This window comes from Acinetobacter sp. YH12219, assembly GCF_013417875.1.
Taxonomy (GTDB): domain Bacteria; phylum Pseudomonadota; class Gammaproteobacteria; order Pseudomonadales; family Moraxellaceae; genus Acinetobacter; species Acinetobacter amyesii.
Window position 1 is genome coordinate 1 of record NZ_VPDC01000019.1, and the last position, 57,671, is coordinate 57,671.

The 57,671-nt window shown below is 41.3% G+C and carries 48 protein-coding genes, 6 tRNA genes and 1 riboswitch (1 of these 55 running past the window's edge); of the genes, 23 read left to right on the forward strand and 31 right to left on the reverse strand.

The genetic code is table 11. The features are described 5' to 3' along the window. The first annotated feature begins 536 nt into the window (after positions 1 to 536). From FTV04_RS12635 to FTV04_RS12645, 3 genes are read left to right on the forward strand one after another with little or no spacing between them, the layout of a single operon-like run. The gene (locus FTV04_RS12635; protein WP_180035852.1) at positions 537 to 1,037 is read left to right on the forward strand and encodes a YfiR family protein; all 501 of its coding nucleotides are present in this window, start codon (positions 537 to 539) and stop codon (positions 1,035 to 1,037) included. Beyond that, the gene (locus FTV04_RS12640) at positions 1,034 to 2,251 is read left to right on the forward strand and encodes a diguanylate cyclase domain-containing protein (protein WP_180089782.1); all 1,218 of its coding nucleotides are present in this window, start codon (positions 1,034 to 1,036) and stop codon (positions 2,249 to 2,251) included. The genes FTV04_RS12635 and FTV04_RS12640 overlap by 4 nt, the downstream gene beginning before the upstream one ends. A gap of 8 nt (positions 2,252 to 2,259) precedes the next feature. Then, positions 2,260 to 2,739, forward strand: coding sequence for an OmpA family protein (locus FTV04_RS12645; protein WP_078191210.1), 480 nt, complete (start codon positions 2,260 to 2,262; stop codon positions 2,737 to 2,739). Between the two features lie 115 nt (positions 2,740 to 2,854). Here FTV04_RS12645 and FTV04_RS12650 read toward each other — a convergent pair. The 10 genes from FTV04_RS12650 to secA all read right to left on the reverse strand — a co-directional run bounded on the left by FTV04_RS12650 (position 2,855) and on the right by secA (position 9,506). Next, positions 2,855 to 2,931 (reverse strand) — tRNA-Pro (locus FTV04_RS12650). Positions 2,932 to 2,948: 17 nt separating this feature from the next. Further along, positions 2,949 to 3,024, reverse strand: a tRNA-His gene (locus FTV04_RS12655). A gap of 105 nt (positions 3,025 to 3,129) precedes the next feature. Further along, positions 3,130 to 3,206, reverse strand: a tRNA-Pro gene (locus tag FTV04_RS12660). 3 nt (positions 3,207 to 3,209) lie between these two features. Continuing rightward, a tRNA-His gene (locus tag FTV04_RS12665) sits at positions 3,210 to 3,285 on the reverse strand. 44 nt (positions 3,286 to 3,329) lie between these two features. Continuing rightward, positions 3,330 to 3,406, reverse strand: a tRNA-Arg gene (locus FTV04_RS12670). Between the two features lie 45 nt (positions 3,407 to 3,451). Beyond that, positions 3,452 to 3,528 (reverse strand) — tRNA-Pro (locus FTV04_RS12675). Between the two features lie 154 nt (positions 3,529 to 3,682). Beyond that, entirely contained in the window at positions 3,683 to 4,750 is a 1,068-nt protein-coding gene (gene nadA, locus FTV04_RS12680; RefSeq protein ID WP_180089784.1) for a quinolinate synthase NadA, read from the reverse strand. A gap of 150 nt (positions 4,751 to 4,900) precedes the next feature. Continuing rightward, positions 4,901 to 6,121 carry a bifunctional glutamate N-acetyltransferase/amino-acid acetyltransferase ArgJ gene (gene argJ / locus FTV04_RS12685; protein ID WP_180089786.1) on the reverse strand — a complete coding sequence of 407 codons (1,221 nt, stop codon included), beginning with the start codon at positions 6,119 to 6,121 and terminating at the stop codon, positions 4,901 to 4,903. Between the two features lie 160 nt (positions 6,122 to 6,281). Further along, a complete protein-coding gene (locus FTV04_RS12690) occupies positions 6,282 to 6,638 on the reverse strand; it encodes a hypothetical protein (protein ID WP_180089788.1) in 357 nt (118 codons plus the stop codon). A 144-nt stretch (positions 6,639 to 6,782) separates the two neighbouring features. Then, the gene (gene secA / locus FTV04_RS12695) at positions 6,783 to 9,506 is read right to left on the reverse strand and encodes a preprotein translocase subunit SecA (RefSeq protein ID WP_180089790.1); all 2,724 of its coding nucleotides are present in this window, start codon (positions 9,504 to 9,506) and stop codon (positions 6,783 to 6,785) included. Positions 9,507 to 9,843: 337 nt separating this feature from the next. On the opposite strand from secA, the gene FTV04_RS12700 reads away from it, so the two are divergent. The 3 genes from FTV04_RS12700 (at position 9,844) to FTV04_RS12710 (ending at position 12,210) form a co-directional block, all read left to right on the forward strand. Further along, on the forward strand, positions 9,844 to 10,479 hold the full coding sequence (locus FTV04_RS12700; RefSeq protein ID WP_180024520.1) for a peroxiredoxin: 636 nt from the start codon (positions 9,844 to 9,846) through the stop codon (positions 10,477 to 10,479). 314 nt (positions 10,480 to 10,793) lie between these two features. Next, positions 10,794 to 11,621: an MBL fold metallo-hydrolase gene (locus tag FTV04_RS12705; protein ID WP_180009052.1), complete on the forward strand. Its 828-nt coding sequence runs from the start codon at positions 10,794 to 10,796 to the stop codon at positions 11,619 to 11,621. Further along, the gene (locus tag FTV04_RS12710) at positions 11,611 to 12,210 is read left to right on the forward strand and encodes a dual specificity protein phosphatase family protein (RefSeq protein ID WP_180024522.1); all 600 of its coding nucleotides are present in this window, start codon (positions 11,611 to 11,613) and stop codon (positions 12,208 to 12,210) included. Before FTV04_RS12705 ends, FTV04_RS12710 begins: the two co-directional genes overlap by 11 nt. Positions 12,211 to 12,230: 20 nt before the next feature. On the opposite strand, the gene FTV04_RS12715 is transcribed toward FTV04_RS12710, so the two are convergent. The 4 genes from FTV04_RS12715 to trpA are packed head-to-tail and all read right to left on the reverse strand — an operon-like array spanning position 12,231 to position 16,181. Then, positions 12,231 to 13,208 (reverse strand): SPOR domain-containing protein, encoded by a 978-nt coding sequence (locus tag FTV04_RS12715; protein WP_180089792.1) that lies wholly within the window; start codon positions 13,206 to 13,208, stop codon positions 12,231 to 12,233. Next, the gene (gene folC / locus FTV04_RS12720; protein ID WP_180089794.1) at positions 13,205 to 14,488 is read right to left on the reverse strand and encodes a bifunctional tetrahydrofolate synthase/dihydrofolate synthase; all 1,284 of its coding nucleotides are present in this window, start codon (positions 14,486 to 14,488) and stop codon (positions 13,205 to 13,207) included. The genes FTV04_RS12715 and folC overlap by 4 nt, the downstream gene beginning before the upstream one ends. Further along, positions 14,485 to 15,381, reverse strand: coding sequence for an acetyl-CoA carboxylase, carboxyltransferase subunit beta (accD, locus tag FTV04_RS12725; RefSeq protein ID WP_180089796.1), 897 nt, complete (start codon positions 15,379 to 15,381; stop codon positions 14,485 to 14,487). Before accD ends, folC begins: the two co-directional genes overlap by 4 nt. After that, positions 15,378 to 16,181, reverse strand: a complete 804-nt coding sequence (gene trpA, locus FTV04_RS12730) for a tryptophan synthase subunit alpha (RefSeq protein ID WP_078191221.1) — start codon at positions 16,179 to 16,181, stop codon at positions 15,378 to 15,380. The genes accD and trpA overlap by 4 nt, the downstream gene beginning before the upstream one ends. A 363-nt stretch (positions 16,182 to 16,544) precedes the next feature. On the opposite strand from trpA, the gene FTV04_RS12735 reads away from it, so the two are divergent. Next, on the forward strand, positions 16,545 to 17,879 hold the full coding sequence (locus tag FTV04_RS12735; protein WP_180089798.1) for a Na+/H+ antiporter NhaC family protein: 1,335 nt from the start codon (positions 16,545 to 16,547) through the stop codon (positions 17,877 to 17,879). Between the two features lie 84 nt (positions 17,880 to 17,963). Here the strand turns inward: FTV04_RS12735 and FTV04_RS12740 are convergent, their stop codons facing one another. Next, entirely contained in the window at positions 17,964 to 18,992 is a 1,029-nt protein-coding gene (locus FTV04_RS12740; protein WP_180089800.1) for an AraC family transcriptional regulator, read from the reverse strand. Between the two features lie 145 nt (positions 18,993 to 19,137). Between FTV04_RS12740 and FTV04_RS12745 the strand changes: the two genes are divergently transcribed. Continuing rightward, positions 19,138 to 20,013, forward strand: coding sequence for a metal-dependent hydrolase (locus tag FTV04_RS12745; RefSeq protein ID WP_180089802.1), 876 nt, complete (start codon positions 19,138 to 19,140; stop codon positions 20,011 to 20,013). 51 nt (positions 20,014 to 20,064) lie between these two features. On the opposite strand, the gene FTV04_RS12750 is transcribed toward FTV04_RS12745, so the two are convergent. The 6 genes from FTV04_RS12750 to FTV04_RS12775 all read right to left on the reverse strand — a co-directional run bounded on the left by FTV04_RS12750 (position 20,065) and on the right by FTV04_RS12775 (position 26,598). Next, the gene (locus tag FTV04_RS12750) at positions 20,065 to 21,057 is read right to left on the reverse strand and encodes a DUF2804 domain-containing protein (protein ID WP_180089804.1); all 993 of its coding nucleotides are present in this window, start codon (positions 21,055 to 21,057) and stop codon (positions 20,065 to 20,067) included. A gap of 139 nt (positions 21,058 to 21,196) precedes the next feature. Next, entirely contained in the window at positions 21,197 to 21,721 is a 525-nt protein-coding gene (locus FTV04_RS12755) for a DUF1543 domain-containing protein (RefSeq protein WP_180078791.1), read from the reverse strand. A 23-nt stretch (positions 21,722 to 21,744) separates the two neighbouring features. Beyond that, a complete protein-coding gene (locus FTV04_RS12760) occupies positions 21,745 to 22,470 on the reverse strand; it encodes a CPBP family intramembrane glutamic endopeptidase (RefSeq protein WP_180089806.1) in 726 nt (241 codons plus the stop codon). 246 nt (positions 22,471 to 22,716) lie between these two features. Further along, on the reverse strand, positions 22,717 to 23,943 hold the full coding sequence (gene trpB / locus FTV04_RS12765; protein WP_180089808.1) for a tryptophan synthase subunit beta: 1,227 nt from the start codon (positions 23,941 to 23,943) through the stop codon (positions 22,717 to 22,719). Continuing rightward, positions 23,927 to 24,568 carry a phosphoribosylanthranilate isomerase gene (locus FTV04_RS12770; RefSeq protein ID WP_180089810.1) on the reverse strand — a complete coding sequence of 214 codons (642 nt, stop codon included), beginning with the start codon at positions 24,566 to 24,568 and terminating at the stop codon, positions 23,927 to 23,929. Before FTV04_RS12770 ends, trpB begins: the two co-directional genes overlap by 17 nt. A gap of 161 nt (positions 24,569 to 24,729) precedes the next feature. Next, entirely contained in the window at positions 24,730 to 26,598 is a 1,869-nt protein-coding gene (locus FTV04_RS12775) for a TonB-dependent receptor domain-containing protein (RefSeq protein ID WP_180089812.1), read from the reverse strand. A 128-nt stretch (positions 26,599 to 26,726) separates the two neighbouring features. After that, a riboswitch (cobalamin riboswitch) is annotated at positions 26,727 to 26,883 on the reverse strand. Positions 26,884 to 27,119: 236 nt separating this feature from the next. Here FTV04_RS12775 and FTV04_RS12780 point away from each other — a divergent pair. The 3 genes from FTV04_RS12780 to FTV04_RS12790 all read left to right on the forward strand — a co-directional run bounded on the left by FTV04_RS12780 (position 27,120) and on the right by FTV04_RS12790 (position 30,504). Further along, a complete protein-coding gene (locus FTV04_RS12780) occupies positions 27,120 to 28,973 on the forward strand; it encodes a TonB-dependent siderophore receptor (protein ID WP_180074272.1) in 1,854 nt (617 codons plus the stop codon). A 47-nt stretch (positions 28,974 to 29,020) separates the two neighbouring features. Then, positions 29,021 to 29,605 (forward strand): cob(I)yrinic acid a,c-diamide adenosyltransferase, encoded by a 585-nt coding sequence (locus FTV04_RS12785; protein WP_111885379.1) that lies wholly within the window; start codon positions 29,021 to 29,023, stop codon positions 29,603 to 29,605. A gap of 185 nt (positions 29,606 to 29,790) precedes the next feature. After that, on the forward strand, positions 29,791 to 30,504 hold the full coding sequence (locus FTV04_RS12790) for a glycerophosphodiester phosphodiesterase (protein WP_180005543.1): 714 nt from the start codon (positions 29,791 to 29,793) through the stop codon (positions 30,502 to 30,504). Between the two features lie 66 nt (positions 30,505 to 30,570). Here FTV04_RS12790 and FTV04_RS12795 read toward each other — a convergent pair whose 3' ends face one another. After that, positions 30,571 to 31,104: an META domain-containing protein gene (locus FTV04_RS12795; protein ID WP_180089814.1), complete on the reverse strand. Its 534-nt coding sequence runs from the start codon at positions 31,102 to 31,104 to the stop codon at positions 30,571 to 30,573. Between the two features lie 190 nt (positions 31,105 to 31,294). On the opposite strand from FTV04_RS12795, the gene FTV04_RS12800 reads away from it, so the two are divergent. From FTV04_RS12800 to FTV04_RS12820, 5 genes are all read left to right on the forward strand, one after another. Then, complete coding sequence (locus FTV04_RS12800; RefSeq protein ID WP_180055849.1) at positions 31,295 to 32,455, forward strand: acyl-CoA desaturase; 1,161 nt, start codon at positions 31,295 to 31,297, stop codon at positions 32,453 to 32,455. Positions 32,456 to 32,577: 122 nt separating this feature from the next. Beyond that, complete coding sequence (locus FTV04_RS12805; protein ID WP_180089816.1) at positions 32,578 to 34,023, forward strand: YdiU family protein; 1,446 nt, start codon at positions 32,578 to 32,580, stop codon at positions 34,021 to 34,023. Positions 34,024 to 34,135: 112 nt separating this feature from the next. After that, the gene (locus FTV04_RS12810) at positions 34,136 to 34,741 is read left to right on the forward strand and encodes a murein L,D-transpeptidase family protein (RefSeq protein WP_180089818.1); all 606 of its coding nucleotides are present in this window, start codon (positions 34,136 to 34,138) and stop codon (positions 34,739 to 34,741) included. A 36-nt stretch (positions 34,742 to 34,777) separates the two neighbouring features. Further along, positions 34,778 to 35,149 (forward strand): MmcQ/YjbR family DNA-binding protein, encoded by a 372-nt coding sequence (locus FTV04_RS12815; protein WP_168378763.1) that lies wholly within the window; start codon positions 34,778 to 34,780, stop codon positions 35,147 to 35,149. A gap of 196 nt (positions 35,150 to 35,345) precedes the next feature. Next, positions 35,346 to 37,265, forward strand: coding sequence for an acyltransferase family protein (locus FTV04_RS12820; protein ID WP_168378762.1), 1,920 nt, complete (start codon positions 35,346 to 35,348; stop codon positions 37,263 to 37,265). A gap of 642 nt (positions 37,266 to 37,907) precedes the next feature. On the opposite strand, the gene FTV04_RS12830 is transcribed toward FTV04_RS12820, so the two are convergent. The 4 genes from FTV04_RS12830 to baeS all read right to left on the reverse strand — a co-directional run bounded on the left by FTV04_RS12830 (position 37,908) and on the right by baeS (position 44,224). Next, positions 37,908 to 39,263 (reverse strand): amino acid permease, encoded by a 1,356-nt coding sequence (locus tag FTV04_RS12830; RefSeq protein WP_180063993.1) that lies wholly within the window; start codon positions 39,261 to 39,263, stop codon positions 37,908 to 37,910. A 648-nt stretch (positions 39,264 to 39,911) separates the two neighbouring features. After that, complete coding sequence (locus FTV04_RS12835) at positions 39,912 to 41,609, reverse strand: carboxypeptidase regulatory-like domain-containing protein (RefSeq protein WP_180089820.1); 1,698 nt, start codon at positions 41,607 to 41,609, stop codon at positions 39,912 to 39,914. Positions 41,610 to 41,842: 233 nt separating this feature from the next. Beyond that, entirely contained in the window at positions 41,843 to 42,529 is a 687-nt protein-coding gene (locus FTV04_RS12840; protein ID WP_111885370.1) for a response regulator, read from the reverse strand. Between the two features lie 12 nt (positions 42,530 to 42,541). After that, positions 42,542 to 44,224, reverse strand: a complete 1,683-nt coding sequence (baeS, locus tag FTV04_RS12845) for a sensor histidine kinase efflux regulator BaeS (protein ID WP_180089822.1) — start codon at positions 44,222 to 44,224, stop codon at positions 42,542 to 42,544. A gap of 135 nt (positions 44,225 to 44,359) precedes the next feature. Between baeS and FTV04_RS12850 the strand changes: the two genes are divergently transcribed. The 3 genes from FTV04_RS12850 to FTV04_RS12860 all read left to right on the forward strand — a co-directional run bounded on the left by FTV04_RS12850 (position 44,360) and on the right by FTV04_RS12860 (position 49,063). After that, the gene (locus FTV04_RS12850) at positions 44,360 to 44,968 is read left to right on the forward strand and encodes a hypothetical protein (RefSeq protein WP_180089823.1); all 609 of its coding nucleotides are present in this window, start codon (positions 44,360 to 44,362) and stop codon (positions 44,966 to 44,968) included. A 317-nt stretch (positions 44,969 to 45,285) separates the two neighbouring features. Beyond that, the gene (locus tag FTV04_RS12855; protein WP_180005490.1) at positions 45,286 to 47,088 is read left to right on the forward strand and encodes an acyl-CoA dehydrogenase C-terminal domain-containing protein; all 1,803 of its coding nucleotides are present in this window, start codon (positions 45,286 to 45,288) and stop codon (positions 47,086 to 47,088) included. Between the two features lie 193 nt (positions 47,089 to 47,281). Further along, positions 47,282 to 49,063 (forward strand): acyl-CoA dehydrogenase C-terminal domain-containing protein, encoded by a 1,782-nt coding sequence (locus FTV04_RS12860; RefSeq protein WP_180026736.1) that lies wholly within the window; start codon positions 47,282 to 47,284, stop codon positions 49,061 to 49,063. Positions 49,064 to 49,186: 123 nt separating this feature from the next. On the opposite strand, the gene FTV04_RS12865 is transcribed toward FTV04_RS12860, so the two are convergent. Together FTV04_RS12865 and FTV04_RS12870 are read right to left on the reverse strand one after the other, a co-directional pair. Then, positions 49,187 to 49,720: a GNAT family N-acetyltransferase gene (locus FTV04_RS12865; protein ID WP_180089825.1), complete on the reverse strand. Its 534-nt coding sequence runs from the start codon at positions 49,718 to 49,720 to the stop codon at positions 49,187 to 49,189. Between the two features lie 14 nt (positions 49,721 to 49,734). Further along, complete coding sequence (locus FTV04_RS12870; protein ID WP_180089827.1) at positions 49,735 to 50,367, reverse strand: FMN-binding negative transcriptional regulator; 633 nt, start codon at positions 50,365 to 50,367, stop codon at positions 49,735 to 49,737. Positions 50,368 to 50,521: 154 nt separating this feature from the next. Between FTV04_RS12870 and FTV04_RS12875 the strand changes: the two genes are divergently transcribed. Then, the gene (locus FTV04_RS12875; RefSeq protein ID WP_180089829.1) at positions 50,522 to 51,019 is read left to right on the forward strand and encodes a phosphate-starvation-inducible protein PsiE; all 498 of its coding nucleotides are present in this window, start codon (positions 50,522 to 50,524) and stop codon (positions 51,017 to 51,019) included. A gap of 68 nt (positions 51,020 to 51,087) precedes the next feature. Here the strand turns inward: FTV04_RS12875 and FTV04_RS12880 are convergent, their stop codons facing one another. Beyond that, positions 51,088 to 51,552 carry an RcnB family protein gene (locus tag FTV04_RS12880; protein WP_373684708.1) on the reverse strand — a complete coding sequence of 155 codons (465 nt, stop codon included), beginning with the start codon at positions 51,550 to 51,552 and terminating at the stop codon, positions 51,088 to 51,090. A gap of 183 nt (positions 51,553 to 51,735) precedes the next feature. On the opposite strand from FTV04_RS12880, the gene FTV04_RS12885 reads away from it, so the two are divergent. Continuing rightward, entirely contained in the window at positions 51,736 to 52,194 is a 459-nt protein-coding gene (locus FTV04_RS12885; protein WP_180005494.1) for a hypothetical protein, read from the forward strand. Positions 52,195 to 52,283: 89 nt separating this feature from the next. On the opposite strand, the gene FTV04_RS12890 is transcribed toward FTV04_RS12885, so the two are convergent. After that, positions 52,284 to 53,750 carry a phospholipase D family protein gene (locus FTV04_RS12890; RefSeq protein WP_180089831.1) on the reverse strand — a complete coding sequence of 489 codons (1,467 nt, stop codon included), beginning with the start codon at positions 53,748 to 53,750 and terminating at the stop codon, positions 52,284 to 52,286. A 109-nt stretch (positions 53,751 to 53,859) separates the two neighbouring features. After that, positions 53,860 to 55,944, reverse strand: a complete 2,085-nt coding sequence (znuD, locus tag FTV04_RS12895) for a zinc piracy TonB-dependent receptor ZnuD (protein WP_180089833.1) — start codon at positions 55,942 to 55,944, stop codon at positions 53,860 to 53,862. A 146-nt stretch (positions 55,945 to 56,090) separates the two neighbouring features. On the opposite strand from znuD, the gene FTV04_RS12900 reads away from it, so the two are divergent. Both FTV04_RS12900 and aspS read left to right on the forward strand, forming a co-directional pair. Next, positions 56,091 to 56,870, forward strand: coding sequence for a DUF4184 family protein (locus tag FTV04_RS12900; protein WP_180089835.1), 780 nt, complete (start codon positions 56,091 to 56,093; stop codon positions 56,868 to 56,870). 160 nt (positions 56,871 to 57,030) lie between these two features. Continuing rightward, a protein-coding gene (gene aspS / locus FTV04_RS12905) for an aspartate--tRNA ligase (RefSeq protein ID WP_180089837.1) crosses the window boundary here: on the forward strand, positions 57,031 to 57,671 show its start. The gene runs 1,144 nt beyond the window's last position; only the first 641 of its 1,785 coding nucleotides appear in the window; it begins with the start codon at positions 57,031 to 57,033; its stop codon lies off the right edge, out of view.

Here is a 57,671-nt window from a genome sequence, read left to right on the forward strand (position 1 = left end):
AAACTCTTCAGTTTAAAATCAATAGTACATATAGTGTACCAATCTTGGCTCATCAATTACTGACAAAAATTTGCTCAAATAAACTTCGAGTAATTTCTACCATCAATCAATGAAAATAATTTCGATCAATCAACTAGTAAAAATCCACACAAGTTGTTCTTCATAATCTCTTAATGATCTTCTTGTTGGTTCATCACCAGCAAGCTAGGTCGGCTATATTACTCTTTATTTCTAAAGAGTCAACTGGTAATTCAAATTATTTTTAAACTTTCTTTCTAAAACCCAACTTAATCAATTCAACCAAGTCATTGTTTTATCAGAAGTTTTAATCTTCATCACCGCCGATGGTTGTGCATTCTACAGCATTTATGATCCAACGCAACACCTTTTTTATGATTTATTTTACGCATGTCGCTTTTTTAAACACATAAACATTCTTTTGTATTATTATTGGGCTATATACACCCTATTTCATATAATAAAACGTATATAAACCCAATTTTCATTCCATTTAATTTAAGAATTATTGATTTCGTATGGTTGTTTTTAAAAAAACTGCCTATTTAATAATGGCGTGCTCCATTTCACCCATATTATATGCAGCTCCCACAGCAAATATTTTCACAACCACTTTCTCTATATTGAGTTATGCCAAGTGGGAAACCACTTCACCCAAATTTTGTGTGATTAATAATTCAAGTTTAGTCAATGATTTTAAAAAACTTGCGCCAACCCACAGCACTTATAAAATTACAGCCATCAATGTGAATGACATCAAATCTAGTCATTGCCAAGTTTTATTTTTTTCCAATCTATCAGCAAAAGAAGAACAAAGTATTTTAAACAACCATGTTAATTTCCCCGCCCTCTCTCTAAGTAGTAACAATAGTGAGTGTGAGTCTGGCAGTGCATTTTGTTTGTATAAAAAAAATCAGAGTTATTCGTTTAAAATTAATATGGAAAGCTTAACGCAGTCACAAATACATATTGATCCACGCGTTTTATTACTGGCGAAGTCATCGGAGTCAGCTGAATGAAACAACTCTATAACCCAATTACATTACACCAATTATTTACGCGTTCGCAGCTCACTATCTTCGCTTTAACTTTTACGATTTGTTCTGCGATTTTTTTGGTTATTTCCACTTATACTATGCATACCTATGCAAAAAACAGCTTAACGATTTTATCAAATGCGATAAACGAACGTGTTCAACCCGCTGTGGTGTTTAATGACCAAACAACGATGCGTCAAATTTTAAATGAATACACTCAACTGTATCCCATTCGATCGATTGAAACTACCAACCATCAAAATGCGTCGCTTGCTCATGCTGAGCAAAAAGAAATTTCAACATTCTCTAGCCAAGCGATTTTAGATTATTTCTTTTTTAGCCAACCGATTCGTTTAGATATTCATCATGATCAGAAAAGTTACGGCGAACTGGTCGTATATGGAAACTCTTCAGATTTAGTTAGTTTCTTCCATAAAATTTTGCTGGGCTTGTTTTTAGGTTTTATTCTTTTATTGGCTACTGTGTTTTGGTCGGTGAATTCTGTTTATCAATACTTAATGCAATCTGTTCGCTCTATTGTTGAATCAGCCCAAACCATTAGCATTAAGAAAGATTATAAAATGCGGGTTTCAAACTCTGATATTCAAGAATTACACGCACTCAGTACCGCCTTTAATGGTTTACTTAGTGAAATTGAACAGTCAAATAAAAACTTGATTTCAGAAAATGACAAGCTAATTCATCTAGCACGTCATGATGCATTAACCCAATTGCCAAATCGTAATTATTTTTATGAAAAGCTGTTTGAGCTATTTGACTTAAAAGCGAACACTGCTGTGTTCTTTGTCGATATTGAAAACTTTAAACATGTGAATGACCAATATGGACACTTAGCTGGTGATGCAGTACTACGCGCCTCATCACATTGTTTAAAACAAGCACTACCAGATAATGCTTTCGTTGCGCGACTCGGTGGTGACGAATTTGCAATTATTATCAATCATTTAAATTTCCTGACAGAACTCGAAGTCTTTTGTCACAAAATACATGAATGCTATGGTTCCACATTTGTTTATGAGCAACATAATATTGCATTACAAGCTAATATTGGTGTAGCACTGATCCAAAATGCGAAATCGCCAGAAGATCTAATCGCAGATGCGGATCGCGCGATGCATGATGCTAAACTTTCGAATAATCATTGGTGCATTGCACCACAACGCCCCAACTCATAGGATTTGCTATGTTAAAGAACGCATTTAAAGTTTTATTTATACTTGCATTCACGGCCACTATGACAGCCTGCATGAGTTTAGGTAACTTAAGCTACAAACAAGCACGCATGCTTAAAAAAGAAGGTTTTGTCTTGACCAACGATGGTTGGACACTTGCCCTACCAGAACGTCTTTTATTTGGTTTTGATGATTATCAAATTCAACCTCACCAACAAGGCAAGTTAAATACACTTGCCACTCAACTGATTAAATATGACCTGAATAAAATTAAGTTTATTGGTCATACGGATAATGTTGGACAAGCCAATTACAACCAACAACTGTCAGAAAAACGTGCGCAAAGCGTCGCAAACGTCTTTTTAAAGCAAGGTTATAACAGTTCAAATATTCAAATTATTGGCCGTGGTGCTGAACAGCCGATGGTCTCTAATGACACTGAAACCAATCGTGCCATCAACCGTCGTGTAAATGTCACGATCATTCCCTAAATAGCGGAATTTAGAAAAGCCACCTTATGGTGGCTTTTTTTATTTTTTATAAATTTCAGGCATAAAAAAACCGCTATATGCGGCATCTTTTTCATAGTATTACTTTTGAGATAAATGGTCGGAGCAGTAGGATTCGAACCTACGACCCCCTGGTCCCAAACCAGGTGCACTACCAGGCTGTGCTATGCTCCGCTTTCAACTTTAAAAGTTGGGGTGAATGATGGGATTCGAACCCACGACAACCGGAATCACAATCCGGGGCTCTACCAACTGAGCTACATCCACCATCATGTTCTTGCTTGTGAATAACCAATATAACGCATTTTAAATTACAGGCATAAAAAAACCGCTGTATGCGGTATCTTTTATCGACCGTTTTCTTTGAGAAAATGGTCGGAGCAGTAGGATTCGAACCTACGACCCCCTGGTCCCAAACCAGGTGCACTACCAGGCTGTGCTATGCTCCGAATTGGGGTGAATGATGGGATTCGAACCCACGACAACCGGAATCACAATCCGGGGCTCTACCAACTGAGCTACATCCACCATCACAACAAGTTTCAGATTCTATTATCAGAACACCATTAAAATGGCGCGCCTGACAGGATTCGAACCTGTGACCATCCGCTTAGAAGGCGGATGCTCTATCCAACTGAGCTACAGGCGCATTACCGATGACATAGACTATCACGCGATTTTTGCCTTGAGAAATTGGTCGGAGCAGTAGGATTCGAACCTACGACCCCCTGGTCCCAAACCAGGTGCACTACCAGGCTGTGCTATGCTCCGTTTCATCTCAGCTTTCGCTGTATCGCATATCGTGCGGTACGGTGTGCATTCTAGGCGTGACGTTGATTAACGTCAACACCTATCTTCAAAAAAACATAAAAAATCATTTCAAGCGATTATTTATCAAGCACTTTAATCATTTTTCAAGCAAAAATTAACGTTTTAAACTGGCACTGAAATTCAACATCCGATCTAAAGGCAATTTAGCACGCTCAGCGAGCACTGGATCTACGAAAATTTCCTGATCGCCTTTTTGTAAAACTTCGAGAATGCCATCTAATTCATTCATGGCCATCCAAGGGCAATGCGCACATGAACGACAAGTCGCTCCCTCACCTGCCGTCGGTGCTTCGATGAGAATTTTATTCGGCACAGCTTGCTGCATTTTATAAAAAATACCGCGATCTGTTGCCACGATTAAACGTTCGTATGGCAAGGTTTGTGCAGCCTTGATCAATTGCGAGGTGCTACCGACGGCATCTGCAATATCCACCACAGATTCTGGTGACTCTGGATGTACCAAAACTGCTGCATCAGGATACAGCGCTTTCATATTGGCAATACCACGTGCACGGAACTCTTCATGGACAATACATGCCCCATCCCATAGCAACATGTCTGCACCGGTTTTCTTTTGAATATAGCGACCGAGATGCTGATCGGGTGCCCAAATAATTTTTTCACCTAAACTATCTAAATGCTCAACAATTTCAACAGCACAGCTCGAGGTTACCACCCAATCTGCACGCGCTTTCACTGCCGCCGAGGTATTGGCATATACCACAACCGTATGATCCGGATGTGCATCACAAAATTTGGTAAATTCATCGACAGGACAACCCAAATCAAGTGAGCATGTTGCTTCTAGGGTTGGCATCAATACAGTTTTTTCAGGAGATAAAATCTTCGAGGTCTCCCCCATGAATTTCACTCCTGCAACCACCAACGTCGTTGCTTCATGATCCCGACCAAAACGTGCCATTTCAAGTGAATCCGAAACGCATCCACCGGTCAGTTCTGCTAGTTCCTGCACTTCAGGATCACAGTAATAGTGTGCAACAAGGACAGCGTTACGTTTTTTGAGTTCCGCTTTAATTAATTCAAACTTTTCAAGCTTTGCAGCTTCCGTTAAGTGATGCTCTTTAACATCGCCCAAACGATCCAAATGCGCTTGTACAATTGATTTTGCTTCATTTGCAATTAAGTTGTTTGCATTATTCATCACAACGTCTTCTCTATCCTTAATGCCTGTTACTACACAGGTGCTTCACAACTGACCCATAAATATGACACTTGGCTATTTTTTACCGGTCATTAAAAAGTTCCACTTATAAAAAAGCCTCACAACGGAGGCTTTTCAAAAACATCAAATTTATGAACGGTAATCTGCGTTAATCTTAACATAGTCATACGACAGGTCACAGGTATACACCGTATCTCGCGCACTGCCACGTCCTAAATCTACACGGATCGTGATCTCAGATTTCTCCATCTCTGCAGCCCCTGCTGCTTCGGTATAATCTGCTGCGGCACCACCGTCTTTACAGATTTGAACATCACCTAACCAGACCTGAATTTTTTCAACATCTAAGTTTGGCACACCTGCATAACCAATAGCTGCCAAAATACGGCCCCAGTTTGGATCTGATGCGAAGATTGCAGTTTTAACCAACGGTGAATGTGCAATGCTATAAGCAATATCACAACATTCTTGAGTATCTGCGCCGCCTTCTACCGCCACAGTAATAAACTTCGTCGCACCTTCACCATCACGGACAATGAGCTGTGCAAGACGTTTCATTACACGTGTTAACACGTCTAAAACAGCAGCATAACGTGAATCTGATTCTGAAGTAATTTCTACGCCACCAGCTTGGCCCGTTGCAATCAAAATACATGAGTCATTGGTCGAAGTGTCACCATCCACCGTAATACGGTTAAACGACAGGTTAACTGTGGTTTTCAAAAGCTGTTGCACCAGCTCACGGCTAATGGGTGCATCAGTTGCCACATAGCTCAACATGGTCGCCATATTTGGACGAATCATGCCTGCGCCTTTAGAAATACCTGTCATGGTATACAGAACGCCATCTAACTCAAATTGTTCAGATGCACCTTTAGGTGTGGTATCTGTGGTCATAATGCCCGTTGCCGCTTCCAACCAAGCATCTTCCTGCAAACTATCTAATGCTGGTTGCAAGCCTTGAACCAAACGATCAATAGGTAATTGCTCACCAATTACACCTGTTGAAAATGGAAGAACTTCTGTATTTTGAACACCTGTCAGTTCTGCCAGTTTCGCACACGTCGCCTCAGCATTTGCCATGCCGATTTTGCCAGTACCGGCATTGGCATTTCCGGTGTTAATCACTAAATAACGTGGATTACCTGCTAATAAGTGCGCTTTCGAAATATGCACCGGTGCTGCACAAAATGCATTTTGAGTAAAAACGCCTGCGACATTAGAACCTTCAGCAAATTCAAAAATGACAAGGTCACGTCGGTTCTGATAGCGCACATACGCTTCAGCCGAACCGATTTTTACACCTTTCACCACATGCATCTGTGGCATAGATACGTCACCAACTGCCATTTTTCAACGTCCAACTATATGAGTTATAAAAAATACAGCTTAGTGCAAAATCTATAAAAAATCGAGCAGAAGCACGGTTTTGCTGTAATTTTATTGTGGATTTCTTTTGCACATAAAAAAACCAGTCTTTCGACTGGTCTTTATCGATGTTCGTCGTAAATTAGTTACGCGCAAGCTGAGTTGCTTCATCAAGAAGCACTTGTTTCGCTTTTTGTTGACTCGCAGCTGAAAGTGCTGGGTTTTCAGCCACAATACGGTCAGCATTCGCCGCATTGGCTGCTGCAATTTTCGCAGTTTGCAATACGATTGGACGATTTGGATTGGCAAAGGTATAACGAATACCCGTACGCGGGCTTGCTACAGTCACTTGACCGTCAGTACCAATCTGTACTTGAGTTATTGTTGGACCAACTGCTTGTTGAACTTTCTCTAAAGAAGTCGTCTGAGGAGCGTTTGCAAAGGCAAAAGTTGGCAAAGCCAAAGCAGCAATCATGAACGGTTTTAGTACTTTTTTCATTGTCTTTTCCGTCTTACGGTTATTGATAGAAACTAAATAACATTTAATCCGCTGCACTGCAAATACTATTCAGGTCAGATCAGCTGAGTAAATAAAAAATCAGAGCGCGATGGCTCTGATTTATTTGAAATTAAACAATGCTGTTTAAATTTTACCGTGACATTGTTTATATTTTAGACCTGAACCACATGGGCACGGTGAGTTACGACTTTCTGGCGGAACAATCACTTGCTCTGCAGGTGTATATTGCGCATCGATAACATCATTACCGTTGGCTTCAGCCAACAAATTATCAAAGTCATTGTGTGACAATTGAAGATTCATTGATTCAGCTTGAGCCTGTTTTTGAGCTTCCATTTCTGCAAGCTCTTCGGCTGTAGGCACATGAATACGAGATAAATCTGTCACGACATCTGACTTAATCACAGCAAGCATGTTTACAAATAAATTAAAGGCTTCTTTTTTGTATTCTTGCTCAGGATTTTTCTGCGCATAACCACGTAAATGAATCCCTTGACGTAAGTAATCCATTGCTGCCAAATGCTCTTTCCAATGGCGGTCCAATGAATTCAACATAAAGTGACGTTCGAGCATTGCAGCCGTTTCGTCACCCATTTGCGTACGACGTGAACGGTAGTGCTGAAGAACTTCATCAGTAATACGTTCAACCAAAGCTTCTTCATCCAAACGACGATCTTGCTCTAACCACTGCGAAATTGGCAGTTCAATCGATAGATCTTCACGTAGCGCCTTTTCAAGACCTTCTATATCCCACTGATCGTGAATAGACTCAGGTGGAATATATATTTCGATCATGCCTTTAGTCACATCCTGAATCATCGTTTCGATGTAATCTTGTAAAGACGGTTCAACAAGAATTTCATCACGCTGAGAGTAAATAATCTTACGTTGTTCGTTGTTTACGTCATCGTATTTCAATAAATTTTTACGAATATCGAAGTTACGTGCTTCAACTTTACGTTGTGCATTTTCAATCGAGCGTGACACCATTTTATGCTCAATGGCTTCATCTTCTTTCAGACCCATGGCACGCATCATTGCAACTACGCGATCACCTGCGAAGATACGCATCAAGTCATCTTCAAGCGACAAGTAGAAACGTGACACACCTGGGTCACCTTGACGGCCCGCACGACCACGTAACTGGTTATCGATACGACGAGATTCATGACGTTCTGAACCAATGATGTGTAAACCACCAGAGTTCAGCACCATTTCATGATTTTGTTCCCACTCTGCTTTCAAACGTGCTTCATCTGCTTCAGTCGGCTCTTCAATCTTCGCCAGCAACGCTTTCCAGTTACCACCTAACAGAATATCAGTACCACGACCAGCCATGTTAGTCGCAATGGTTACTGCACGAGGTGAACCCGCTTGCGCAATAATATCCGCTTCGCGCTCATGTTGTTTCGCATTAAGTACTTCATGTTGAATACCAGCTTCTTTCAGCTTATCTGATAAAATTTCAGAGGCTTCAATGGTTGCTGTACCAATCAGGATCGGTGCAACACCCGCTTCATGAACACGTTGAATTTCTTGAATGATGGCGTTGTATTTACCTTCACGGTTTAAATAGATTAAATCGTTTTGGTCATTACGAATCATCGGGCGATGGGTTGGAATAAGTACAACATCCAAGCCATAAATTTCTTTCATCTCTGCAGCTTCAGTATCTGCAGTACCCGTCATCCCTGATAATTTTTTGTATAGACGGAAATAGTTCTGGAATGTTGTAGTTGCTAAAGTTTGGTTTTCAGGTTGAATTTCCAAACCTTCTTTTGCTTCCACTGCTTGATGCAAACCTTCTGACCAACGGCGACCCGGCATGGTACGACCAGTGTTTTCATCGACAATGATCACTTCACCTTCGTGGATGATGTAATGCACGTTGCGTTGGTATAGGTAATGCGCACGAATGGCCGCAGAAACATGGTGCACCAAGTTTAAATTAGCAGATGAATATAGACTTTCACCTTCAGCAAGCAAGCCCATTTGAATCAATTCAGCTTCAACAGTTTCATAACCGACTTCGGTCATTTCTACAGAGCGCTGTTTTTCGTCAATCCAGAAGTGACCACCATCTGGTACCTTCTCTTCTTTTTGTGCATGAAGTTTTGGTGGAATGCTGTTAATGGCAGCATACAACTGAGATGAATCTTCTGATTGACCAGAAATGATCAACGGTGTACGCGCTTCATCAATCAGGATCGAATCGACCTCATCGATGATGGCATAGGTTAAGCTGCGCTGTTTTTTCTCAGCAGCAGAAAAAACCATGTTGTCACGCAAGTAATCGAAACCGAATTCGTTGTTGGTACCGTAAGTAATGTCAGCACGATACGCTTGAGCTTTTTCAGTTGGGTCTTGCATTGAGTAAATAATCCCAATGCTTAAACCTAAAAATTCGAATAATGGACGGTTTAATTCAGCATCACGCTGTGCGAGATAGTCGTTCACCGTAATCACGTGAACACCTTCACCACTAATCGCATTGAGGTAACAAGCAAGCGTTCCCATGAGGGTTTTACCTTCACCGGTACGCATCTCTGCGATCTTACCTTCATGTAAAGTAATACCACCAATCAGCTGTACGTCATAATGACGCATGCCCATGACACGCTTTGCAGCTTCACGACAAACAGCAAACGCTTCAGGTAATAATTTATCAAGGCTGTCGCCTTTTTTATAACGTTCTTTGAATTCTTCAGTTTTTGCAGATAAGTCTGCATCGCTTAGAACAGATATCGTCGGCTCGAGCGCATTTATCTTCTCTACGATTTTACGCATGCGTTTGAGTTCGCGCTCATTTTTGGTACCGAAGATTCCTCCGATCAGACTTGCCAACATGAATAGACTCTCTAAATCTTGCTTGTCAAATGAATATATTTTCTTAGTCGTTATTATGGTGCTAGAAATTCGAAGTACAAGGGTTTTGCACAAAAATCCCCTTAAATATTCTGCGCTCGGGTTCTAGCCCCGGAGACTTAAGGCAAGCTAATGTAACAAATTTTCTGCAGACAACATAGTGACTCTGTCGTGAGATATTTCGCATTTATCCCCCAATAAAACTGTTTTATATGAAATATATTCATAAAGAAATGAAAAAACACTATTTTTAATCATAAAAAAAATCCTTCATATTTATTTTCAAGTTAAACAAATTCAATAAATACGGGGATATTCCATGACGATTCGTTTAGGTGATACTGCACCAGACTTTACTCAAGACTCAAGCGAAGGCAGCATTCATTTTTATGACTTTTTAGGTGACAGTTGGGGCATTTTATTTTCGCATCCTGCCGATTACACCCCGGTCTGCACCACAGAACTTGGATTTACCGCAAAACTAAAAGATGAATTTAGCAAACGTGGTGTCAAGGCCATTGCCCTATCTGTTGATGATGTTGAGTCGCATCATGGTTGGATTAATGACATTAATAATACTCAAAATACCACGGTGAACTTCCCGATCATTGCAGACAAAGACCGTAAAGTGTCTACCCTTTATGATTTCATTCACCCCAATGCCAGCGAAACATTAACTGTTCGCTCTTTGGTGATCATCGATCCACATAAAAAAGTCCGTTTAATCATTACTTATCCTGCATCTACAGGGCGTAACTTCCATGAAATTTTACGTGTCATTGACTCTTTGCAACTGACAGACAACCATAAAGTTGCAACACCGGCCAACTGGCAACAAGGTGAAGATGTGGTGATTGTGCCGTCATTAAAAGATGAAGAGGAAATCAAACAACGGTTTCCTCAAGGATATAACGCAGTTACGCCTTACCTTCGTTTAACGCCTCAACCTAAGTGAGGATAAAACGGAGCATTACGCTGTCCGAGCGCAAGATAAGAAGCTCTGCTGTGAGTGACCAAAGCGAAGGTACAAATTTAACTATTTTTAAGTGCAGCACCTGACCCAACTCAGAATCACAACCATAGTTACTTATAGTTACTTATAGTTACTTATAGTTTTCCCCTCAGAACGAATGACGAGCCCGTTCTGGCAGTCTCCAACCCGCTCATCTTCGGATGAGCTTTTTTTTGATTACAAATTCCTCTCAGGGTTTAGATTGGTTAAACATCACAATTCCGTTATAACTAAGAAAAACTTGAAAATAACAAACCGTGATTCATCAAATTCATCATTTACATTGTGGTAGTTTTTGTCCAACGTGTGCCCCTTTATTTGGACAGAAAGGCTTTCGCGCACATTTGGTCTGTCATTGCCTGCTCATTGAAACTGATAAAGGGCTCGTCTTAGTCGATACAGGACTGGGCTTACAAGATTATTTGCATCCACAAAATCGTTTAGGTCGGTTTATTTCACGCACAGCACAGATCAAATTTAATCCGCAACTGAGTGCGATTCATCAAATTCAAAAATTAGGCTTTAAGGCTCAAGATGTTCAACACATTTTGTTGTCACACTTAGATTTTGATCATGCTGGCGGGATCTCTGATTTTCCGCAGGCGACTGTGCATGTCTTAGCCAGTGAATATAATGCCACTCAAAACCTTCATAGCTTAAAATCACGACTGCGCTATCGACCACAGCAGTTCCAACTGCATCGTTATTGGAATTTTATCGAAAGCATCGGGACGCAAGCATGGTTTAACTTAGAACACACTGCCGGTCTGTCTATTTTTCAAGATGACATTTTAATGCTTCCACTTTTGGGACATACCGCGGGTCATGCCGGTATTGCGATTAAAAATAACCAGCGCTGGTTGTTATATTGTGGCGATGCTTATTACTCACAGCATCAATTAAATCCAAATTTTCATTCGCGGGCCTTAAATCAGCTTGAGCGTTTATTTGCCACCGACAATACACAGCGACTGCACTCCCTTCATAAGATTCAGCAGTTAGCGCAGCATCCGGACATCGATCTCATCTGTGCACATGACCCATTCGAATTCGCTCGCTATCAGAATACAAGCTATGACCGCTAAAATTCTACCAATGATCCTACTCAGTGTTAGCTTCAGCTTCACGGGTTGCATGACATCAAATCCATTACCGTTAAATGAACGTCCTCAGCATTGGGGGAAAGTCGTTCATCAACAGCATAATTTTTATCAAATCAGCCCAACGCTATTTCGCAGTGAACAACCTGATACAGATCTCGCCCCTTTTCTACGAGAACAGCAAATCGATGTGATCATAAATTTACGTTCACGGCACCATGACCCAGAACGCTTAAAAAATGCTATTGATATGCAAAAGATTAAATTTGTACATATTCCGATACACACGTGGCAAATCGATCGTGAAGATTTACTGACGGTGATGAAAACCATAAAAGAAGCTGAACAACAGCAGCAAAAAGTTTTAATCCATTGCTACCACGGCTCAGACCGTACAGGCGCGAGTGTGGCCATGTACCGTATTATTTTTCAGCATTGGTCCATTGAGGAAGCAAAACGTGAAATGAAACAAGGTGGCTATGGCTTCCACCCTATTTGGAAAAATATTGACCGTTTATTCAGCCCTGAAAATGTAAAATGGATTCAGCAGCAACTACTGAATCCATCTTATTAAAGGTCATTCCTCAAATAAACTTAGCGTTTATCGAGTGGTACCCAATCAATCACCCACGCAGATTTCATATTCAAACTTGCATCTGAATTGATCTTTTTACGTGTTGCGTCCGCAGCATCACGGTCCTTCGAAGGACCGACCATAATACGAATGCCTTTAGATGTAGGACTCTTCGTCACTTTATAGCCTTTTGCACGTAATTTTGCAGCGACGGCATCTGCATTGGCTTCATTAGCTGCCAGAGCAACTTGTACCATCCATTGCTTATCGCCATTTTCCAACAGATCACGTGCTTTTTCAGCTTCAGCTTTTTTCTTGGCTTCGGCTTTACGCTTTTCTTCTGCCTTGTGTTTTTCTTCGGCTTTACGCTTTTCTTCAGCTTGTTGCTTCGCTTCGGCTGCTTTCTTATCTGCTGCTTTTTTCTCAGCTTCAGCATGTGCTTTACGTTCAGCTTCTTTTTGAGCATCCGCTTTACGTTTTGCTTCGGCTTTTTGTTTATCTGCTGCGATACGTGCCTGATCAGCCTTTTGCTGCGCCGACTGACTCTCTAACTTTTTTTGAGCCGCCAACTTATCCTCAGCTAAACGCTTTTGCTTGACTTTTTCATCTTCAACCAATTCGGGAGGAATATTATCCGAACTTTGTTGAGCTGAACGATGTGCGTTTAAAGCTGCATATTCTTCTGCTGCTTTACGTGCTGCATCAGCCTCCGCTTGTTGTTGCATCGCTAAAAATTCTGCTGCGCGTGCTTCTTGCTCCGCAACCGATTTTTCACGGGTACGTCGTTGTTCTTCGAGCAAACGCTTTTCAGTTTCAACATCAACGGTCAATGATGACATTTTACCCGCCCCCTGACCTTGTTGCTCAACTTGAGCCATTTCAGGGGTTTGGCTTTGATTTTGATGTATTTCTTCTTTGCCTTTAAGTAAAAGTGCGGCCAGCAGTACACCACCACCTAATAAAACAACACCACCCATCCAGCGTTGTTTGTTATTCATTGACATTCTTCCAGATACTCCCATACCGCTTCTAAGGTATGAAATGAACCACATACCAGAATCAGCTGATTATTCTTTGTTTCTTCCAGCGCGGACTTAAAAGCTAATTGCACATTGTCATAATGTTCTACGACTTGATGCTGCAGTGCGCTATCCAATTGTGTGATAGATGCCGCACGTGGCACATTTAATTGTGCAATTTTCCACATTCTTACCGTATCTTTCAATAAGTTAACGACAGAATTTATGTCTTTATCAGTCAGCATGGAGAAAACGCTGATCACTTCTGTGTATTGTTTATTGTACTGGAGGAAATTTCGCAATTGCTTTAACAAAAATTCAACACCATGCGGGTTATGTCCCGCATCGAAAATCACCGTTTTTCCTGCAATTTCTCTAACTTCAAAACGGCCTTGTAACTTGGCATTGATAATCCCCTGAGCGATCGACTGCTGAGAGACCACCAAACCACTGGCCAATATTGCCGCTACAGCCGTAGAGATATTTTCGAGTGCCAAAGAACCCACTGGCAGTTTTAAAGTTGTACCTGATGAAGCAAACATCCAAGATTGTCCGTCATCACTGTACTGATAAAAATAATCACGATTGAGTACATGTAAAGCGGCTTGGCAATCTTCTACTTTTTGACGAATGGCTTCAGGTAAAACTTGCTGCCCACCAAAAATCACAGGAATATTTGGACGAATAATCCCTGCTTTCTCAAAAGCAATTTTTTCAATGGTGTCACCCAACCAATCGGTATGGTCTAAACCAATATTGGTAATCACTGCAACATCTGGATCGACGACATTGACTACATCAAGTCGGCCACCGAGGCCGACTTCAAGTACCCATACATCGCAATGTTGCTGTTTAAAAATAACAAAAGCGGCCAAAGTGGTCGCTTCAAAAAAAGATAAACTTAATTCACATTCACGACGCGCCTGATCAACTGCGACAAAAGCATCAATCAGGGTTTGGTCGGACACTTCAACATCTTGAAGCTTTACACGTTCATTGAATCGATAAATATGCGGTGATTGGTATAGCCCCACGTTATAACCTTGAGCATTTAAAATCGCAGCCAAAGTGGTCGTGGTTGAACCTTTACCGTTTGTTCCCGCGACCGTCAGCACTTTCGCATCAGGCTGGGTTACACCGAGTCGTTCTGCAACAGGAATCACCCGTTCCAGACCTAGATCAATACCCGTAACATGAACATGGCTCCAATAATCGAGCCATGTACTTAAAGAATCAGATGCAAGTGGTGCTGTGTTCAAGGCAAGTTCATCAATTTCGCTACAATACGATAAACTGTATCACGTAATGCATGACGGTGGACAATTTGATCGACTACACCATGATCAAGCAAATATTCCGCACGTTGGAACGGTTCGTCCAATTTTTCACGTACAGTTTGCTCAATCACACGCTTACCAGCAAAACCAATCATGGCTTTTGGCTCAGCCAAATGAACATCACCGAGCATTGCTAATGATGCAGTCACACCACCATAGACAGGATGTGTCAATACCACTAGATAAGGCAAGCCTGCATCTTTCATTTTTTGGATGGCAGCAGAAGTACGCGCCATTTGCATGAGTGACAACATACCTTCTTGCATACGCGCACCACCAGAAGCAGCGAAGCAAATAAGCGGTTGTTTAGCTTTAATCGCAAGTTCAGCCGCTTGAACAAAACGGTCACCGACCACTGTGCCCATTGAGCCGCCCATGAAATCAAATTCGAAAGCAGTCGCAATCATTGGAATGCCTTTCAGCGTTCCTTGCATTACCACTAAAGCTTCTGTTTCACCGGTTTTTTTCTGCGCTTCAGACATACGGTCTGGATACGCTTTGCTATCTACAAATTTAAGTGGATCTTTGGCTTTAAATTCTTGACCCAATTCTTTTTGTACTTGGTCAAAGAACCAGTTCAAGCGATCACGCGCTTTCATTCGCAAGTGTTCATCACACTGCGGACAAACGTAGGCATTAAATGACATCGCAGTACGAGTCACAAGTGCATGACACTCAGGACATTCAATCGTCGGCTCAGTAAATGTCGCCTTTAATGCTTGCTGTTCATCAGGTACATGAATACCTGGTACCGCACGCTCTGTCCATGGCGTAGATGCGCTCAGAATTTTGCCTGTTTTTGCGTCTTGACTCATACTAACTCATCGAGCGCAGCTCGAAGCTCCTTCACTTTATTCACTGTTTCGATTACAGCTTGTTCTGGCGCTAAGTTTGCAAATTGTTTAACAAAAGCACTACCTACAATCACCGCATCTGCAGCAACACCCATAGCTTTCGCCGATGCTGCATCACTGATACCAAAGCCAACGCCGACAGGTACCTGAGTATACGATTTGATTTTTTGAATACGTGCCGCAGCTTCAGCAACGTCTAATGTCGCTGCACCTGTCACACCTTTCAAAGAAACATAGTAGATAAATCCACTGGCTTGTTTTACTACATGCTGAATACGTTCATCAGTGGATGTTGGCGCAAGTAAGAAGATTTGATCCATGTCGTATTTTTTCAATACTGCATCTAGATCTTTTGCTTCTTCTGGTGGAAGGTCCACCAAGAGCACGCCATCTACACCGCATTCGTGTGCATAGGCAACAAACTTTTCATAGCCGATTACTTCAACAGGGTTTAAATAGCCCATCAGTACTACCGGTGTTTCTGTATCGTTTTTACGGAACTCTTTCACCATGTTCAAGGCATCTAGAGTATTGGTTCCTGCAGCAAGCGCACGCTCAGCGGCAAGTGCAATAACAGGACCATCCGCCATTGGGTCTGAAAATGGAAGACCTAATTCGATCACATCTACACCTGCCTCAACCATTTGATGTAACAAAGGTACCGTTACTTGTGGATGAGGGTCACCAGCCATAACATAAGAAACCAAGGCCTTACGCTGTTGAGATTTAAGCGTTCCAAATCGAGTGGCTAAACGTGACATAGGGTTATACTTTCCTTGAATGAATCAAAACTATGATGTGGGTTTTGTCGAAATACAAGACATCGCATTGTAACGCTATTTTTTACCCATTGAACAGGGCATACAATCCTCAGTCGGCATTTCTCATGCAAACATAATTTTCCAGAACAACCCGAAAGCATCATTTACCGATATTTCAGTTTTTTTCACAATGATCAAAGATGCCTAATTTTAGGATCTGGCAAAATTATAAGGTTTTAGATTAACTTAATTTTATCATCAAAAAAATGTTAAAAATAACAGGCTTAGCATTTACATTTTAATTTTCCTTAAATTGCAAAACCTGCTTTATACTAGCCGCATACTTTTATTTTTTTATCTCCTATGTCCTCCGATTCACAAGTGAAAGTGCCTGCTCGGGCATTTGCACTGCTCCCGCTTATTGTTTTTCTGACCATTTTTTTGGGCAGCGGTATTTACCATTCCATCATTGGAACTGAGTTTGCGTTCTATCAAGTGAAAGCCCCAGTCGCTGCTCTTCCTGCGATTGTATTGGCAATTTTGCTCTATCGCGGCAAGATCAATGACGCGATTGATACCTTTATGAAAGGTGCCAGCCACCCGAATTTGATATTAATGTTCATGGTCTTTATGCTCGCTGGTGCTTTTGCCAGTGTCAGCAGTGCCATCGGTAGTGTCGATGCAACAGTGCAGTTGGGACTATCGGTGATTGCGCCTGAGTTCGTGCTGCCTATGCTGTTTATTATTGCAGCCTTTATTGCCACAGCGATGGGAACCTCCATGGGCACTATTGCAGCCTGTGCACCAATTGCCTTTGGTTTTGCTCAAGTCACCGAAATTGAAGTGGTGTATGCCATTGGTGCTGTGGTCGGCGGTGCTATGTTTGGTGATAATCTGTCGATGATTTCAGATACCACCATTGCTGCAACGAACAGTCAAAAAGTTCAGCTTCGCGATAAATTTAGAGTCAATGTTTGGATTGCTGTTCCTGCATCGATCGTTAGCATTTGTATCTATTTATTCATGAGTCAAGGCTCACAAGCGATTGAACACAAAGCCTATAATGCTTGGCTGATCTTGCCGTATTTAGCCGTATTTATTTTGGCCTTTTCACGTTTACACGTGCTTGCTGTGCTGACTATTGGTGTCTTACTGTCTGGTTTGATTGGGTTGGTCATTCAACCTGAATTTAACTTCTTAAGCTTAAATAATTCTATTTATGACGGCTTTACCGGCATGTTTGAAGTTGCCCTGCTTTCTATTTTCTTGGGTGGTATTTCTGCCATTATGCAAAAAGAAGGCGGTTTAGAATGGCTAATTCAACGCATTTACAGCATGACACGCTGCTTTAAAGTTGGTGCTGAACGGGCAGGTGAGATTGGTATCAGTTTCTTGGTGATTTTCTCCAACCTATTTGTGGCAAACAACACTGTCGCAATTATTTTATCTGGTGACATGGCACGTGAAGTCGCCAAAGAATATGGTGTAGACCCTAAACGTGCTGCTGCGCTCTTGGATATTTTCTCTTGCGTAGTCCAAGGTCTCATTCCTTATGGTGCACAGCTGTTACTGGCTTGTTCGATCGCAAAACTTTCGCCTGTGGAACTGATTGGTAGTGTGTATTACTGTTGGGTCTTGGCAATCTTTGCCATCCTTGCCATTTTACTTCGGTATCCAAAATTAAAAGCTGCGGCATAAGTTTGGCTTTAAAGAAAAGCGGTCGTTTGACCGCTTTTTTTAATGTTGTTTGAAAGGCTTTTCTTAACGAGCAATCTGCACGTTTTATTCTAATCTCAAGGCTTTTTTTCGCGCTAATAATGTCTCTCCGCTATATGCCTTAAAAGCACGTGCCAAAGCAGACTGATCTGAATATCCTAACTGCAACGCGATATCTGTCAAATGGGTTTGTTGTGAAAGTAGATATTCACAGCGTTTCATCCGTTCAAGCTCCAAAAGCCGTTTAAACGAGGTGTCTTTCTCCTTTAACTGTCGTTGCAAGGTTCTGACTGACAGATGTAACTCCTCTGCTAACCACTCTATTTTAGGGGCTTGCTGTTTTCGTTTGAGATGATCAGCGATGCATTGTTGCATCTGTAGAATTGGATCGGCATGTTGCGGACGAGCGGCGATCGCCTCTTCGGCTTGGCGTAATAACAATTGCATCAGTGACGGATCAGCAAGTTCTGACTTTAAATCCAAACTATCGGCATGAATCACAAATGAATATTTAAGGGTCGAAAAATCCATTTGGCAACCATAAAACTTTTCATAGTGATAACGTGCCATCCGCGGCACATGGGCAAAATGAATGCGGAGTAACTTTAAAGAATCTGGAAAAATTTGCTTGGCCAAATGTGCCATACAGGCCATGGTCAATTCATTCACCAACGCATATTCATCATCATGCTGTGGCCAAGACAGTATAATTTGATGATCTTGATGGCTCATATTCATCGGCACAATTTGCGCGCCATCAATCACCAAACGACTAAACCGCATCACATATTGCAAAGCATCTGCTACGCTATTACTCAGTGTCGCCATATAGCCTAACACCCCAAAATGCTCCGCACGAATATACTTGGCCATTTCAAAAACCAATTGCGGGCAATCCAGATGCTGCTGAGTCAGTTGCATGATGCTGTTAAAAAAAGAATTCGGCGATTGAGAGTCGATCGGCAAAGACAGCACATGCTGAATTTGCGCAGCATACGGCGCAATCCATTCGAGCTGTGTATAGTTTAATTCACGCTCAATTAAGACCATATTCCATAGTTGGAAGTAACCGTTTGGGATCTGAATTTCAGCCATCTCGCCCCTCTTTCTGACCTGCCAATTCTGACATTTTATATTTTCATCATGGCGTAAAATGTATAAAAATTGGCAATATCTGTCAAAACAAAGTGCAATTTCTCCGACATACTGCAATCAATACGACTCGCACAGAAAAAATATCATGAATGCTATCGTCAAATATCAAGTCGAACCCATTGTTCGCACAAAGCTAAATTTTAAGTTAGAAGAAATCCCGCGCTATTGGTTTGGCGGAGACCCCTTTTTAACACGTATGTTTGATGCCTTGAGCCTGACCTTTCCTGATGGCGAGCGCTATTTTATTGAATCTGTACGTCTGTTCCGCAGTCAAATTCAAGACCCTGATTTACAGCAACGTGTCGCTGACTTTATTCATCAAGAAGCGCAGCATGGTATGGCGCATGACAAAATGAATATGTTGATGAAACAACAAGGCATGCCTGTTGATGCTTTCATTAAACGCTTAAATAAAATTTTTAAATTTGAACTGAGCAAGCGCTCACCTGAATACAACATTGCCATGACGGCTTCTGCCGAGCATTTGACCGCGCTGATGGCTGAAACGTTCTGTAGCCAAAAGTCCGTACTAGAATCTGCGCATCCTTATGTCCGTGCATTATTTATTTGGCATGCGATAGAAGAAATGGAACATCGCGATGTGGCTTTTGATGTGATGAAAGATGTGGCGAAGGTCGATGAAAATTTAAAGAAATTCACTCTGGTCTGGACCAGTGGATTGATGCTCGGCTTTACCTTATACCGTGCCAATGTGATGCTGAAACATGACGGCTTCAGTTTCACTGAACGTTTAAAATTAAATATGAAAGGCTTACCGTGGTTCTTTGGTAAAAATGGCACCCTCACCCGTATGAGCAAACCATATCGAGATTGGTTTAAAAAAGACTTCCATCCGAGTCAGCATCCCATTGTGCAAAATTATGATCTTTGGTTAAAAACTTATGAAGAAACCAATGATCCAATTCAAGCTGCAGAAGTGTTTTGGCAAGCTGCAAAATAAAAATTGAATAAAAAAAGCCGCATCGATTGCGGCTTTTTTATAGGCTTAGACTTACCATTTGGCATAGTGCTGCTCAAGTAAACCATATTCATTTAAGAATACTATTTCTTCGCCATCACGTTGAATTGTACCGCTAATTTTTGCCTGCCATTGACTGAACTGACTACCGACCAATCTTAAATTCAGGTTTTCATAGCGCCGCCAACCTGTGGTGACGATCAAATTTAAGCTGTTGTCTAATGAACTAATATTCCATTGATTATCGCCTTGTTGCTGGAACAGCATATCAGACATGGCATACAGATGTCCATTGACCCACAGACAATTTTCATTGCCAAAGCTTTCATTTACACCAGAGGCAAGATTGATCCCAACGCGTCGATTTTGACTGTCCCAAAAGTTACACGAAAGCCAAAACCATGCGGTTTCAGGACGAAGAAAACCACAGGTATCATCTAAAGACACCAATGTCCGGTCATGGAATTGAATGGTTTTGCCTTGCTTATTGATAAAGAAACCTTCACAGCCTAACGTCGTCAATTTTTGAGTATAGGTCCAACCATTAATCCCTGTGGGGCTACACATACTCAGCGGATCAGTCCCCGCACAAAACACTCGAGCGCTCAGTTTGAGTTCGCCATGTTTCGACATTTGAATGTATCGCACACCATTGGCATGCTGAATGTCCAGTTGAATCCCTGACTTAATAAAATGACTCTGATTAAATAAAGGTTGTTCATCTAAAACGGTATTGCGTGATAGGAAATTAATCGAATTCCATTCCAACACTTCATTCGTAATATGGTCATACACATAGACAAAACCGTGCCCCGCCCACGCGATATCGGCAATCGCTAGACCAATCGTATAATGATCATGCTGAATACAACAAAATTTAAATTTTTTATATTTTAAACGCTTACGCCAACCTTGAAGTCGTTTTCCATACGGTGTCTTATATTCATACTTACTTAAATCGATGCGATTGGGAAGTTCACTAAAACGCCCATAATGCGGCTGTCCATTCGGCCGTATTAAATCCATATACGCCATTCCATTGAGGTTTAAGGTCTAAATCCTGAATGTTATTATGCCTATTATTTAACGCCTGAAAAGACAATCCATCTGATTTCAGGCGAATATCACAAAAAAATATAAAAGCTGACATTTCAGCTCTTAATCATCACAAATGTTCATTTATTAAGATGTAATCATTTTTCCATGAATTTTGCTGGCTATGCGGCGTTTCAACCAATTCGATATAGCGCCCATACACATGATCAATCGCAATACAATCATCAACATCTAGGGTTCGGTCGGTATGCTGTTTTTGCCAATGTGACTCAAAAAAAGCCTTGCCTCGTTGTTTTGCAACAACGGCATTTTGTCCTGTCACCAAAACATAACGATGTAATTCACCAAATTCGCGGGCATCATATCCCCCGAGATTAATCAGCCATAATTTTTCATCTTCAGCTCGGGGCGCGGCATCACAAAATTGGATACGATAATGCCGATTTTCAGTGCTGACTGTATGTACCTGTGCCCAAGCATCAATATGTAAGCCTTTTTGCTCACCAAACCATGCCGTTCTCAGTTGTGGATAAACCTCTTCTAATGCGTTACCCACTGCAAGAATGACATCATGCACTTCGATATTTGCTCTTGGATGGCGTCCGCCGAGCATCACCATAAATAAACTGGACACAATCTCCCCCCATATTTTTGACTTCAACTGCCCACATAGGGCTGAAGTAATTTCAATAAAATCACGCCGCCTAAAGAGAGTACTGCATTGTTGACGAAATGAATGAGTAAGACATGCCAAATGTTACGCGTCCACAAATAGATGAGGTTGAGAAATAGGCCTGCCGCCATAAAACTGATGGTCGCAATCAAATCGCCATCAAAATTATGATAATGAATCAAGCCAAATAAAATTGAGTTCAGTAATACCAATATCAATCGCCACAGCCAAGGCTGTATAAATAGCTTTTGTAGCAAGGTATAGCGGAAAATAATATCTTCGAGCAATGCGGTAAATAATGGCCCAAGGCTGATGATCAGCAAGCTAAAAAACGCAATCGTATTGGGATCAATGGTCGATTCTTTTTCAATGTTCTCACCAACGGGCAACAGACTGCGTGTAAAAGAAATCACTACTTGTAAAGCGACTGCACCAACAACCACCAACAGACTTGAGCGCCAAAAGGCCTGCTTATACTTTTGCCAGTGCGTATATAGCATCGTTTTATAGAGCCAACACACGGCAATAAATAAAATACCGCGAAAGATCGAATCACCCAAAGCGACCTGAGCTGAAACACCAAAAAATTGGTCTAAGACATAACTGTTGAGCAAGATCAGCGGAAGAATACACAGCGCAAAAGTATCACGCCATTGCCAAGAAATATGGGTTGGAAAGGATTCTGCACGAACCAATTGGGTAAATGTCATTGTTATAAAGTCTTTCTAAAGCAATAAAATTTCCACAGTATTGTGATTTATTTCACACTTTTATTCTGCATCTATTTTATAGTGATTTGCCTCAATAAAATTTTCAGCAAGAAAAAATCGCGCGGAATTACTTCTGCGCGATTTTTTTTAATCCTCCCCTTGCGGATTCAGAATACATTCTGAAATCCTCACCTTTAACAAAGGAGGGCTTTTCCCCTCTTTATTAAAGAGGGGTTGGGGGAGATTTTACATCTCAACCATTTCCACGCCATCAATGCGGGCAACAGTCATTAAGTCTTTATCGCCACGGCCTGACACTGTTGCAATAATGATTTGGTCTTTGTCCATCGTCGGCGCAAGTTTCGTCACATAAGCCATGGCATGTGAGCTTTCTAACGCAGGGATAATACCTTCAATATGCGTTAAATCACGGAAGCCTTGCAACGCTTCAGTATCATTGATCGGCACATATTCAACACGGTTCATATCTTTCAAGAAACTGTGTTCTGGTCCTACACCAGGGTAATCCAAACCTGCTGAAATTGAATGTGTTTCAATGATCTGACCTTGATCATCTGACATCAGGTAAGTACGGTTACCGTGAAGTACACCGACATGCCCTGCATTGAGTGGTGCAGAGTGTTTGCCTGTTTCAATGCCGTAGCCTGCAGCTTCGACACCGTACATTTTCACATCTTCATCATTTAAGAATGGGTAGAACAAGCCCATTGCATTTGAACCGCCGCCCACACATGCAACAAGCGCATCCGGTAAACGGCCTGCTTGTTCCTGAATTTGTTTACGCGCTTCACGACCAATGATCGATTGGAAGTCACGAACCAATTGCGGATATGGATGCGGTCCTGCAACTGTACCAATCACGTAGTAAGTTGAATCTACGTTTGTGACCCAGTCACGCATCGCCTCGTTCATGGCATCTTTCAATGTTTTTGAACCGCTTTCTACAGATACAACTGTCGCGCCAAGCAAACGCATACGGTACACATTCATGGCTTGACGTTTTACGTCTTCTGCACCCATGAACACCACGCATTCAAGGCCTAAACGCGCAGCAATCGTTGCCGTTGCTACACCGTGCTGACCTGCGCCTGTTTCCGCAATAATACGTTTTTTTCCTGAAAGTTTAGCCAGCAAAGCCTGACCAATGGTGTTATTCACTTTATGTGAACCTGTATGGTTCAGGTCTTCACGTTTTAAATAAATTTGCGCACCACCCAACTCTTTCGACCATCGCTCAGCATAATACAAAGGACTAGGACGACCGACGTAATACGCCAAGTCACGGTCGAATTCTGCCAAAAACTGAGCATCATCTTTCATGCGGAAATAGAGTTTTTCTAAGTCCTCAAGTGCTGCCATTAGAGTTTCTGACACAAAACGCCCGCCATGAATACCGAAATGCCCTAGTGCGTCAGGGAATTGGGTATAGTCAATCTTATTTTGCTGATCCACGATGGACTCCTTGCATAAAGCGTTCTATGAGTTGTTGGTCTTTAATACCTTTTGCCGATTCTACACCACCACTCACATCTACGGCGTAAGCACCTGTGGTTTGAATCGCTTCTTCAATATTGTCAGGCTTTAAACCGCCCGCCAAAATTAAAGGAATATCGAGTTTTGGAAACTGTGCCCAGTCAAAGCTATGCCCTGTACCGCCTTTCAGCTCTGGATGCCATGCATCTAATAGTACGGCACTTGCCCCTGCTTCTTGAAAGGCTTGAATCTTGCTAATCACATCTAAATCAGGCTTGACCTGAATGGCTTTGTACCAGCGGCGTCCAACGGTCTGCGCAATTGTTTGGCACTGTTCAGGGCTTTCATCGCCATGAAATTGCAGGATGTCTACAGGTGAAATTTTTAAAATATTCTGTATGTCTGCAGCCGATGCATTCACGAATAAACCCACTGTCTGCACATACGGCGGCACATGCTGAATCAGTTCAGCGGCCTGCACTGCCGTTACACTGCGCGGACTTGGTGGAAAAAATACAAATCCAATGGCATCAGCCCCTGCATGAACAACGGACTGGATATCATCAATACGTGTGATTCCGCAAATTTTGGCACGGGTTCGCATATTATTGTGGCTCTAACTCCGCCCTATTCATAGCCTATCTATAAATATAAGGGCGAATCATTGTAATGCAATTTTCAAGTATTGCGTGGATTTTCAGCATCATTCAGCAGAATTTAAAAAGCCCTGATCAATCAGGGCTTTTTTTTAAGAAGGCTTGATACTTATTTCATGGCATAACGCAAGGTTACCCAAGCAGTGCGACCATCTTGATTAAATAAAGTGCTATTGCTGTAGTTGGTCGAATATTCTTTATCAAATATATTGGCAAGTTTGGCTTGAACACTGAATTCAGGCGTGGCTTGATAAGTTACTCGCGTATCCACTGTGGCAAAAGAGCCCAATTCAGCAGTATTTGTAGCATTAGTATAACGCTTATCTTCTGCATGAACTGAAGCACCGACAGTCCACTTATCCATTGTATAATCTGCTGAAGCATTAAAGATTTGCTTTGGTTTTAAAAACAACTGCTTGCCATGAAGTCCTGCTGTCTCGTTTTCAGGTTCTTGATATGCATAATTCACATTCCAAACAAAATCATTTAATTGCTGAGTGAATGATAATTCAGCACCTTTAATTTTTGCATTATCTATATTGCTTGGAACATAGTTCCCCGTTGCATTTGGTGCCCATGCGATCATATTTTCAATTTCATTATAGAAACCGTTTAGCTCCCATTGAACATTGCTGATCACACCTTTGAACCCAATTTCATAGTTTTCAGATTCTTCTGGCACTAATGTAGGATTTTCACTTCCTGGCCAATACAAATCATTGAATGTCGGGGCTTTAAATGCGGTGCCATAACTGACATAACTTTGTACAGTATCATTAAAGCGATATCCCAAAGTCGCACTACCAGTCGTATGGTTGCCAAATTGTTCGTTATCATCCTGACGAACTGCACCTTGCACATCAAAGCTGCCAAATGAACCTAGATATTGTGCAAAGTAAGCTTTGTTATCCCGCTCTTTAACGGCATAAGCTTTCGTACCTGACACTTCATCATTCTGGTAATCAAAACCAAGCATCAAGGTATTTTGCTTATTAAAGTTCAGTGTATTCAGCCATGATAAGCTATCACGCTGTGTGTTAATGACCGATGGATTTGCATCACGACTATCTAATTTATCTTCAGAACGCCCTAACTTTAACCCTGTAGTCCACACATCAAATGGCTTGTAGGTTGCACCAATACTGTAAACATTTTGCTCGATTTTACTATGCACATTGTTTGCATCAATATAAGGAGAACCCCAGTCATCCCTATTATCATATTCATTTTCACCATCAACAACTAAAACACTTGCATCAATATCAAACTGATCATTGAATTTATGCCCCATACGTAAAGATGCTGACTTGTTTTCATAGCCATCTTTATCAAGGTCATAAGGCTCCGCAATATTTGTCGCATCAATGCCTTGAGTTTTTGTTCCTGCAACATTCAGTGTTGCCCAAGTATCATTTTGGCGAATATTTAAACCAACATTCCCTTGATACGTTTCATGCGAACCATAGGTAAAAGATGCAAATGGTTTTATGCCGTTTTGCGTGCCTTTACGGGTAAAGATTTGAATTACACCGCCAATCGCTTCTGAACCATACAAGCTAGAACGCGGACCACGCAGAACTTCGACACGCTCAATCTGATCAATTGGGAAGTGTTCAAAAGCCGTTTCACCAAGCGTTGCTGAACCTACCTTTTGACCATCCACCAAGACCAATGCATGGCGATTACCCGTACCGCGAATTGAAACACTGGTAACTTTACCTAAACCGCCAGTATTGCTATACGTGACGCCCGGCACAGTACGTAATAAGTCTTGTAATGAATTAAATTGCTTACGTTCAATTTCTTCACGGCTAATCACGGTCACTGCTGCCAAAGTTTTTTGTGAGTCTTGCTCAACAATATTGGCAACGGTGTTGGTAATGACTGGAAGTTGATGAACTTGGTCTTCTGCCATGGCCGCAGAAAGTGGAGATAAAACAAAAAGCGACCCGATAAGAGTCTTAGAGAAAGAATGCATGCTGTATTCCCCGATCGCACCGCCCGTGCGAAATAAAAGTTGGATAACGCGAGGCGGTTTTGGGGTAAGACAAGGCTTGCCATTTTTCAGACAAAAGCATGCAATCCCGCTATAACGCCCGCCGCATTATGAATAGGTCTGCATCAGGCCGGTCTCCGGACTTACGTTATGAATAACGATTCACCGTTGCGGGGGCAGTGTCAGATAACAACAGCTCTATACTGCTGGACTGACTTCCCAGTTTCACTTCTCAATTAAGAAAGCACCTGAAGCGCAGGCAGATTAATTTCTGCTCCACAGCAAGTCAAGCTGTATATGTACCTATCTTCAAATACCCCATAGTTTCGATTGTTCGAATAATCGGAGTTCACTATACTTAAGCCATTCACAACAGTTGGCATGGGAAGTTTCCACAACACTGCCCCCGCAACGGTGCGCAAAAGTAAATTTGCCAGTCCGATACCTGCTCACTGTGTTCTATCACTCAATCATTTACGTGGGGTAAATGTATGGAGCATCGCATGTCAACTTTAGCTCGCCCTACAGCACTCGCTACAGGCATTGCTGCCGCTTGGGCTTTTTCTACATCTTGTTTTGCAAATGAATCGCGCATTGCTCAACCAACAATGGATACCATTGTGGTGACTGCAACACGCTCACAAGAAAAATTAGAAAATGTGCCAGCACGTATTTCCATTATTGATGAGTCGCTCATAGATCAATCACCAATTGCATCATTTCCACATTTATTAATGAGTGATGCTTCTATCAATATGGTGCAGCTGGGTGGCTATGGACAACAAGCTTCATTTTTTTTACGTGGCACAGAGTCAGACCACACTTTGGTATTGCGTGACGGTGTCCGTTTAAATAATGATGCCAGCGGTTTAGCGCCAAATAATTTTATAGATACCACAGACATTAAGCAGATTGAGGTTTTAAAAGGCCCAGCATCTGTCCTTTATGGCACCAATGCCATTGGTGGTGTGGTACAAATCATTAGCAAAACCCCTGAAAAAAATGCAGCTTTTATCAGCGCTGAAATAGGTGGAAATCAAACCTATAAAAGTACTGTCGGGGTAGACCTAGCCAAGCAAGGTTTTTATGCGCAAATTCGTGGACAGCGTTTAGAAACCGACGGCACATTGATTCATGAACATGAAAATGCCAGAGCTTCTAGCTTTAATCAAAAAGGCGTGTCTACCAAATTTGGCTATGAAGAAACACGCTTTGGCACTTCATTGGATTATTCTGAAAACCAAGGTAATGCTCAATATGAGCAATACAGCTGGAATTCACTGCAATATGAGCAAAAGTCGCAAGATTTTAAAAATCAAATTGCAACCCTGAAGTCACACTTCAACCCCACAGATCAGCTGACCCTGAATGCTCGCGTGTCTTATTTTAAAGATGAGTTGGAACAGCTCAAAATCTTTGAACAGACCCATTATGAATCCACTGAATATGAACTGACCGCAAAACAGCAAATGACGCCGTCTCAGAACATCATTGCAGGCATCACCCATCGGCAGCTAGAAACATCAACGCTAAAAACTGCAGAGTCTTTTCATCAAGACTTAAACAGTACGGGTTATTATCTACAGCACCAATATCAAACTGATAAATTAAAAACTCAAGCGGGTATTCGTCGTGAAGACCATGAAAAATATGGTCAACACACGGTCGGACAAGTTGCTGCGCGTTATTTTTTCACGCCGTTGTTTAGTAGCTATGCCAATATTGGTACAGCATTTAAAGCGCCAACCATGAACGACTTATATTATGGCGACTATGCAAACCCTGACTTAAAACCCGAAGAAAGTCAATCCTATGAAATTGGGCTAGACCTACAAATGACACCACAACTAAAAACTGGTTTGTCTATCTACAGAACTGAAATTGATAACCTTATTGATTCTGATCCCAACAATAACTGGAAGTTTGCCAATATTGATGCAGTGACCATTCAAGGTTCAGAAGTCTATGTGAATTGGAGCAATGAGGCATTTTTTACAAAGGCCAGTTATAGCTACAATCAAGCAAAAAATGATAAAACAGGTTTGGATTTGAGCCGCCGCCCACGTCAAAAACTGGCATTGTCAGCTGGTTGGGCTGATGAACATTATGGGCTGTCAACAACACTGAGTGCGAACAGCCATTCAGACAGCAGTAATTATGATGAGGATGTGATCCCTGGACATGCTCAGATTGATTTCAATAGTTATTACCAACCCAACGAGCAACTGCGCTTCTTTGCCAATATTCAAAATGTCGGCGATGTTCAATATAAAACGGCTTCTGCTGGCAATTTCGACGGCAAATTCTATTTAAATGGCGGCCGTTTGGCTTCCTTTGGCATCACAGTTAGATATTAATTTCACACTGATTTATTCAACTTTTAATCAAAAAATGGACAATTAAAATGGGCCACCGCTTAAGTAAAATTTATACCCGCACAGGCGATTCAGGTACGACAGGTCTTGGCGACGGATCACGCGTAGCCAAAGATGATTTACGTATTGAAGCCTTAGGAGATGTCGATGAACTCAATTCAAGCATTGGTATTCTGCGTTCGCACATCGCACTAAGCAGTATTGAAGACAAAGCGGCTTGGGATAAATCGCTCAGCCTGATTCAGCATTGGTTATTCGACCTTGGCGGTGAAGTTTGCATTCCAAACTTCAACTTGGTACAACCTGTGTCAATTGAGTTTTTGGAAAATGACATTGACCGTATGAATGAAGCACTGCCAATGCTCAAAGACTTTATCCTGCCATCAGGAACATTGGTGTGCAGCTTTGCCCATCAAGCGCGTGCAGTTTGCCGCCGTGCAGAACGTCGTTTAATGGCTGTACATAACCGTGACCAGAACATTCAAGCACCGTCATTGCAGCTACTTAACCGACTCTCTGACTGGTTATTTGTCGCATCGCGTACATTACAACGCGCTGAAGGTGGTTCTGAGGTGCTGTGGCAGAAAAATATTAACGACACGATTGATCAATAATTTTTGGATTCAAAAATTGCTCAAATCCTTTGACCAATTAAAAGTCTATTTTACATTGAAATAAATCGAAACATTTCGTCCGATCATTCTTGTATTTCAGGATGATCGGATCAAAATAACAGTGTCATCTCCCTGTCATTCTTACAGGACATTATGTTCTTAACATCCTTTTTTGTAGGCCTCGTATGCGCATAATCGGTCACCGTGGCGCTCGTGGTGAAGCACCTGAAAATACCCTAGGTGGTTTCCAATATATTCAAGATTTAGGCATACGCTCAGTTGAATTTGATGTGCGACAGCTAAAAGATCGCGCCTTAATTGTGATGCATGACGATCAATTCATCCGTACCACCGGCCAAGATAAGTATCTTTATGAATGCGAAAGTTCTGAACTAGAACCGTATAACCATGCAGTGACATGGTCAGAATGGAATAAAGTTGAGCCGACGCCACTGCTCGAACAAACGCTCAAAATTATTCATAACTTCGATCATATTGAAGTCGAAGTGAAAGCAGTGAAGACACAGACTGAAGCAGAAGCGCTGACTGAAACCTTGGAACAACAGCTCCAAGGTTTCGAACATTCCGCGGTGATCACCAGTTTTGACCCTAAAATTCATCTTGCTTTGCAACAAAAAAAATCCGGTTTCAAACGCGGGCTACTGGTTGAAACGGACGTAAAATTTAAAGCGATTGAACAAGCACTTGAATTAGGTTGTATCCAAATCGGTTGGATGAACCAACTCGCCAATTCAGACATTATTCAGGCCACGCAGCAGGCAAAATTAAATGTGAGCGTATGGACTGTCAACGACGTTGATCGTGCTAAACAACTTAAAGATTGGGGCATTAACGGCTTAATTACCGACTATCCTAAATTAATGATGCAGCATTTTTAATGCTGCTTTATTCCCCTAGTTTTATGTAATTCAGTCTTCGATCAACACGTGGCTTTTTCAACTGGCCTATTTTCGTTCTAAAACCAACACGGTTTGACCCCGACTGTTTTGCATTGTCATCTGTTTCGCTTGAATTTGAAACTGTGTTGCGGCTTGCAATGCATCTGAAAGTTCAGCCTCTTGAGCCAAAGCCGAATCACAACTGAAATAGCCTGCTCGCGCATTCAAATCAATGCTGTGTTTTAAGGTATCAATCACATAAGTGCCACTGATGTTATTACATCCCGTATTGCCTTGAATTTGGCGAAATTGTGAACTGAACTGCAAATAAGGTTGATGATGAAAGAACTTGGCTTTTTGCCCTGCAATTTGCACAATCGTCCATGGAATATCTTGTATCCCATCATTTACTCGAATGACTTTTAATGGCTGCTCAACGCTGCTGCCATGTGACTTCCCTTGTGACTTTGTAGTCACCTTCTGCGTCGGAGAACTTTGACAGGCCATGAGTCCTAGACAACTGATCAGAAAGCCGCCACAGATACAGTGTTTGACAAAAAATTGCGGATTATTTTGACGATTTTGCTGTTTTTTTAGCATCTTTTTTACCCCACAAAAAGTCAAATAACTTCAGTCGTATTATGTTACTGTTTAGAACAATACAACTGTACAATAACAGTGGTGAAAACGGGTTTTCCCGTGCTACTATTCTGTACGTTTAAAATCCCTTAAAAAATTAATGGGATTAGTCCTATCTATACCTCCCAAGGTTTCAGGAGTGCTGTTGGAGATGAATGCTCCCCTACCCAAAGCCCCAATGAACTGGATTGCTATTTTTGCATTGGTGTTTTTACCTATTGTCGCAGTTATTGCAATTCCGTTATATGCCATTAATCATGATTTTAGTGCCGCTGCTTGGATCAGTATGTTTGTTTTACTGGGTGTCAGCAGTTTAGGTATTACCGCAGGTTATCACCGCTTATGGGCACACCGTGCTTATGAAGCAACCTTGCCTTTAAAAATCATTTTAATGCTCATGGGTACTTTTGCTGTTCAGAACAGTATTTTGTTCTGGGCTTCAGGTCACCGTACACATCACCGTCATGTAGACGATATTGACCAAGATCCATACTCGATTAATCGTGGTTTCTGGTATGCCCATATCGGGTGGATGCTTCGTGATTATCCAGCAGCAGAACCGAACTACAAAAACGCGCCAGATCTTTTAAAAGATAAAGTCGTTTTGTTCCAAGATAAATACTACATTCCACTGGTGATTGCTGTGCATGCAGCGATTTTAGTGCCAATTGGTTGGGCTGTTGGCGACATGTGGGGCGTTCTATTATTGGGCGGTTTAATGCGTCTAATCTTGAGCCATCATGTGACGTTCTTTATTAACTCACTGTGCCACATGTGGGGTAAACGTCCGTATACTGACGAAAATACCGCGCGTGATAACTTCTGGCTCGCTATTGCTACTTGGGGTGAGGGTTATCATAACTATCACCACATTTTCCAATACGACTACCGTAATGGTGTGAAATGGTGGCAATACGATCCAACAAAATGGTTAATTTGGAGCTGCTCTAAATTAGGCCTTGCCAAAAATTTACGCCGTATTCCTAGCTTTAATATTAAAAAAGCTGAGTTGGCTATGAAGTTCAAGTATGCGGAACAAGACCTTGCGATCTATGGTCTCAACATGACCGATGATATTGCGACCGCTAAGCAACGTATTTCTCAAGAATATGATGCGTTTTCGCAAACTTTGAATGACTGGGCAAAATTAAAAGAACAGGAAATTCAAGCGAAGAAAACTGCAGTTGCTGAAAAAATTCATCAGATGGATGACAAACTCAAACTTGAATTCCTACAAGTTGAACAGCGTTTGTCACAGCACCGTGAAGCATTGAATCAATTGATGCGTAATTTGAAAAAGAAAACCGCTTAATTCTTTTAAACCTTGAAATCAATAAAGCCTCCCTTGTGGAGGCTTTATTGATTTCAAGCTACAGTTTTTCTATCTGGTCTTTGCTATAGTTCCAACATAACTTGAATTTTTTAAAGATCATTATGCAGTTCAATGCCCGCTATAACACTCTGCCACCTCGCCTGTACCACCATCAACAGCCTGTACCCTTAAAAGGCACAAAAGCTGGGCATTTTAATGCGGCTCTTGCAGATGAGCTGCAATGGTCTGAGACAGATAAACAGGCTTGGGTTGAAATCTGCAGCGGTCAAAAAACCTTTGCTGAATTTGAACCTTTGGCCATGGTCTATGCAGGTCACCAGTTTGGACAATGGGCCGGCCAATTGGGCGATGGACGCGGCTTATTGATTGGGCAAATCATCGATAAACATGGGCAAACCATTGACCTGCACCTTAAAGGTGCCGGCTCTACGCCTTATTCACGCATGGGCGATGGACGTGCAGTGCTGCGCTCGACCATTCGTGAATATTTGGCAGGACATGCGCTGAACAACCTAGGCGTTGCATCCAGCAATGCGGTGGGTTTTACCAGTTCTGAGCAAGGTGTACAGCGCGAAAAACTCGAGCTCGGCGCGATGATGCTGCGTACATCTGACTGTCATATCCGATTGGGACATTTTGAATGGATCAATCAATATCAGGGTGATTTACTAACTGAATTCACGCAAAAATGTATTGAGTGGCACTACCCTGAATGCTTGAATGCCGAACAACCTATTTTAGCTTTTGCCACTCAAGTCATTCAGCGTACCGCAGTGATGATTGCCAAATGGCAGCTGATTGGCTTTGCGCATGGCGTGATGAATACCGACAACCTGAATATTACCGGTTCAACATTGGACTTCGGCCCTTATGGCTTTATGGAGCGCTTCCGTCCAAATTGGATTAACAACCATTCGGACTACCAAGGCCGCTATACCTATCAACAGCAGCCAAGTATCGGGCATTGGAATTTATGGCAATGGCTGAATAATCTCGTTCCGCTCTGCCCTTCAGATTATGACAAAGAACAGTGGAAAGACGATCTAGCCAAATGCTTAGAGCATTTTGAACTGACCTTCTTGGAACATTATAAATTGGGCTTAAGCCAAAAAATGGGGCTGCCGAGTTTTCATAAAGACAGCTTCGACTGCGCCATGGCCTTTTTACGCATTCTGCAAACTGAACAGCTAGATTACACGCAAAGCTTTATCCGTCTGCAAAATCATGAATATGAAGCCATTAAAGATGACTCCCTTGACCGCCGCGCCTTTGAAAGTTTCTTGGCACAGTATGAAAGCATCCGTGCGCATCAGGACACCGATGCTTTAGATGCTGAAATGGCACAAGCTAATCCGCAATATATTTTGCGCAACCATATGGCGCAAAAGGCGATTGAGCTAGCTGAACGCAATGATTTTTCAGAGGTAGAACGTTTATTTACATTGCTCAGTCAGCCATTTACTAAACAGCCTGACCTAGAAAAAACTGAAGATTTAGGCCCCTTGCCAAGTGATGTGCCTGAAGTAATGGTCAGCTGTTCTTCATAAACATTTATCCACAAATCCACATTTCACTCGGATCAAAATTGTGGATAATTTAGACATTATCCACAATGCCGAAATGGATGAGCTGTGAAGGCAGCTCATTCTCTACATTACAATGACAAGAAAAAATATCACGATCTTTAGTTTCGCTATCCTCGTCTGCATTGTTGCTGCCTGCTTTGCCTATCAAAAATTTGAAAAATATTTACCTACACCTACCAATGCACTGGCCTTTCCACCTGAATTAAGCGATTTACAAATTCAAAAAATTCGCACAGAAACGCCGATCGACAATATTCAGGTACATAAGGCTCAGCGTTATTTGGAATTAAAACATCAGGATCAAGTCATTCGGCGTTACCCGATGCGTCTGGGTTTTCAACCGCTTGGACATAAAGTTCAAGAAGGTGATGGCAAAACGCCTGAAGGCAGCTATATGATTGATTGGCGCAATCCGCGAAGTTCATTTTATAAGTCTTTGCATATCTCTTACCCCAATGCGACCGATAAACAAAAGGCTAAAGATTTAGGTGTTTCTGCAGGTGGTGACATTATGATTCATGGTTCGGCAACCAGTTTACAAATGAAAGCTGCACCACAACTGATGACTTATTTCCCACAAAAAGATTGGACTTGGGGCTGCATTGCTGTGCGTAATATTGATATGGATGAAATTTGGCAATTGGTGAATAATGATACCGTTATACATATTCGTCCCTAGGCTTTAAAACTCAGGCTTATTTTTAGGTTATCCCCTATGATTGCATTACACACTGTAGCTGCTAAGTCGGCCTTAGCCCTGCCTGAAACCACCTGTAGCCAGCCTTTTGGTGAAGGCTGTGATGTGTTTAAAGTGATGGAGAAGGTCTTTATGCTGAGTTTTCATTTGGAAGGCAAAGCGGCCATCAACTTAAAGGTGCTGCCAGACAATGGCTCAATGCTCAGAGATATTTATCCCTTTATTCGTGCGGGCTGGCATATGAATAAGCAGCATTGGATTTCTGTTTTTACAGATGAAGAATTAGAAGAAGAACTTCTGCAAGATTTGGTGCTGAACTCTTATGAATTGGTGGTATCGAAGTTAAACAAAGGACAGCGGCAGAGGATTGAGCTCCTCCAACGTCTATAGCTTAATTTTTAACTATTATTTTCTAATTCAAAACTCAAAATAAAAACAGCACCTCACTGATCTAAAATCATTTCAAATCAAATTGGAAAACAGTCTGCCTGTTTTGAACAAAAAATTAAAAAAATGGAAATTTTAATCGATCACTCTCCAATTAAAGTTAGAATCATCCAAAATTAAATGATTAGCTATTTTATTTATGCAATTCAGACACGATATCAATGGATTACGGGCCATAGCCGTATTGGCCGTTGTACTATTTCACTTTAATCCACAATGGCTAACCGGCGGCTTCGCAGGCGTCGATGTTTTCTTTGTCATCTCAGGCTTCTTGATGACCGCCATTATTTTTAATGGCATAGAAAAAAACACATTTAATCTATTTAAATTTTATACAGCGCGTGCAAACCGAATTATTCCTGTTTTAGCCACAATGTCTATCATTTTAGTCATATTTGGCTGGTTCTATTTAGCACCAGTTGATTACAAGGATTTAGGACGACAAGTCGAAAAAAGCTCTTTCTTTATTTCCAATATTCTTTTTTCAAAAGGCAGTGGCTATTTTGATACTGCTGAACACACAAAATGGTTATTACACACATGGTCTTTGTCTGTTGAATGGCAATTTTATATTGTTTTTCCACTTATCATTTTGTTTTTAAAAAAATATTTAAACCTTCATAATTTAAAACGCGTGGTGTTTTTGCTCTTTTTAGTCAGCTTTATTTATTGTATTTTTGCAACCTATAAAGACAGCAAAACTGCCTATTTTCTACTAACAAGTCGCGCATGGGAAATGCTCATAGGTGGTTTAGCATTCCTCTATCCTTGGTCACTAAAAAACAAAAAATCACAGCTCATGACACAATGCTTAGGACTCGTTCTGATTCTAGCATCGTATATCTTTATATCTAGTGAAACACTTTGGCCGGGTTATATGGCCCTTATTCCTGTATTTGGTGCTTATTTAATTATTGTGAGTAATCATCAGCAAAATATATTGATTAATAATCCAATTTTTAACCACGTTGGAAAATGGTCATATTCAATTTATGTCTGGCATTGGCCCTTGGTTGTTTTGGGTTTCTATCTTGGCCTCGAAAATTGGTGGATATACGGAATCCCTCTGTCAATTTTATGTGGCGTCTTAAGTTATCACGCTATTGAAAAGATTCATTTCCCACGCTATTCATCTTGGAAAAAGCTTTATAAAGTGAAAGCAATTTATCTCGCTTTATTCCTTTTAGGCGTCGGCCATTTCATCAAATCTAATGATGGTGTCGATTCTCGACTTCCAGAAGTAGCTAAAATCGCAAATGAAGAAATCAATAATACCAATCCTTATGATTGTGACCAACAAGAGTTGCATGAATGTATTATAGGAAACCCAACTAAAATTAAAGCCATTGTTATTGGAGATAGCCATGCTGATGCAATGACCACCTCTGTGGCAACCACTTTTAATTTGAAAGCTGACGGTATCATTTCATTTACAACTTCTGCCTGCCCATTTATTCCCAATCTACAGTTTTACAAAGATAAAAGTCCTTGCCCAGAAATTAATCAGAAACGCTTAAACTTAATTGCATCCAAAAAATATGAAAATATTCCAATGGTTTTCATTGCAAGGTACCCAAGCTATTTAATTGGAGAAAATGACCCTGATATCATGGATGCTAAGAGTTCTAAACCTATTGTTTATTTTGATGATAATCCAAACATCACTCAAAAGAATCGAATGATTTCATTTCAAAAGAATCTAACTGAAGTTTTGTGTCAGACCTCTAAGACCAATCCTGTTTATATCGTGCAACCCATTCCAGAAGTTGGTTTCAATTTACCGCAAAGAATCATTAAGAATGTATTCTACAAGCGTAATGAAAAAATATTTATTTCACACGACACATATTTAAAAAGATCAGGAGAGATTCGCAAAATTATTCAAGAAAGTGCAGAGCAATGTCAGGCCAAAGTCTTAGACCCTGCATTACATCTATGTAAAGGAAATGAATGTATTTCTGAGTATAAAGGACGCCCGATTTATCGTGATGGTAATCACTTAAGTGAATATGGAAATAAGCTTTTAGTTCCAATGTTTAAAGAAGCCCTCAATCCATAAAAAGTGAAAGTACGCCTAAATGACTTTAATTTTTTGAAGTCATTTAGGTGAATTTAAAACTAAAATTTAAAATCTTTTCTGCTTCCATTATTAAATATTTTAATATAATTCAAATAAATAAATAGACTTAATGTAGTATGCTTCATTTTTATTACCATCCATTAGGTAATAAATCGATCATCATGAAATTCATGAGTAGCAATGAGTGTTAAATAGGTATAAGACTTACTCGCCACTTGATCATCCACTTTAAAAAATTCTTGATAGATTCCCCCCGTCATTTGACTCCACAGACACCAAAAACATAAGAATCCTAAAGTACTTGAAACTCCTGCTAAAGCAAGCTCCTTTGATAGCCCAAAGAAACTTAAAGCAACCAAAGTAAAACTAAGATTTAACCCAGCGAGAATTAGGAGAGTTAATTGATAAATTATTCATTTTACTTATCATTCAAGAAAATAAATGAAATTTATTGATTCTAAAATCAACACAAATCACATATTTTAACTTACATTTTAATTACTTAAATAAACCAAATTATTAATTCAAGCAATTTAATAAAACTCTTTCAAAATCGTTGTTAAACAACTTTAAACCAAGAATTTAAAACTTCAAAAGGCTCTTCCCTAAGCCTTCATGGTATTAAACCTTCTTTGCTTGCATCACTTTAAACAGCACATACAGCAGTAAAATCCATAGCGGCTGCATCAACACCGATAGCATAAAGCCCTGATTCCACATGATGTACAAAATCATCAGCATGAACACTAAGACAAAGTAGTTGGTAAACGGTGCAAATAAAGCAGGAAACTTGGTCTGTATACCCTGCTGCTGCATCGCTTTTCTAAACTTCAAATGAATCAAGCTGATTAACATCCAATTCAGCACCGCAGCACTCACCACGATATAAATCAGGTAACTTAAGGCTTTTTCAGGCAAGAAATAATTCAGCAGCACGCAACCAAAAATCAGCAAAGCAGAAAATAAAACCGCGGCAATCGGCGTGCCGTGTTTATTTACCTGTTTAAACGTTTTTGGCGCATTGCCCTGTTCTGCCAAACCGAGCAGCATGCGGCTATTGGCATACATACCGCTATTACAGACCGAAACGGATGCCGTCAAAATAATAAAATTCAGCAAATGCGCTGCCCAATCAATCCCCATCTGATTAAAAATCATCACAAAAGGACTATGATCCAAACCACCAAGTTTCAACTGATTCCACGGCACTAGCGACAGCAGTACCGCCAAAGAACAGATATAAAATAAGAACACGCGGATCACCGTTTGATTTACGGCTTTGGGAATGTTTTGATCTGGATTTTCAGTTTCAGCCGCCGCCATGCTGATCAGCTCAATGCCACCAAAAGCAAACATCATAAAGGCCAGCATATAAAATAGGCCATCAAAGCCATGCGGAAAAAAGCCGCCATGTACCCATAAATTACTAATCGAAGCCGTAGAGTCTGCGCCTGCTGTAAGTAGCAGATATACACCAAAAACAATCATAGCAACAATCGCCACAACCTTAATCATCGACAGCCAAAATTCAGATTCTGCATACAGTTTGACATTGGCTAAATTGGCAAGGGTAATCACCATAAAAAACACCAGAACTGAAACCCAAGCAGGCACATGTGGCCACCAATAATTGACATATTTGCCTATCGCGGTCAGCTCGGTCATCACCACTAAAATATACAGAATCCAGTAGTTCCAGCCCGTTAAAAAGCCCGAAAACTTGCCCCAATATTTAAAAGCAAAATGACTGAATGAACCTGTGACTGGCTCTTGTACAATCATCTCACCCAACTGGCGCATAATCAGAAAAGCAATCAAGCCACCAATCAAATAGCCCAAAATAATCGATGGCCCTGCAGACTCAATAATATGCGCAGAACCTAAAAATAGCCCTGTACCAATCGCCCCGCCCATAGCAATCAGCTGAATATGGCGGTTCTTTAATCGGCGCTGTAGTTGAGGCATTTCGCTGCTCACAACATGTTCTCATCTTATAAAAAAGTGGATTGTAGCCTGTGCATCCGCTAAGAACTACATCTTGATATCCAACAATTTTAACTTAAAGGTATTTTTACAGATCAGATGAGCATCAAATGTAAAGTTTTATTGATTGGTTTAAATAACTTAGGTCAAGACAATCTTTTGCCTATTTTTTTCAAATTTATACTTTTATTGAATATTTTTGAGGCTTCATCACACAGCAATATGCCCTACATCATAAAAACAGCGCCCAATTGAGCGCTGTTTTAAAAGCGAATCCGCAGTGATTGATCACTTATATGTAACTTACTGATGTTACGCAGTAACACCAGAAGTGCAATTTGATTCAAATAAAACAGCGATACGCGGTAACGTCATCCGCAAGTGTTTGAGACAGGACTACTTCTAATCAAAAATGTTTTTGCGATGCTTTGAATAATTTGACGGTAGTGAACGAGTTTTGCGGATGACAATGGTTTTGGGTACTTTTGCCGAAACAAAAGTACCTCCAGCCGAAGGCTAATCCCTTTATTCAATCCTTAGATGTAAGACTCCGTCGAATAGACTTAAAAATCATTTTAAAAGTGCATAAGTACTTTTACGTGCGTAACATCAGTAACTTAGATAATTAACATCTATAAGTGCTTATTTACGCTGTGGCTCGTCAGCCCACCGTGCATAACTCTTCGTGCTTTTCAACAAAACGCCCGCTTGTTTTGCAGCGACGCCATTATAGTCCTGAGAGAAACCATCTAAATTTTCATCAAAACTCGCACCATCAAATAATGGGAAAGTTCCGGCTTTTTTCTGAATCACCACATCATCAATCATCCAGCCGCGGAAACCGTTATAAAGTTGATCGACTGTTCTGAATTGGAATTTCAGCTGAACATTGGCCTTGCCTGCATATTCATCTAATGAAATTGCTTCTTGCTGAACAGCAGCTGGTGCAAGGTTAAAACCTAAATTACTGTATGGAATCGGCGCGCGCTCATATGCAGAGGATGGATCTGCCAGCGGGTTTAAACGAGCTAAAGTCTTAAAGCTATTGCCGCCGTCGGTAGAAACTAAAATATTCATCAAGTCGAATCCCTGATTATTTGGATTGACCGACTCAATTTCCCACCATGTTTTAAAGCTTAAACTCAAAGGCGCATGATATTGACTCAGATTAATGACAGGTGAAATCAATTCTCCCCTATTGTCATACTGCGAAGTGCCACCATCAAACTCTGGAGCCGTAGATGAATCACTTAAAGCGCCAATAAAGTTGCCATTTACTTTATCACCATACCAATATGCCGTATTACCTTGCAGTGGCTCAGGCACCTTGCCTTGACTTTGGTCATTCGGCGCTAAGCGTACACGTTGATTCACTTGATTATTACGAATATTGTGACCTTTGTTGAGCAGCTGCCAATCGACATTGGCCACACTAGGCTGTGACCTTGTCCATGCATTGCGAGTAGCAGAGTCCGCTTCAAAAGTTTCACGCCATATGGCATCTGCAGATGTCGTTTCAGGCAGCACTTCAAATTGATAGCCCGATGCAGAAGAAGCAATGACCGTAACTTTTTTCGTAATGGTATTAATTCCTGCACTGCTAATGGTGAGCGTGGCATTTTTTAATGCTTCAAGCAGATCATTGCTCACATTAAATGACAAACTAAAATAACCATTGGCATCGGTCAAAGCACTGACAAATGCGCCATTGGTCGCCGCACCGCCAGATAATGCGACTTGTGCATTCGCCAATGGCTTCCCTTTAAAAATCACTTGACCAGACAATGTTCCGACCACGGCATCATTGACTGGCGCATCACTTAGAGTCTGACAGTCTTGATCTAAACAGTTGAGGACTACATTCAGCACAATGCTCTTATTGGTATTTTTAGGATGGATCAAGAATGCTGAAACTGCAGACTGTCCATTTTTAGTGACCAAAACATAATATGTGCCTGCAGCCAATTTAGGCAGCTTAACGATGCCTTGAGCATTAGCAAGGTAACTTTGACCTTTAAAATGAGTCGCTGTCGGTAAACTATTGATCGGTGGAAATAACTGTTCAGAATCATCTGCTGTGATTTCATTTATTGTCGCTTTCAAACTACCTGCTTGTACCTTCTGCCACTCTTCATCACTTAAAATCTGAATCGACGCAGCATTTAATGCAAGATTATTTACATCCAACAGCGTCAGCTCTTCTACACTTTTTTGTACCATGGCATCGGCAACTGGCTCTGACGGTACGCTTCCTGTCTCATCACGATCACTACCACCACATGCCGTTAAACCCAAGACACCCGTGACCATTATTATTTTTGCAAATGCTATATTTTTCATCTGTTCTGCCCTCTAATTTTCCATTTTTAAAATTGTTATCTCTACATTGAACTCTGCCAGCCCAAACATACTGGTCAATATTCAAGCAAAATAATACCCAATTTCCACTAAATGCGCAAATTTCACATTTTATGTTTTTATTGCTTTGTTTTTCTTGTTTTTAAAATTAATTTAGCTAGGTATGTACAAAAAAACAGGCCAAAGCCTGTCTTTTAGAATTTACAATCTATGTTTTAATCTTCTGGATATTCAAAACGGTAGCCAACGCCATACACGGCTTGAATCCACTCATGACGGTTGCCAGTTTCCGCTGCATCTGAAATCTTACGACGTAAATTTTTAATATGACTATCAATCACACGGTCAGCCACTTCAAAACTGTCTGGGTTAATATGATCAAGCAATTGCGCACGTGAATACACCTGCCCTACATGCTCTAAAAACAACTCAAGTAAACGAAACTCAGTTGGCGTTAAGCTCAACGCTTTTTGTTGATACCAAATACGTTGCTGTGCTTTGTCCATACGGAATAAATCATTCACCTCTGGCTCTGCTTTACGTTCTAAACGACGTAATACCGCTTGCACACGTGCCACCAATTCTTTCGGACTAAACGGTTTGCAGACATAATCGTCAGCACCCATATTGAGCCCCAATACACGGTCAATTTCTTCAGTGCGTGCAGTCACCATAATAATTGGCAAATCAGACTGCTCACGCACCTTGCGGCAAATGGTTAAGCCATCCATACGGGGCACCATCAGGTCTAAAATCATCAGACTCGGTTTACGTTGAGTGAAGCTTTCATAGGCTTCTTGCCCATCATGAAACATGCTGACTTCAAAGCCTGCAGCCTCAAGATAATCACGCACCAGCTGTGCAAGTTCCACTTCATCTTCAACCAACATGATATGTTTCATGCATGCTTCCTTTTAATGTTTCATCTGTTTGGGAAATGTCAATTTGCAACGCAAACCGCCCAATGGAGAATGATCAAAACTCAACTCTCCGCCCAATGCTCTAGCTATTTTTACGGATAACGCCAATCCTAATCCTGTACCACCAGTGGCACGCGTGCGCGAATCATCCACGCGATAGAAACGCTCACCTAAACGTGCCAACTGTTCATCAGTTAGACCAAATGGGCTGTCATCGACATACACGGTCCACTGCGTTTCATCTTGCTCAGTATGAACATGCACTTCACCACCGGCTTCCGTATAACGAATACTGTTGCCCAATAAGTTGACCATAATCTGTTTAAAACGGTCTATATCTAATTGTAATGAAGTCCCTTCGCCCGTTGCGGTAATTTTCAAATCTGCTTGCTCAAACTTCGGCTTAAAGCTTTCAACTTCTTGCATCACTACATCCCACGGATTGAGCGTGGTCAAATAACAATTCAACTGCTGTGCATCGGCTTGTGCCAAATCTGCCAAATCTTTGGTCAATTTTTTCAAACTACTCACTTGATTGAGCATTGAAGCAAAATGCTCTGGCGTTGGCTTACGAATACCGTCCTGCATCGCCTCAATTTGAGCCTGCAACACCGCCAATGGCGTTTTTAATTCATGTGAAGTATCGGCAACCCATTGACGACGTGACGTTTCATGCTGATCGAGAATCACGGCCAACTGGTTCAATTCATTTGATAAATCGCCGAGTTCATCATTACGGTTCACCGCGACTTGATGTTGATAATTGCCCTTGGTTAACTCACGTGTCCCCATTAACAAACGCTGAATCGGTTTTTTAAAGTAGGTCGCCAATAACAGTGCAGCAATTAAACTCGCAATAAAACTAAGCACATAAACCAATAATAAATAACGTTTTTGCTTACTAAAAAAGTTAATACTGATCGCATCATCTTGCTCGAGTACAGGTTTGAGTCCTAGATACCCCACGATTTGATTATTCACCATAATCGGACGATAAGAAATCTGTTCATCTGTCGGTTCACCCACGACAAATTGGCGCTGTGCATCATATAAAGATAAACGCGAACTCAAGCCCAAGCGGTCAGGCATTTGGATAAACTGTTTTTTACCACCATTGTTGGTATTGTTTTGAGATGATTGACCTGTATCTTTATCTTTATCTTTTTCATCCGCGTTCGCTTCTTTGGGGCGGAACACATTTTGATTCGCGCTTAAAGGAAATTTTAAACCTTCAAAGGGTTGAAACTCAGACGGTAAATTTTGTTCCAGCCATTTCAGCTCTTCAGTTTTTTGTTCCGCCGTTTGCTGCGGTGTCGCCAACATCGACGTTGCATTCAAACTATGATCTTGGAAATAGCGCTGCTGCAATGCAATGTCATATTGACGACGTAGCCACCACCGAGAGAGACGATCATAGTCATCGGGTGCTGCCTGCCCTTCAATTTGCAAAATCTGCGCCTGAATCGCATTGCCCCAATCATGATAAACCGTATACACATCGGCTAAATTTTCAATGACATGGTCAAGCTTTTGCATCTCGACATCGGCTACATATTTAGTGAAATTACGCTGCATATTCCAATGCAACACGCCTAAACTTACCGTTGTGATGACGAGCGTCGTCAACAGCACAGTCAGAAACAAGCGTAGGGCAATCGGGATACGACGTATTTTCAAAAGAGAACTCTCATTTTTCTTCTATATTCATTATTGTAGCGAACACGCAACTAAAAAACTCTCCATTGTTTCTACATCTTTATTATTTAATCTTTAACCATCGAAAAAAATATCTAATCTGGTGGGGTATAGACTATGAAACAAATGACCAAAATGGCTTTAATCGGTGCAAGCGTATTGAGCATGGGTGCATTGACGGCTTGTCAATCAACAACCGCACCAAAAGATAACGATCATGGCCGTATGATGAAACAACATCATAGTGATCAAGATCGTCGTATGTCACCTGAGCAACGTGAACATTTCAAACAAATGCGTGCAGAGCAACGTCAAGTGTTTGCAGAGATGCAAAAAGCCTGTGATGGCAAGACTACAGGTTCAACAGTTCAAGTAAAAGCTGGCGATAAAAGCATTGATGGTACATGTACCATGGTGTTCAACGCAGACCGTCAAGACATGAAAAAAGCACGTGGTGAACATCGTCCAATGCATGGCGACATGCGTGGTCAGATGCAACGCGGTGAGCCACTGACTGATGCAAAACGTGCAGAGCTGACTAAACAATTTGATCAGCGTTTAGCAGAACGCCAAGCGAAGCAACAAGCGATTATGAAAGCATGCCAAGGCAAGACTGATGGTAGCGCGGTTGCGATTAAAGTTGGCGAACAGCAAATCAATGGTAAATGTGAAGTTCGCTTCCAACCTAAAGCCCCTGTTGCCCCGACGCCAGCACCAGTAAAATAAGTCAAAGTTAGCTCGCAATATCATTGAGTATAAAAAGGCACTCCCATGAGTGCCTTTTTATTGGACATATCTTTTTACGCTTTTTGACTATTTGTGTCATTCATTTTCAGCCAAAAGTGCTTACACTCAATGCACTTAGCATTTTCAAGGGATATTTCTTTGACTTTACAGTCACCAACAAATCGCCCTGAAATGCTTGTACCCAATAAGAAGATGTTGCACGATTAGAACCATTCCAATACGTGTCATTGAAGACACGTTCAAATGTTTATTTAGGATTACTAACGCTGGTAGAAACCAGTATTGAGGAAAACGATATGCCACAATACAAAGCGCCCTTACGTGATATGCAATTTGTTCTGCATGAACTTTTAAAAGCAGAAGATCACTATGCACAATTGCCTGCATTTTCTGATACCGTAAGCCGTGAGTTGGTTGACCAATATCTAGAAGCTGCTGCTGACTTCTGTGAAAATGAACTTTCTCCTCTTAACCAAGTCGGCGACCGTGAAGGTTGTACTTGGAATGATGGCGTTGTAACAACACCAACTGGTTTTAAAGAAGCGTATCAAAAATATATCGAACTCGGTTTCCCATCTTTGTCTGCTGAAGAACAGTATGGCGGTCAAGGTCTACCTGTTTCACTAGGTAACATCATTTCAGAAATGGTGGGTACATCGAACTGGGCTTGGGGTATGTATCCAGGTCTATCTCATGGTGCTGTACGTACTTTAGAACACCACGGTTCACAAGAACAAAAAGACGCTTACCTACCTAAACTTGTTTCAGGTGAATGGACAGGTACGATGTGCTTAACAGAATCTCATGCAGGTTCTGACTTAGGTATTATCCGCTCTAAAGCTGAACCACAAGCAGACGGTAGCTATGCAATTTCTGGCGAGAAAATCTTTATCTCTGCTGGTGAACACGACATGGCTGAAAACATCATCCATATCGTACTTGCTCGTCTTCCAGGTGCACCAAAAGGCACGAAAGGTATTTCATTATTCATCGTACCTAAATTCAATGTAAATGCTGATGGCTCAATTGGTGAGCGCAATGCGGTACGTTGTGGTTCGATTGAACACAAAATGGGTATCCATGGTAACGCGACTTGTGTCATCAACTTTGATAACGCAAAAGGCTTCTTGATTGGCCCTGAAAACCGCGGTCTAAACTGCATGTTCACATTCATGAACACTGCACGTATCGGTACTGCTGTACAAGGTCTTTCAGCTTCTGAAGGCGCTTTCCAAGGTGCACTTGCTTACGCAAAAGACCGTTTGGCAATGCGTTCACTTTCAGGCCCTAAAGCACCTGAAAAAGAAGCAGATCCAATTATCGTGCACCCTGCAGTGCGCAACATGCTGCTTACGCAAAAATCATTTGCTGAAGCTGGTCGTGCTCTGGTTTACTTATTGTCTTTCCATGCCGATATCGTGGAACAAGGTGCAACTGAAGAAGAACGTAAGTTCTCTGACAATATCTTGTCATTATTAACTCCAATTGCTAAAGCATTCTTGACTGAAACAGGTTCTGAATCTGCAAAACACGGTGTTCAAGTATTTGGTGGCCACGGCTTCATTTCAGAACACGGTATGGAGCAAATCGTACGTGATACACGTATCTCTTGCTTGTACGAAGGTACGACTGAAATTCAAGCAATTGACTTGTTAGGCCGTAAAGTATTGGGTACTCAAGGTGCAATGTTGAAAGACTTCACCAAGATCATCCATAAATTTGTTGAAGCTAACAAAGACAACGCTGCCATGAAAGAATTTGTTGAGCCGCTTGCTGCGCTAAACAAAGAATGGGGCGACTTAACCATGCAGATTGGTATGAAAGCAATGCAAAACCCTGAAGAAGTGGGTGCTGCTGCAGTCGATTACCTCTACTTCTCTGGTTATGTGACGCTTGCTTATTTATGGGCTCGCATGGCGCTAGTTGCACAAGAAACTTTAGCTGCAGGAACAACAGATGTTGATTTCTACAATGCAAAAGTAACGACCGCTCGCTTCTACTTCAAGAAAATCTTACCACGCGTTCGCTCTCATGTAGAAGTGATTGCAGGTGGCCTAGATCCTCTTATGGCATTGGATGCAGAACACTTTGCATTCTAATGTGAATATCTAAAACATATTCAAAAAATTGTACTCTTGAGTGCAGAAATAGAGAAAGGACGGTCATAGCATTGGCAGTCCTTTTTCTTTATAAATAGTCCCATAATTCTACTTTGGTCAATTTTCTCCACGCTTTGTGTTGATACAAATTGCCCCAAGTCCATAGATTCAAACAATAAACAGGTGAACGAACATGCCAATTTATAATGCGCCGCTTGCAGATATGAAATTCATCTTAAATGATGTTTTTAAAGCAGAACAATTCTGGCAAAACAACGAAAATCTTGCTCACCTTGATGCTGCAACTGCAGAAGCCATTCTTGAAGAAATGGCAAAATTTGCGCAAAACGTCACTCATCCTTTAAACCGCACAGGTGATGAAGAAGGCGCAACCTATAGCAATGGCAATGTCACGACTCCTGCTGGTTTCAAAGAAGCATTTAAACAATATGCAGAAGGCGGCTGGATTGGTCTAGGCGCAGATGAAGAATGGGGCGGTCAAGGCATGCCAAAAATGCTGACTGTTCTGTCTGACGAAATGCTGTTTGCAACCAACCCATCATTCATGCTCTACCCGCTTCTTTCTGTAGGTGCAGGCATGGCATTAAACAGCTATGCATCACAAGAGCAAAAAGAAACTTATTTGCCAAAAATGTATACAGGCGAATGGTCCGGCACAATGTGCTTAACTGAACCGCATGCAGGTACAGATTTAGGTATTATCAAAACTAAAGCTGAACGTAATGAAGACGGTACTTATAACATTACAGGTACGAAAATCTTCATCACTGGCGGTGACCACGACCTTTCTGAAAATATCATCCACTTAGTTTTAGCGAAAACGCCTGATGCGCCTGCGGGATCACGCGGAATTTCACTATTCATCGTACCTAAATTCTTGGTGAATGCAGATGGTTCATTGGGTGAGCGTAATGCTGTAGGCCCTGGTTCTATTGAACATAAAATGGGGATCAAAGCGTCTGCTACATGTGTGATGAACTTTGATGGCGCGAAAGGCTACCTGGTTGGTAAAGAAAATGAAGGCCTTGCAGCGATGTTCGTCATGATGAACTACGAACGTCTGTCTATGGGTATTCAAGGCCTAGGTGCTTCTGAATTTGCTTATCAAAATGCAGCGCAATATGCGACTGATCGTTTACAAGGCCGTAGCGCTTCTGGCGTTCAATCGCCTGCAAAACCTGCAGACAGCATCTTAGTTCATGGTGATGTACGTCGTATGTTGCTGAACGCACGTGCCAACAATGAAGCGTCTCGTGCATTTGCGGTTTATGTTGGTCAACAACTGGACATTACCAAGTTCTCTACTGACCCAGAAGCAGTCAAAGCAGCCAATAACCGTGTTGCGCTGTTAACACCTATTGCGAAAGCGTATTTAACAGATACCGCTTTCCAAGCAACACTGGATGCGCAAATGGTCTTCGGTGGTCACGGCTTTATTCGTGAATGGGGTATGGAACAATGTATCCGTGACCTGCGTATTGCACAGATTTACGAAGGGACCAACGGTGTTCAATCGCAAGACTTAATTGGTCGTAAAACCATTAAGTGCAATGGTGAATTCATTGCTGAATATATCCAAGAAATTCGTGATTTTGCCAACAACTTAGATGCCAGCTTGAACTACATCAAAGATGCAACATTAGATGCAGCAGCTGAAGTTGAAGCGGTGACTCAATATGTACTTGAAGCTGCTCGTGAAAACATTGAGTTCCCGAACTCAGCAGCCGTTGATTACCTACATGCTGTAGGCCTACTCAGCTTTGCCTATATGTTTGCCCGCATTGCAGATGCAGCAAAAGACAAAGATGGCGAGTTCTACCAAAACAAACTTGCACTGACTCTTTACTTCACGCAGCGTATTTTACCTGAATTGGCATTACGCATTGCTAAAGTAAAAGCAGGTTCTGAAGTGATCATGAACTTCTCTGAAGATTACTTTACCAACCAAGCTTAATTAAATACACAAAATCAAAAATGCCCGATTTATCGGGCATTTTTTTATTTTACTGCTCTTATTACATAAACACTGAGTGCAACTTTTTCAAAAAATCATAAGCATATTTACTTATTCATAATCTCATAATTCCATTCGATATGTAAAACAAGAATGGAGCTGATCGTCTAGCATTGGAAATGTAGCCCAATGCGTTGTATCTTTATCTTGTTTAAATCCTGCCTTCATTAAGACATTTTGTGATGCTAGATGTTCCTCAGCACAAAAAGATGAAACAACCTTCGTGACATGATTCTGCTGTAAATACTTAATTCCCCCAATTAAAGCCTCAGTCATATAACCACAACCATGAAAATTCACCCCTAACCCAAAATGTATTTCCCCATGGTTTTCTTGATTGAAGAAATACAGTAAACCCATCGCTAACTGCGTATTGTTATCACTAATCACCCATGCAAAATCAGGATTGTGTATCGACCAATAATGATCTGCCCATTTTTCTAAAACACTCTTGGTCTGTTGAATCGTTAAATGTGGCAACCGCTGCAGATAACGAGTTGCTTCTATATTCAAAAAATATGTATCAAATAATGAAACTTCATCTCCTAACTGATACTTTCTCAGGCATAAACGTTCCGTTTCAATCATATTGGGCATGATTGTTTAGCCTATTATTTCATGGGATAAAATTTTTTGATCGACTCCGCCATTTCAGCATTCGACCTTTCCAAAGCTTTTGCCACATTCATTGCATCTACAACACTGCGATTTTGACTCACTTTAAACTTACCCAAAATTGAGTCTATTTCGATTTCAATCGCTATAATTTTTTCCAGTTGTTCCGCGATAAAATCATGAGGCGCATCGCCCATTTTCCATGGCACGGGTTGGCTAGCTTCATGTTGACGCGTCAAACGAGCCAGAATTCCTCGTAAATATTTTTCATCTACAATTTTACGTATCTTGCCTTTGACATGTACCACGCGGTAATTCCATGTCGGTACAACGCGATGATGCTCCTGTTTTCCTTCATACCAGCTTGGCGAAATATAAGCATCTTCAGCCTGAAAAATAACATAGACATGTGCTGACTGATTCAATATTTCAAACATTGGATTGGCTTTGGCAATGTGCCCACGTAATACACCAAACCCACCCTGCTGCATTTCATACTCTAAAGGCAGATGATTCACCTCAAGTGTACCATCGGCAGCTGTCATAACCACCGTTGCAAGCGGGTATTGCTGAATGAGTTCGACTAAACCATCCAATTGATCATGGTTAAAATGTGTAGGTAAATACATCTTGTTATTCGGTTAGATCGACAAAAACTAAGCTTCAACTTAACATTAAAATCATACATTTATCTAAAAAATATTTCTGTCATCTTGCTTTAATGTGCATGAAATTTGCTTAGTATTTAATGGGTATTCAAGTGATATACACAGGAGGAAAAAGATGACACACCGTGACCCCAAAGTAGAAAAAGTTGAAGCCCTCCTTGACCGTTTTGGCAATCTTGCAGTGGAAGGTTTCCACTACATCGCTTTATTTGTGATTGGCTGTATGATCCTTTGGTCTGCGGGTCATACTATTTTTGAAATTATTACGATTAAACAGTTCGCCACAATTGATGATATTTTGCTGTTATTTATCTATCTTGAACTGGGGGCCATGGTCGGTATTTATTTTAAAACCAACCACATGCCTGTTCGCTTCCTGATTTATATTGCTATTACTGCCCTGACCCGTTTACTGATTTCGGACATTCAACACGACCATAAAGCAGATATGGGCTTGGTCATTACTACAGGTTCGATCCTCATTCTTGCTGTGGCCATTTTGATTGTGCGCTATGCCTCTTGGACTTACCCTTCGGTTATTCGAGACAAGCATTCCGAAAAGCCACTGCCTGAAGGAAAAACCCCTCGCCCACAAGATGATGAATTGGCTTAAACACTAAATCGTTCCCTCTCCTTTTAGGAGATGAGTAGCACTGCTACGCAAGGGACAGGTTATAAACCTTATCTATTAGGCACCAGCACATAGCGACCATTTTCAAAGATCCAATACATGCCACTTGGAGGTGCCGGTAAACCGATCCGTTTCCAATCACTGATAAAAGTATAGGTCGAACTGGAAATACTCGCGCTGGCAGGATCGCCATTGACCCAACTATAGCTTTGCGAATTTTGAGTAATCGTGGTCGGTGCATTGTATTGTATGCTAATGCCACTCTGTGGATACTGCGGATAAGGTCGATTTGGATATTGCGGATAAACCGGCGGACGACTTGGATAATGAGGATAATGTTGAGGATAATTCGGCGCATGCTGCGGATAGCCAGGCCGATTCATCGACGGTGGACGGTGTTGTGGTTTTGATGTATCTACACCTTGGTAATTTGCCCATTTGTTATCCGCAAAAGTACTGGCTGAAGCACTGATCAGCATCACACCTGCAATCGCATAGAATAATGTGGTTTTCACTTAAGCTCTCCTCGACGGTTTATACGCTCAGTATAAATTCCATTGTAGGAGAAAAAATGGATAAAAATCCATCAAGTGCAAGAATTTGTTAATTTTCCGACCAAGCTGATCGCACCTTCAGGCTAGCCTGTTTTTCATTGGATTATGCTAAGATTGATTTTATTTCGTAGTGGATCAAATGCTGTGTCTGAATTAAGTTTTGACCGACTTCATCAATTTTTTTCTAAAGTTCCAAGTATTCAAGAACAACTGATTGACTCGTACGGAACCGATGGTAAAACTGCTTGGTGGTTTAAATTTCAAATTAATGTAGATCACCCTTTAGCATGGCAAACTGTTCAAGAATTGGGCCATGTATTGAACTATATTTCTAAAAATGAACGCTTACCGACTCAATTTTTACCGGTTTCTCCGCCACCATATATGAATGGCGAAGCAAGACAATTCTTGTCTTGGGTGATTCAATGTAACCATGCCGATTTTCCACCAGATGTCATCTGTGACTGGTTAGAAGCACGGTTACCACAACCGGTAGATGATGCAGATAAATGGAAAATCAAAACCGATATTAAAGAATTGGATCAAATGACGGATAAAGATTTAGATCAAATCGTTCCGCCGAATCCTGTACCGAAGAATTAATAATTGCTAAATACACCTCTCCCTAACCCTCTCCTGAAATGAGAGGGAATTCCTTCCCCCTTTGGGGGAAGGTTAGGATGAGGGGAAAATTAAAAAGTAGATATTCCGCTCCATTCCATAAAGCGATACAACACATATTTCAACTTAGATTCATCGGCATACGTATCGTAATCCACACTCATCTGCTTACCATCACGGTTTGACCACGCCGTATTAAAATACTGATTTGCCTCTTTAAAAACTTGAGCATCTTTCACACCGATCACGCGTAAATCAGTTTCTAAATTATAATTTTTCAGGTTACGCGCTGTGAAATTGGCAGAACCTAAAATCATATCGGCTTGATAAGCAGTACGTTTTAAAATCATCTTGCTATGGCACTGCTCACCTTGGGTATTACACCAACGTACATCAATACCCGCCTCATGTAATTCGGATGCTACAGGTCGATTTGGAATGCCATTTTTGGTACGTCCAAAAGCATCCTTATTCGGATCGAGTAATACACGAACTTTCACGCCACGTTCATGTGCAGCAATGAGTGCTTTGATAATTTTACGTTCTGACAAGTAGAACATCGCGATATCAATTTCAGTTCCAGCTTTCTTCGCGCTATCAATTAAGTCGAGTGTGGCATCATAAATTGCTTTTTCAGTCAGTACTTGAACCTGTGGCTGAGTTTTCGCCGCTTCAACATCTTTAATCACCACAAATGGAATATTGGCTTTGGACATCATGCCTACGGCTTGCTCGGTCTTTAACAGATCAATCGCGGTCATGCCTTTGACGGTTAAGGCCACATTAGAATGTCGTGAGCTACCATCATGCGGATTCATAGAGGTGACCAAACCTTTCCAACCTTCAACGGTATCTACCACCAAGGTTTTACGATGATTGGCTTTAAAGTTGAAAAGATCCATATAACTGCGGATCGTCACCTTTTCGGTTCCCAATGGGTTCGGTAACCAGCCTTTTTCAGGATTATTGCCAATATCTTGACAACAGATATACCAAAAACCTGACCATGCAGGATTGGACGCACGAAGCGGCACCAAATTGGTTTCCATCAACTCAATCCCCCCTTGCCGTAATTGACGATAATGCTCGGGTTGAATGCCGCCATAGACCGAATTGACCGGGTCAGTAATCACAAAAATTTCCACTTGAGGAGATAGTCGACGCTTCAAAATCAGCGCATCGGTCAACTCCTGTGTTAATTGTTCATGTTTTAATTGAGAGTCACCAACTTGCGGATTAAAGAGAAACATATCCAACACAATGGTCGACTGTGCTTCCTCAATCATTTTCAGCATTTCTTTAAAAATGCGATGTTCCTGTTGCTGCTTTCCTTGCGCATCGATATAGGTTTCATCCACTAAAAAGTTCACTTCAGCATGGCGAAGTTTTCCTGTGTAGTTCAACCCTTCAGGGAGTGGCTTTAGCGTGTGATAGGTTGCCGAGGCCAAATAACCTAAAACCAATAAACCCATGACCACACCCACATAGCGACGACGTGACCAATTGAGCTTGTGATGTATTCGTTGAATGATGCGCATAAGAAAAAACCTAGTCTAATGCGCTCAGACTAGGTTTTATTCATTGATTTTTCAAGAGGATTTCTGTGACTTTACCTAGACTTACTTAGAGAAGTCTGTGCAAATTCAATTAGAAACCAAATTCAAGACCAACCGTAAAATTACGACCGACTTGTGGAATATTGGCAAGGAATGACGTATGAGAGTAAACATCTTCATCCAATAAATTATTGGCTTTGAAATAGACTCGATAATCATTTTGATCTTTCAATTGACCACTATAGGCCACACCCAAATTCACCATGTTGTAGCCATCTGTTTCACGCTCAAATGCAGTAATTTTGTCTTGTTTGAATACATGTGAATATTCTGCAAGACCTGACCAACCATCGGCAAAGTCAACATCGACCTTGGTTCCTAAGCGCCCTGCAGGCACACGTGGCGCATTTTCACCATCAATTTTGCCGCGAACATAATCACCAAAGACACTGAGTTTATACATGTCATTTACTGCATAACCCACTTGAGCTTCCGCGCCATAGAACTTGGCTTTGTCTTGGGTGTAATCAACTAAGCGGAAGTTTTCAAAATTATCTTTGGTTGCAGCATAAATGTAGTTGTCATACCAGTTGTGATACACATGAACGTGATAATCCAACTGATCTTTTTCATAATGGAAACCTAATTCTAGATTATTGGATTTTTCAACATCTAGATTTTCATTTCCACGTTCATAGGTATTGGTCGCAAAGTGCTTACCGTTTGCATAGAGCTCTTGCGCCAATGGCAAACGCTCTTGATGAGAACCCACCAAGGATAATTTATAATTGGGTGCAAACGCCCAGTTCACAGCACCTGAGTAGGAAATACCATAATCGTCATAATCTTTTTGTGCAGAATCGATCTGAATTTTCTGCTGATCGACACGGGCGCCCAGCTCGACATGAAAATCACCAAATTGTTTATGCTCTAAACCAAACACACTCCATTTTTGGGTTTTATTTGGGTTCATCAATGATTCTTCACCACTGATATTGAGCTTTTGTTGATTGTACTGGGTACCGATTACCCCTTCCCATTCAGCAATTGGGTTATGGACCAATTCTAAACGGCCATCATAACCTTTACTTTTAAAAGTGGTTGCTGCGGTGTTACCTTCAATTTCATCATGTTTATAGTCCGTATAACTCGCATGCGCACGTAGTTTTTGGAATCCTGCAAACGGCTCAGCCAATTCAGTACGGAAATCATAGCGTTCTGACTTTAAGTCGACCCATGGGCCTGCGGCATCATGATCGTGATCATGTTCGTCATGCGCTGAATGATCATGCTCATCGGTATGCCCATGGTTATCATGACCATCACAGTGTAGATGGTCATCATGTGGATGACAGCTTTCATATTCATGACTATGACCCGGCAAGCCATATTGGTCTTGACGGTTGCTATAAGACAGTCCAGCAAAACCGCGCTCATGAATCCATGAAGCACCAATCGTTACATTTTCGCCTTCAGCAAAAGTATTACCCACACGACGTTCTTTTTCTAACTCACCCTCATGGTCATGGAAATAATCGGGTGCAATATAGTCATTGGCTTTACGCTTTGATCCCTCAACTCGCAGTGCAAAATTTTCTCCTAGCGCAGCAGTGACACCTGCACTCGCTAATTTTTCGTCACTACCTGAGTTATAACGTAGCCCAACCTGCCCCTCTAAACCATTTTCAGGCATCTGCGTTGGAATTTTTTGATCCGTCACATTAACCAAACCGCCGACTGTGCCTGCCGCGTATAACAGTGTTGATGGCCCACGGATCACTTCAATTTGTTTTGCCAAAATCGGATCAACCGTCACTGCATGGTCAGGGGATAAAGTTGAAACATCTGCTGTTTCAGATGCATGCTCCAACACTTTGACACGTGGCCCATCTTGACCACGCAGCACAGGTCGACTTGAGCCTGCACCAAACTGATTTGAATACACTCCAGGTTGTCCGGCAATGGCATCACCAATAGTGACTCCACCTTGTGCCAAATCTTTATGCTTAATAATGTTATCTGCAACCGCAAAATCTGCGGCACTTTGATTTAAAGGATGAACCTGAACATTAATCGCTTCGAGCTTTTGTACCTGTTGTTGCTGATCATCAGCATAAATATTGGGTGCAATCACTGCAAAAATTGAGATTGTGATTAAATTCTTATGAAAGGACATTTGGAGAGACTCAAATCAGGCTATTTTCGAATAATGTTATAATATAACATTTCATTCGTTTTGCAATAAAAAACATTCTAATCTGCCCAAATCATATACACTCACCGATACCACATTGTATTTATTCATATATTTATTTTAGTTCAATGCCTTTTACCATATCCCATGCTGTACTCGCACCGCCTATTTCCAAGTTAAGCGGAAACCGCCTGCCTATTGCAGCACTCGCAATTGGCAGCATGGTGCCAGATTTATTCCGTTTATTTACTAATGCTGACTACAATGGATCCCATCAATGGTCGGGGTTAATTGTTCCCAACTTAATCCTAGGTTTGCTGTTTTGTGTGCTGTGGTATGTGCTTTATCGCCCGATGTTATTTGCTTTTTTTGGTTTAAATAAGCCGCTGCATCTACAGAATTTCAATCAATGCTGTGGGTTTATCCTAAGTCTCATCCTCGCACTCATCATTGGAACTTCGACGCATATTGTTTGGGATGGCTTGACCCATGTTGACTTTCGTACCTTTGCATTTAAGGATCTATTGAGTCTACCGATTCAATTTTTTGGTCATTCATATCCCCTACATCGCGTGTTGCAAATTGGATTATCTGGCTTGGCACTCCCCGTTTTGGCATGGATGATTTATCGTCATCATCTTCACTATCGAAGTACTGCAAACGTCCCCACATCCATCAAATTCTATGTATATTGTTTAGCGGCCCTGTCTTTAGCTGCGGGAATCGCTAGTTATTTTTATTTTGCTGACAGTATTTATTCAGATGCCTTTGTACACGACTTGTATGCCTATGTCGGCAAAGCCATTAATTATTTTTTCCGTGCATTTTTAGCCACGTTTAGCCTCGGTAGTCTGATATTTCTGATCTTAAGCAAGAGCACCAATATTTTTTCAACGTCATCGGCTTAAGCCCATCATTGACCGAAAATTTGCTGTAAATTTGGCTGTTTTAGCAATAAGTCCTTGTGACAAAACAGCCAAAAAGAGGCATAATCCCCTATTCGAATAAAAGCGGTACGCTGTTTACGTATTCGCTGACCTTAACCCATATAGTTGGATTTCTAACGCTATGATGCGAACTCATTACTGCGGCTCACTTACTGAAGCCCAAATCGACCAAACCGTTACATTATGCGGTTGGGTTCACCGTCGCCGTGACCACGGTGGTGTAATCTTCCTTGACATGCGCGACCGTGACGGCCTTGTTCAAGTAGTGATTGACCCTGATACTCCTGAAGCTTTCGCGACTGCTGATAAATCACGTTCAGAATTCGTATTAAAAATTACAGGCCGTGTACGTCGTCGTTACGAAGGTACTGAAAACGCGAATATCGTGAGTGGTCAAATCGAAGTTTTAGGCAAAGAAATCGAAGTTCTTGCTGGTTCAGAAACTCCGCCATTCCCATTGAATGACGACAATACAAATATTTCTGAAGAAGTACGTTTGAAATATCGTTTCTTGGATATCCGTCGTCCAGAAATGTTAGATCGTCTTCGTTTCCGTTCTAAATTGACTAACCTAATTCGTAACTACTTCGAAGAAAATGGTTTCTTGGACGTTGAAACACCAATTTTAACGCGTGCGACTCCTGAAGGTGCACGTGACTATTTAGTACCAAGCCGTGTTTCTAACGGTAGCTTCTATGCGCTTCCACAATCTCCACAACTATTCAAACAGTTGTTAATGGTTGGCGGTATCGATCGTTACTA

Excerpts from the sequence above, each read along its gene's own strand:
- FTV04_RS12750 (WP_180089804.1), bottom strand. The coding sequence starts at position 21,057 with ATGGATTTAATACGGCCGAATGGACAGCCGCATTATGGGCGTTTTAGT.
- secA (WP_180089790.1), bottom strand. The coding sequence starts at position 9,506 with ATGTTGGCAAGTCTGATCGGAGGAATCTTCGGTACCAAAAATGAGCGC.
- FTV04_RS12810 (WP_180089818.1), top strand. The coding sequence starts at position 34,136 with ATGACAAGAAAAAATATCACGATCTTTAGTTTCGCTATCCTCGTCTGC.
- FTV04_RS12700 (WP_180024520.1), top strand. The coding sequence starts at position 9,844 with ATGACGATTCGTTTAGGTGATACTGCACCAGACTTTACTCAAGACTCA.
- FTV04_RS12790 (WP_180005543.1), top strand. The coding sequence starts at position 29,791 with ATGCGCATAATCGGTCACCGTGGCGCTCGTGGTGAAGCACCTGAAAAT.
- FTV04_RS12835 (WP_180089820.1), bottom strand. The coding sequence starts at position 41,609 with ATGAAAAATATAGCATTTGCAAAAATAATAATGGTCACGGGTGTCTTG.
- FTV04_RS12715 (WP_180089792.1), bottom strand. The coding sequence starts at position 13,208 with ATGAATAACAAACAACGCTGGATGGGTGGTGTTGTTTTATTAGGTGGT.
- FTV04_RS12640 (WP_180089782.1), top strand. The coding sequence starts at position 1,034 with ATGAAACAACTCTATAACCCAATTACATTACACCAATTATTTACGCGT.
- FTV04_RS12900 (WP_180089835.1), top strand. The coding sequence starts at position 56,091 with ATGCCTTTTACCATATCCCATGCTGTACTCGCACCGCCTATTTCCAAG.
- FTV04_RS12865 (WP_180089825.1), bottom strand. The coding sequence starts at position 49,720 with ATGCCCAATATGATTGAAACGGAACGTTTATGCCTGAGAAAGTATCAG.
- FTV04_RS12850 (WP_180089823.1), top strand. The coding sequence starts at position 44,360 with ATGAAACAAATGACCAAAATGGCTTTAATCGGTGCAAGCGTATTGAGC.
- FTV04_RS12800 (WP_180055849.1), top strand. The coding sequence starts at position 31,295 with ATGAATGCTCCCCTACCCAAAGCCCCAATGAACTGGATTGCTATTTTT.
- FTV04_RS12855 (WP_180005490.1), top strand. The coding sequence starts at position 45,286 with ATGCCACAATACAAAGCGCCCTTACGTGATATGCAATTTGTTCTGCAT.
- FTV04_RS12815 (WP_168378763.1), top strand. The coding sequence starts at position 34,778 with ATGATTGCATTACACACTGTAGCTGCTAAGTCGGCCTTAGCCCTGCCT.
- znuD (WP_180089833.1), bottom strand. The coding sequence starts at position 55,944 with ATGTCCTTTCATAAGAATTTAATCACAATCTCAATTTTTGCAGTGATT.
- FTV04_RS12795 (WP_180089814.1), bottom strand. The coding sequence starts at position 31,104 with ATGCTAAAAAAACAGCAAAATCGTCAAAATAATCCGCAATTTTTTGTC.
- FTV04_RS12875 (WP_180089829.1), top strand. The coding sequence starts at position 50,522 with ATGACACACCGTGACCCCAAAGTAGAAAAAGTTGAAGCCCTCCTTGAC.
- FTV04_RS12805 (WP_180089816.1), top strand. The coding sequence starts at position 32,578 with ATGCAGTTCAATGCCCGCTATAACACTCTGCCACCTCGCCTGTACCAC.
- accD (WP_180089796.1), bottom strand. The coding sequence starts at position 15,381 with ATGAGTCAAGACGCAAAAACAGGCAAAATTCTGAGCGCATCTACGCCA.
- FTV04_RS12740 (WP_180089800.1), bottom strand. The coding sequence starts at position 18,992 with ATGGCTGAAATTCAGATCCCAAACGGTTACTTCCAACTATGGAATATG.
- FTV04_RS12770 (WP_180089810.1), bottom strand. The coding sequence starts at position 24,568 with ATGCGAACCCGTGCCAAAATTTGCGGAATCACACGTATTGATGATATC.
- FTV04_RS12635 (WP_180035852.1), top strand. The coding sequence starts at position 537 with ATGGTTGTTTTTAAAAAAACTGCCTATTTAATAATGGCGTGCTCCATT.
- trpA (WP_078191221.1), bottom strand. The coding sequence starts at position 16,181 with ATGTCACGTTTAGCCACTCGATTTGGAACGCTTAAATCTCAACAGCGT.
- FTV04_RS12780 (WP_180074272.1), top strand. The coding sequence starts at position 27,120 with ATGTCAACTTTAGCTCGCCCTACAGCACTCGCTACAGGCATTGCTGCC.
- FTV04_RS12890 (WP_180089831.1), bottom strand. The coding sequence starts at position 53,750 with ATGCGCATCATTCAACGAATACATCACAAGCTCAATTGGTCACGTCGT.
- FTV04_RS12735 (WP_180089798.1), top strand. The coding sequence starts at position 16,545 with ATGTCCTCCGATTCACAAGTGAAAGTGCCTGCTCGGGCATTTGCACTG.
- FTV04_RS12870 (WP_180089827.1), bottom strand. The coding sequence starts at position 50,367 with ATGTATTTACCTACACATTTTAACCATGATCAATTGGATGGTTTAGTC.
- FTV04_RS12860 (WP_180026736.1), top strand. The coding sequence starts at position 47,282 with ATGCCAATTTATAATGCGCCGCTTGCAGATATGAAATTCATCTTAAAT.
- FTV04_RS12760 (WP_180089806.1), bottom strand. The coding sequence starts at position 22,470 with ATGACATTTACCCAATTGGTTCGTGCAGAATCCTTTCCAACCCATATT.
- FTV04_RS12645 (WP_078191210.1), top strand. The coding sequence starts at position 2,260 with ATGTTAAAGAACGCATTTAAAGTTTTATTTATACTTGCATTCACGGCC.
- FTV04_RS12710 (WP_180024522.1), top strand. The coding sequence starts at position 11,611 with ATGACCGCTAAAATTCTACCAATGATCCTACTCAGTGTTAGCTTCAGC.
- FTV04_RS12840 (WP_111885370.1), bottom strand. The coding sequence starts at position 42,529 with ATGAAACATATCATGTTGGTTGAAGATGAAGTGGAACTTGCACAGCTG.
- FTV04_RS12775 (WP_180089812.1), bottom strand. The coding sequence starts at position 26,598 with ATGCATTCTTTCTCTAAGACTCTTATCGGGTCGCTTTTTGTTTTATCT.
- FTV04_RS12745 (WP_180089802.1), top strand. The coding sequence starts at position 19,138 with ATGAATGCTATCGTCAAATATCAAGTCGAACCCATTGTTCGCACAAAG.
- FTV04_RS12690 (WP_180089788.1), bottom strand. The coding sequence starts at position 6,638 with ATGAAAAAAGTACTAAAACCGTTCATGATTGCTGCTTTGGCTTTGCCA.
- nadA (WP_180089784.1), bottom strand. The coding sequence starts at position 4,750 with ATGAATAATGCAAACAACTTAATTGCAAATGAAGCAAAATCAATTGTA.
- FTV04_RS12785 (WP_111885379.1), top strand. The coding sequence starts at position 29,021 with ATGGGCCACCGCTTAAGTAAAATTTATACCCGCACAGGCGATTCAGGT.
- FTV04_RS12820 (WP_168378762.1), top strand. The coding sequence starts at position 35,346 with ATGCAATTCAGACACGATATCAATGGATTACGGGCCATAGCCGTATTG.
- argJ (WP_180089786.1), bottom strand. The coding sequence starts at position 6,121 with ATGGCAGTTGGTGACGTATCTATGCCACAGATGCATGTGGTGAAAGGT.